The organism is Blastocatellia bacterium, assembly GCA_025054955.1.
In the GTDB taxonomy this organism is placed as follows: Bacteria; Acidobacteriota; Blastocatellia; order HR10; family J050; genus JANWZE01.
On record JANWZE010000102.1, the window covers coordinates 1 to 53,102 of the forward strand.

Consider the following 53,102-nt stretch of genomic DNA (forward strand, 5'->3'; position numbering starts at 1 on the left):
TTCACTGTGCCGACAGGGCAAGCTCACTGGGAAGTTCTGTTGCGAGCGCGGGCGATTGAAAACCAGGTATTCATTCTTGCTCCAGCTCAAACTGGGCAGCACTCCGAGCGCCGCAGCAGTTTTGGACATAGTTTAATTGCAGACCCATGGGGTGATGTCATCGCTGCGGCTGGGCAAGAAGAGACGATTGTTTGGGCGACGCTCGATCTGGAACAGATTCCAAAGGTGCGCCAGCGGATGCCCTGTTTGGAACATCGTCGGTTTGATGTAAGCGGCCCGCATGTTCACGTAAGCAGCCCGCAGGGTGTGTGAGCGTGAGTGAGAATGCTTAGAGTCTGATAACCTCCTGAAAAAACAACGAAAGCAGCTTGCGAACAACCCTGCCCGGGAGCACACACCTAGAACTCTGTCTCGGTTCGCGCCGGTGGTCGTCCCACAAAAATCCCAATGATCATCATCAACGAGATCCTCATCAGCGACGAGATAAAACAACAACCCTTCGCCTGCGACCTGGCCGCTTGCAAAGGTGCCTGCTGCATCGAAGGCGACATAGGCGCGCCACTGGAAGAAGCTGAAGCTGAGTTCCTCCAGTCACACATTAAGCTGCTCGAGCCTTATCTACGCCGCGCCGGCGTCGAAACCATCCAGCGTCATGGAGCATATACACAGGACGCGCAAGGAGTCTTACGAACGCCGTTGATCGAAAGCGGGGCATGTGCTTACGCGGTACTCGAAAATGGCGTCGCCTTCTGCGCGATCGAAAAAGCCTATGAGGCAGGAATTATCCAATTTCGCAAACCACTCTCGTGCCACCTTTATCCGATCAAACTCAAAAAACTGTCCACGACTGAGGCATTGAATTTCGACCGTTGGCATATCTGTGAGCCAGCCTGTCACCTCGGCCGGCAACGTGGCATACCGGTATACGAATTTGTTAAAGACGGTCTCATCAGAAAGTATGGCGAAGCATTCTATCGCGCATTGGCCGAGGCCTCCAATCCATCAATGTAACTCCTCAGAGAAAGTGGTACAAGCGTCCACGCCTGTGGCGTTTTTCATCGTTTCTGGGCGTCGTCCGGACGACATGAACAACTCTTCTGAAAATAGAATTTTCATCGTTCGTTGTGGGCTCATTGCCCATGAGCGATTCCTCTGAAGATAGCCTACGAAACACGCAAATCTCACGAAAGAATTGTCTTCTCATCCTTCGTGGCGAGCGCGAAGCTCATGGGCGATTCGCTTGAAAATAACATTTGAGCGTTTCCTCGGAAACACCATTGATGAACACAGATGGAGACAGAGTAACACCAATCGCGGGTTGAAGAATTCGGTCCTATCCACTCACACGCATTCTACGCGGGGGCCCACAGCGAGGCCCCCATACAGGCCTCCCTGCCTGCCCGCTTTCCTGGCAAAAACGCGAGCCCACAGCCACCCTGTACGGGCGGCTCGCCGTGGCCGCCTGACTCTTCTCCTCTGCATATAACCATTTTCATCCTTCGTGGTGAACGTACGTTCATGGGCGATTCCCTCGAAAAATAAGCCCACGAAACACGCAATCAGCGCGAAAGAATCTCTTTATCGAATTTCGGGAAATTTTTGGCACTTCTCCAGATTGATCGTATAGGCGATTCCCCTTGACACAAGCCAGCGCAGGCTTAATCATCCGCCTTCAACACACGTGACACATCCGTGAACCGTGGACCGTGGACCGGGGATCGTGGCTCGCAGACCGTGGCCTGTAGACCACAACTTGAATCACGGATCACGAACCACGGAGCACGAATCACGGATCACGAATGACGCCAATGAGGAGGAGCATACCATGCGTTCACCAGCATTATGGTTACTTTTGCTCATCACGTGGAGTTTCTCATCGGTTCAGGCAGAAGCGATCAGAAACACGCATCCGTTTTCGGTGCATGACATGCTTGCGATGGATCGAATCCAGGACCCGCAGGTTTCGCCCGATGGCCGTCAGATTGTTTTTGTGGTGAGTAAAACAGACCTCGACGCCAATCGTCGTCGAACAGACCTCTGGTTGGTTAACATTGATGGAACAGGGCTGCGGCAACTCACGGTGCATCCGGCCAGCGACTTTCATCCGCGCTGGGCTCCAAATGGGAAAGACATTTGGTTTCTCTCGACCCGCGCTGGCTCATCGCAAGTTTACAAGATGCCCGTTGATGGCGGCGAGCCGGAACGAATGACGAACTTGCCGTTGGATGTCGGCGTGTTTGTGCTTTCACCGGATGGTTCGCATCTGGCGTTGACCATGGAGGTCTTTCCTGATTGTCAAACGGTTGAATGCACGGTCAAGCGCCTGGATGAGCTCAGCAAGCGGAAGGCCAGCGGTCGGATTTACGAGAAACTATTCATTCGGCACTGGGACACCTGGAAAGATGGGCGACGATCGCACCTATTTGTCATGCCCGTAGGCGGCACAACCGCTGTTGACGTGATGAAAGGAATGGACGCCGATACGCCATCAAAGCCGTTTGGCGGCACTGAAGAAATCACGTTTACGCCGGATGGGCGCTCGCTCATCTTCACGGCTCGCGATGCTGGCCGCGAAGAAGCGTGGTCAACTGATTTCGACCTGTATCTTGTGCCAGCGGATGGTTCTCGGCCGCCGCGCTGTCTGACAGAGGCCAATAAGGCATGGGATACAATGCCGCGTTTTTCGCCTGATGGCAGGACGCTGGCCTACCTAGCAATGTCGCGGCCCGGTTACGAATCAGACCGCTACCGCATCATGCTGCGTCCATGGCCTGACGGGCCTGAGCGCGTCTTGACGCAAGCATGGGACCGGTCTGCGGCGACAATCGTTTGGTCGGCTGACAGCCAAACGATTTACACCGTGGCTGACAATATCGGTCAGACATCGTTGTTTGCCATCAACGTAGCATCTGGGCAAGTGAGCACGGTGGTCAAGGATGGAACGGTCAGCTCACCGGGCATTGCCGGTCAACGAATCGTCTACGGCTTGGATAATCTCTACTCGCCGGTTGAGCTCTTCTCGGTCAATCCCGACGGCAGCGATGTTCGCCAGATCACACGTATCAATGCTGAGAAAGTCGCTGCGGCTCGGATGGGAGCGTTTGAACAATTTTCGTTCAAGGGCTGGAACAACGAAACCGTCTACGCTTATGTGGTCAAGCCCGTTGACTTCGACCCAGCGAAGAAATATCCGGTCGCCTTTTTGATCCACGGTGGCCCACAGGGTTCATTTGGCAATCACTTCCATTACCGTTGGAATCCGCAAGCCTACGCGGGCGCCGGCTATGGAGTCATCATGGTGGACTTTCATGGCTCGACAGGCTATGGGCAAGCGTTCACCGATTCGATTCGCGGCGACTGGGGTGGAAAACCGCTTGAAGACCTCAAACGAGGGCTGGCGGCAGCGCTCAAGAAATATCCGTGGCTGGACGGCAATCGCGTGGCTGCGCTTGGCGCTTCGTATGGCGGTTACATGGTCAATTGGATCGCCGGCGTTTGGTCGGAACCATTCCGCTGTCTGGTGGCTCATGCTGGTAACCTGGACGAGCGGTTGGCCTACTTTAACACAGAAGAGTTATGGTTCCCCGAATGGGACCATGTCGGAACGCCGTGGGAGAATCCGCGCAGCTACGAAAAACATAATCCCATCAACCTGGTCAACAAGTGGAAGAAGCCGATGCTCGTGATTCACGGCGCGCTCGATTTTCGCGTGGTTGAGACGCAAGGCATGGCTACGTTCACCGCGTTGCAACGGCGCGGCATTCCGAGCAAATTCCTATACTTTCCTGACGAGAACCACTGGATTCTGAAACCACACAATAGCATTTTGTGGCATGAGACAGTTATTGGTTGGCTCGATCAGTGGCTCAAAGAGCCGGCGCCGACGGCCAGACTGGAGCAGGGGAGATAGCCGAGTTGACGTTCCCCATCGCATCAGGTCGGAGCAGGGAAGATGGCCGAGTTGACATTGCCCAGTGCATCAACTAGAGTTTCGTTCAATTGCTGACGGAGACGTCAATTCGCGCTGCATTATCCGCAACGATTATTGATGGGCAAGAGGCTGAAGACAGTCAAGACCTCTTATGGCGGCAGCCTCGCTAACCCCTGTGGGGAAACTCGAAGCTCCAAATCCGAAATTCAAAACAAATTCCAATGACCAAACTCTCAAATGTGAAACAAGGATTGGGGCAGTGTTTGGAACATTGGGATTTTGACGTTTGAACTTGTTTCGGATTTCGTGCTTGGGATTTCGGATTTCCCTCGAAGAGGGTTGCATGTCAAAGATCAAACGCACAAGAAAATCTGAACAGGCGCAGCACGACCAACCCGGATTGATCGCCCAGCCGGTCTATCCCTTCACCGCAATTGTCGGACAGGAGGAGATGAAGCTGGCGCTCATTCTGAACGTGATTGACCCGTTGATCGGCGGCGTGCTGATCATGGGACATCGGGGCACAGGCAAATCAACAGCCGTTCGCGCGCTGGCTGATTTGCTGCCGCCGATTCTCAAGGTCAAGAATTGTCCATACGGATGCGACCCGAACAATCCGGCGTGGCTCTGCTCCGATTGCGTAGCAAAACGTCGCCGCGGCCGTCTGCCGGTTGTTTCAAGCGCGGTCCCAGTTGTGGAGCTTCCCATCGGCGCAACAGAAGACCGCGTATGTGGAACGCTCAACATTGAGCGTGCTCTCACCACGGGCGTGCGAGCTTTTGAGCCGGGTTTGCTGGCTCAGGCGAATCGCGGTTTTCTGTATATTGACGAAGTAAATTTGCTAGAGGACCACCTCGTTGATCTGCTGCTGGATGTGGCAGCCAGCGGACGCAACATCGTTGAACGCGAAGGGATCAGCATAAGCCATCCGGCTCGATTTGTGCTGGTCGGCTCCGGTAATCCCGAAGAAGGCGAGCTGCGCCCCCAGCTTCTGGACCGATTCGGACTGCACACACACGTGGAAACAATCACCGATGTGGATGCCAGAGTGCAGATCATTCAACGACGGGAACAATTCGACCAAAATCCTACGAACTTTCGCGCCCAGATGGAGTCGCAGCAAGAACAACTCCGTCAGCAGATCATCCAAGCGCAGCAATTGGTTGGATCGGTCACGATTGATCCGGTGCGGCTCCGGCAGATTGCTCAGTTATGTCTCCAGTTAGGCATTGATGGGCATCGGGGCGAGCTGACGATTATGCGCGCTGCCAAGGCGTTGGCTGCGTTTGATGGTCGCACGAGCGTGTCTGACGAGGACATCAGGGCCGTTGCGCCGATGTCACTGCGTCACCGCTTCCGCAAGGACCCACTCGGAGAAATTGACCCTGGCATGCGGATCGAGCGAGCGCTCGACGATTGTTTTCAGGGAGCGCCTCGGGAAAAATCCCAAGCACCAAATCCGAAATTCCCGCCGGCCGAAAATCCGAAGCACGAAATCCCAAATCCGGAACGTTTCGGATTTCGAGATTCGGACTTGGAATTTCCCTCGAAGAGGGCTTCGGATTTCGAGATTCGGATGTCGGATTTCCCCCGGCGGGGGTTAGCGAAGCCATCTCGTCGGCGTCGCACAAGCGCATTGAGCCATCAGCATGGACGGGTCGTTGGAACCGAGCCGACCAAGCCACAAGCTGGTCAAATCGCTTTGACCGCAACGTTGCGCGTGGCCGCGCCGGCTCAGCCGCTAAGGCGACATTCGCGCCAGGAGCGCCGGCTACGGATCGCGCCGGCTGATCTGCGGTGGAAACGGTTTCGGCATCGCGCAGGCTTGCTCATTATCTTCGTATTGGATGCCAGTGGGAGCATGGCAGCAAACCGCATTCACCAAGCAAAAGCAGCGGTCATCAGGCTTCTGCAACAGGCTTACATTCACCGAGACCAGGTTGCGCTCATCAGCTTTCGCCACCAGTCGGCTGATATAATGCTGCCACCCACGCAGAGCGTTGAACGCGCAAAACGCCTCATTGACGCATTGCCGGTTGGCGGCAGCACGCCGCTCGGGGCAGGCTTGCTCGCAGCCCTGGCTTTGGCCAAACGCGCTGATAGGCGCGGCGCGCGGCCAGCAATGATGGTGATTCTGACCGACGGGCGAGCCAATGTGAGTTCAAGCGGCCAACCTGACGTATGGGGCGAACTGGAGCGAATCAGCGCTTCATTTGTTAGAGAACGAATTCCCGCGCTGGTCATCAACACGCAGAGCCGATTCTCGCTCACCGGTGAAGTGAGCAAACTCGCCGCATGGCTGAACGCGCGATATATCCACTTGCCGCAGCCAACGGCTCAAACCATTTCGGACTCGGTGACGCGCATGGTCGAATCCGCCCGGCAGGAACTATCGCAAGTCCGTGGCCCGTGGTCCGTAATCCGTGATCCGCAGCCCCTACAGGGAAAATCCGAAGGACCCGAAATCCGAAACGTTTCGGATTTCGAGATTCGGACTGGGAATTTCCCCTAGCCACAGATTACACAGGTTAACTCAGATGTTGAACCCTATGCTAATCTGTGCAATCTGTGGCTTCATTCTGGCGAATTTCCCCCGAAGAGGGCAGTATGAATCAGCGTGATCAATTCGTCGAAACGCTCTACGAGAAGCTGCTGGAGATTGAAGGGCGGCTCATCCCGACCGGATTGCACGTGGTGGGACGCGCGCCGGCAGGGAATAACCTGGTTGACATACTGTGCGCCGTGGCGTCGTTCGACCGCCCTGAGCTGCAGATTCGGTCGCTTCACGCGCTGGTCGCCGCCGGACTTGGCCTCGATGCTCCCTTCGAGGGAACTCCGAAATCCGAATCTCGAAATCCCAAGCCCTCTTCGAGGGAAATTCCAAGTCCGAATCTCGAAATCCCAAACGTTTCGGATTTGGGATTTCGTGCTTCGAATTTCCCCCCGCGGGGGCAACAGGTTGAAGCACTGGTGAAAGCTGGTATTAGCCAGTTTCTAGCCATGCCGGCTGATGATTCGGCTGTTCGGAGCGCGGTTGAGTTCTTTCGACGAGAAGCGTCAGTGCCGCCTGAGCAATCGGTTCGCGTCTTTCAGTTGCTCCAGCGGATTCGCGTTCACCTGGTTGCCAATCGGGAACTCGATGCGTTGGTTGCCGCGTTGCGTGGCGAATACATCGAACCGGGGCCAGGCGCCGACATTGTGCAAAACCCCGATATTCTGCCGACCGGGCGCAATACCTATGCGGTGAATCCGTACAGCGTCCCCTCACCGTGGGCGTTTCAGAAATCCGAAGCGGTTGTCACAACTTTGCTCGAACGCTTTCGCCGTGAGCAGGGACGGTTCCCGCAAACGATTGCGATGGTGCTGTGGGGTATGGACAACATCAAGTCGCAAGGAGAAGGCGTGGCGCAGGCCCTGTGGCTGCTGGGAGTTCGACCGCGACGCGACGCCATGAACCGAGTGGTGGATGTGGAGGTGATACCACTTGGCCAACTGGGTCGCCCGCGCATTGACGTCGTCATGACGGTGTCAGGCATTTTCCGTGACCTATTCGCTCCCACCATGAATCTGCTAGACAAAGCCGTGAGAACCGTGGTGGCGCTGGATGAACCGCTCCAGATGAATTTCCCCCGGCAGCATGTCCTAGCACAAGTGCAGCAAGGCGACTCGTATGAGGAGAGCATGATTCGCGTCTTCTCCAATGCTGCCGGCAACTATGGCACCAATGTTGACTTCATGGTGTTGGACAGTCAGTGGGAATCGGCGCGAGAGCTGGGCGACTTGTTCGTTACACGCAAAAGTTTCGCTTACGGGCATGGCCTGGAAGGCCGGCCAGCACGTGAGCTGATGGACCGCGCGCTGGCGCGTGTTGAACTGACGTACCAAAACATTGATAGCTACGAAGTCGGCTTGACCGACGTGGATCACTACTTTGAATATCTGGGCGGCGTCACCCAAGCTGTTGAACAACGATCTGGGAAGCGGCCGCGCGTCTTCCTGTGCGATGGACTCGCCATGCAACCGAAAATTCGCTCACTCGAAGAGACATTGAAACTGGAAACAAGGACGAAAACGCTCAACCCGAAATGGTACGAAGGCATGCTTGAACACGGTTACAGCGGCGTCGCGCAGATTGAGCGGCACGTCAGTAACACATTCGGGTGGAGCGCCACAACGCGCGCGGTGGAAGATTGGGTTTATGACGAAATTTCCAGCACGTTCCTGCAAGATCCTGGCATGCTCAGCCGTCTTCGCCAGTTGAATCCTCACTCGACGCGCGCCCTCGTTGGCCGGTTGCTGGAAGCGCATGGGCGCGGTTTGTGGCAAACTGATCCGCAGGTGATTGAAGACCTGCGCCATATCTATGGACAGATCGAAGACGAGCTTGAAGGAGTCAGCAGCCCTCTTCCAGCGAAATCCGAAATCCTAATATCGAAATCCGAAACCCTCTTCCAGCGAAATCCGAAGTCCTAGTATCGAAATCCCAAACGTTTCGGATTTGGAACTTGGTGCTTCGGATTTCCCCGCAGGGGCTATGAAGCTCACCGTTTTCTACGTCGGCTCAAGTTTGCTGGCGCCGCTGATGCGGGCCGAAGTTGACATCAATCAAGCCTTGAATTTAGGCCTGCGGCTGAAGGCTTACAATTGCACACTGCCGATCCGAGATGCTGATTGGCTGGCCGTAGAGCGTGACATCGCCGAGTCAGATATTATTTTTCTCATCCATGTGACCGATCCGGACAACGCGACTCGCTTGGCTGCTGCACTCGACCGGCATCAGGCTCGCCATCATGCAGTTGTTGTCATCAACTGCATGCCCGAGCTGATGCGACGCATGCGCATGGGCCGATTGCGCGGTTCATGGTTCGCGCCACGTGGCGCACAGGACCGCTCATCAGAGGCGCTCGCCCTGCTGCGGAAGTTGGGAGCCTGGATGTCGCACTTCTCGGTACGCAATGGGAGAAATGGAGCCCGTCGTGAAAATCAAAGCACAAACCAATACCTCAAATTGGTCGAGTACATTCCTCGCCTGCTTCGCTTTGTTCCTGCAACGGGTCGGCTGAAAGACGCCAGGCACTACCTTCAGCTCTTTTGCTATTTCATGCAGCCGACACCAACCAATATCCGGCAGATGCTGCTCTATGCGATCAAGCACTACGTTCCGGGTTATCACCGTCGAATCACGGTCAGTCCACCCGAGAGTCATCCGGTGGTGGGAATATACCACCCAGATGCTCCGGCACTCTTTCAATCATTCGATGAATACCTTGCATGGTACAACATGCGGGGGAATCCGAAGCACCAAATTCCAAATCCGAAACGTTTGGGATTTCGAGATTCGGATTTCGGATTTCCCTCGAAGGGGGCTTTTGATCCTGAGCAGGCCATCGGGTTCCTCTTGCTGCGACCACAACTGATCAGTGGCGCTCATCGGCATTACGATGCCTTGATTCGCGCCTGTGAAGCAGAGGGCCTTTCTGTTTTACCCATTATCTCGACGCTCATGGATAATCGTCAGGCTGCCCAATCGTTCTTCGTGGACGCCGCCACTGGGCAGCCGCGTGTGAGTCAGATTGTTTCGCTCACCGGGTTCAGTTTTGTCGGTGGTCCTGGTCGCAATGACAGCGCGGCGGCTGTGGCCTGGCTCGCTGCGCTCAAACGACCGCTGCGCACTGTCGTGAGCATGGACATGCAAACCATTGAGCAATGGTCAAGCAGTCGAATTGGATTGAACCCGGTGCAGACGACGATGCAAATCGCTATTCCAGAGATAGACGGAGCGACCGAGCCATTGGTTTTTGCCGGCGTGCCATCAGGCCACGATCAACCGGAACCGATCCCAGAACGAACAGAGCGGATTGCGCGGCGATTGTCGCGGTGGAATCGGCTGCAACGATTGCCACGCGCTGCGGTGCGGCTCGGATTCGTCATTTATTGTTTCCCTCCGAACAAAGGGAATGTGGGAACGGCTGCCGACCTTGACGTGTTCGCCAGCCTGTGGGAAATCTTGCGCCGGTTGCAGGCCGAAGGCTATACCGTGCAAGCGCCGGAATCTCCTGATCAATTGCGCCACCTGGTGCTGGGGGATGATCACGCGGCTCTCGGCCAGGTGGCTTACCGGCTGCCTGCGGACGAATACTGGCGATTGTGTCCCTACGTTGAAGAGATTGAAGCTGAGTGGGGCCCTGCCCCCGGCTCGATCAACACGCATGGGAGCGACATCCTTATATACGGCGCTCAATTGGGTCACGTGTTCATCGGGATTCAACCGACGTTCGGCTACGAAGGTGATCCAACACGGCTGCTGCTGGCTGAAAGCGGCGCGCCTCACCATGCGTTCATGGGTTTCTACTGTTATCTCAACCACATTTTTCGCGCCGATGCGTTGGTGCACGTCGGCACGCATGGGGCACTAGAATTTATGCCCGGCAAACAGGTTGGCCTGTCCGATAGATGTTGGCCTGACCGATTGATCGGTGACTTCCCCAACATCTATCTGTACAGTGTGAACAATCCGTCGGAAGGCACGATTGCTAAACGCCGGTCGTATGCCGAGCTGATTTCGTACTTGACGCCGCCGATGGAAAACGCCGGCCTCTACAAGGAATTGGCCTCACTGAAAGAATTGATCATGGCTTACCGACAATCGCCGGATCGCCATCAGCGCGAACAGCTCTACGGGCTAATTGAACAGCAAGCACGCGCGCTTCACCTGGAGAACGACTGATGGCGACATCGGACTGCGGTCTGGACAATTTTGAGCGCAACCACGCGATTCATGAACTTGGAGAATGACTGATGGCCACATCGGGCCGCGATAGGCCTTTTCACTTCTTGATCTATCTGATCGCCGGAGCCGCGATGGGCGGATTTTTGGACATGACGGCTTTCAGGATGGAAACGCCCATCTACGGGTTTATCAGCGGCGCTCTCATCGCCGTTTTGTTTCAACTGGTAATCTGGGCCAGAAGTAGGAAAAAAGGTAACGCCCCTTAGCGGGGAAATCCCAAGCACGAAATTTGAAACCCGAAACGTTTCAGATTTCGAGATTCGGATTTCCCTCGAAGCGGGCTCCTGATTCCGACATTCGGATTTGGAGCTTCCCTCGGAGAGGGCTATGGACACGATCATAAGTGTGGGGCTAGTGATCGGGATATTGGGCATTAGCGCCGTGCTCACACAGCTACTGACTCGGAGCATGTATAATCGCTGTCCCTCATGTGGCAATTTGAATGCCAAGCGTCGTTTGAGATGTCGAGTGTGTGATCACCCGATCGGCGGTTGAGTGCTGGTCTTATGAAGTAGCGCGCTAGCGGCCTTCTGACGGATGTCCCGTTGGCCAGGCCCACCAGAGGCATTTCTTGACAAAAACAATGACGCAGCCATATAATCCGGCCTCTCCATGAAACCGGGGTAGGGAGCTCATTTGTCAGATATGGAACAACTGCAGCCTTCGAGCATTGCCACAGAGCACACATCTGGGCAAACTCCTCAACCAAAGCCGTCTACCACTGTGCCGGCCAAGACAGCCAAGCCTGCGACGCGAGCCGCGACAGAGGCGACTGAGGAATCGAGCAAGAATGCGTCAGCGTCGCCCATTGCCAAAGCCCGCCGGCGCTTCACATGGACCTTTGTGGCCGGGTTTCTGGCGGCAAACTTTCTGATGTTTTTGCGCTTTTTCTTTCCTCGCGCCCTGTTTGAGCCAAGCCCAGTGTTCCGCATTGGATCGCCATCAGATTTCAACTTGGGTGTTGATGAGCGCTTCAAGGAAGCCTACCGCGTGTGGGTTGTGCGTCAGCCGGATAAGTTGTTCGTGATTTACGCGCGCTGTACCCATCTGGGTTGCACGCCCAACTGGAACGAAAGCGAGAAGAAATTCAAATGTCCCTGCCACGGGAGCGGCTTCGATATTGAAGGCATCAACTTTGAAGGTCCGGCGCCGCGCCCATTAGATCGGGCGCACATCGAGCTGGATGCAACAGGTCAGATCGTCGTCAACACGAGCCGCCTCTATAAGTGCCCACCCGGTGAACCGTGTGGGTTTGAGACGGAGGGCTCGTTTCTGGTTGTGTGAGTTTTCGCTCGGAGAGCTGCAACGCCCTCTTCGAGGGAAATCCGAATATCGAAATCTGAAACGTTTCGGGTTTCATGCTTCGGATTTCCCCCGGCGGGGGCTAGGGAGAAACGCCTATGGAACCGGACGGCAAGAATGTACCAAAGAGCGGCGTTGGCCTGATTGATCAGGTCCGTCAAGACGCGGAGTTGCTGAAACAGAAATACGAAGAGGAAATCGCTCTTCGGAAAGCTGATCTAGAGGACCCGCAAAACACACAGCTTTGGAAATCCATCTTTCGGGTCAAGCACGAGCGCTATGACCCGCGCACTCGTTCGCTGGCCGTCCTCTCGAATGTGTTTCTTCATTTGCATCCGGCGCGCATCAATCGCGATGCGGTCCGTTACGGGTTCACCTGGGGCATGGGCGGCATCACGTTTTATCTGTTCATTGTGCTCACGTGGACAGGTGTGTTGTTGATGTTCTATTACCATCCGTCGAAGGTGGTGGCCTTTCGTGACATTCTCTACCTGGCGCACGATGTTCCATTCGGTCGGTTGCTCAGGAATATGCACCGATGGGCGGCTCACTTGATGGTGATCACGACGTGGCTGCACATGTTCCGTGTGGTCATGACCGGCTCCTATAAGAAGCCGCGTGAGTTCAATTGGTGCGTTGGTGTGGTGCTACTTGTGCTGACCATGTTGCTGTCGTTCACCGGTTACTTGTTGCCCGATGATCAGCTCGGTTTCTGGGCTGTGACCGTGGGGACCAATATGGCTCGCGCCACACCGTTGCTGGGTCACGAAGGGCCGTTCGGACCTCAACTGGGGATGACGCCATACAATGATGTGCGATTCGCGCTTCTTGGCGGTTCGATTGTGGATTCCAACGCGCTGCTGCGGGCTTACATCTGGCATTGCATTGCGATTCCGCTGTTCGCCGCGATCCTGATGGCTGTGCATTTCTGGCGCGTGCGCAAAGATGGCGGCATTTCTGGTCCGGCGCCCGTCATGCTGGAATCGGAGATGAAACCGGAGAAAAAGTGATCCCAAACCCTCTTCGAGGGAAATTCCAAATCCGAATCTGGAAATCCGAAACGTTTCGAATTTCGGATTTAGGATTTCGGATTTCCCCCGAAGAGGGCTACGGAGGAGATAGATGATGGCTGAAGGGTTGTGGAATTTATCACCGACCGCCGTTCCAATAGCCCTGCTGTTGGGGATCAAGCAGCTTTGGGAGATTCTCACCCTACCGGACAATATTCCGATTGCTGCGCTGGCCATTCTCGTGCCGTTTTATACCTGGCTGGCCGTCCGTCAAGCCAGACAGACTGACCGCCTCATTGAGCAACTGGAAGCTGACAAGGAATTGGCCAAGACGCATCACCGCAAAATCTATCCGTTCAAGCAAGGCTGGGCGCGCGAGCTGCCGGTTTGGCCATACCTGCTGCGCGTGGAATTCCTCGCGTTCATCATTGTGACGCTGATTTTGATGGTCTGGTCTATCACGCTTGACGCTCCCTTGGAGGAACCGGCCAATGCCAGTTTGACCCCGTTGACCTCGAAGGCGCCTTGGTACTTTGTCGGGCTACAAGAGATGCTGGTCTATTTCGATCCCTGGTTTGCCGGCGTCGTTCTGCCCACGCTGTTGATCATCGGCCTGATGGTGTTTCCGTACGTGGACTCCAATCCGCTAGGCTCGGGCTACTACACCATCAAACAGCGGAAGGTCGCCATCCTGAGTTTTGGGGCCGGCTTCTTTATCTGGCTGATGTTGGTGTTTATCGGCACGTTCATGCGTGGCCCCGGTTGGTTGTGGTTTTGGCCCGGCCAGACCTGGGACCATAGCATGGTGGTCTATGAGGTGAATCGGAATTTACCCGATCTGTTCCCCGACTTCATCGGCCAGACGGTCATCGGACGAATTGTGATCGGCGTGGTGGCCATCGCGCTCTTCTACGCCGTGTCCGGCTGGGCTATTCATCGCTGGGTCACACGCACCGAGTTCGATCGAAAGATTTTCGCGCGCACAAGTCTGTTGCAGTACCTGACATTTCAGTTCTTCGCCATTACCGTTCTGATCGGCTTGCCCGCAAAGATGATTTTGCGGCTTGTTTTCCGGATCAAGTATGTGCTGGTGTCGCCGTGGTTGAACATTTAAATCCCAAACCCGCGCAGCGGGAAATCCCAAGCACGAAATTCGAAATCCCAAACGTTCCGAATCTCCCCCGGCGGGGGCTGATGAGAGAATCCGCTTCGCCGCGACCATGGGCACAGCGGCTGTCATCGCCATCTTCGTGCAGCTCCTGCTGGGCGCCGCTTTCCGTCACGGTTGGCTGGGGATCATTCCGCATCTGCTCGGTGCCGTGCTAGTAGCGATTTTGCTTGGCTGGACATTGCTGACGATTCTGAAGCATATACCATCAATCTATCTGCAACGGCCGGCGCGGTGGACTCTTGGGTTACTGGTTGTGCAATTGGCGCTGGGGATTGCAGCTTATTTTGCCCGCGTCGCTTCATACGATGATCCTCAGCCGCTCTTCTACATGGTCTCGCTGACTGTAGCCCATGTCGCCGGAGGCGCGTTGACCTTAGCGATGGCTGTCGTCATTGTGCTCCGGCTCTACAGAATCAAAATTCAGGCTTCGGAGGCGAGTTCCCAAACGTCTGATGTGAGGAACATCTCATGGTCTGATGTGTGAGCGTGGATGAGGGCCACAGATTGCACAGATTAGCACAGAGTGCAATATCTGAATTAATCTGTGCAATCTGTGGCTATTGAGCAGCCGATGCTGCAGCGCATCGGCTGTGAGCTGAGAACATATTACGATGATTGATCAAGACGCACTGATGAAAGCTGGCCTTGTTCGGTTGGACTGGGCTGCATCGAGTCGGCGGCCCATGCGGGCTGTCTGGCGTGATTATCTGGAATTGACCAAGCCGCGCCTGAGCATGCTGATTTTGCTCGTGGCAATGGCTGGGTTCTGCTTGGGGTCGCGAGCCTCGTTTGATGTGGGCCGATTCCTCTGGACCATCGCCGGGATTGGCCTGCTCAGTGGCGGCATCTTTGCATTGAACCAGTATCAGGAGCGGCGCGTGGACGGCCTGATGAAGCGCACTGAGCAGCGCCCGCTGCCGGCTGGCCGGCTGCATCCAACTGAAGCGTTTTGGTTCGGCGCATTGTTGTCTATAGCGGCCATCGGCGTGCTTGCTCTGTGTGTGAATGGGTTGAGCGGATGGATTGGGCTGTTCACATTGCTCAGTTATCTGTTGATGTATACCCCGCTGAAAACAAGAAGCCCGCTGTGCACGCTCGTTGGCGCGATGCCGGGCGCGGTGCCGCCCTTGTTGGGCTGGGTGGCTGCTCGCGGTCATTTCGATAGCGAAGCGTGGCTCTTATTTTTTGTGCTATTTCTCTGGCAATACCCGCACTTCTTAGCCATCGGCTGGTTGTACAGAGAAGATTACGCGCGCGCCGGGATTCGCATGTTGCCCGCGATCGAATCGGAAGGCAGGGCGACATCTCGGCAAATCGTCGCTTTCACCGCGCTGTTGCTGCCGGTCAGCTTGCTGCCCACGTGGATGGGGCTTTCCGGCCAGATGTACTTAGTCGGGGCGTTGATCCTGGGGTCGCTGTTTTTGGTTGCGGCAATCCGCATGGCGTTGTTCAAAACGAAATGGGAAGCGCGCCGACTCTTGCTGGCCTCGGTTCTTTATTTGCCGTTGCTGTTTGGACTAATGGTGCTTAATCCTGTTGGCATGAAATTCGGTTTGATGTAATGGTCCCCTTCGAGGGAAATCCGAAGCATGAAATCCGAAATTCGAAACGTTTGGGATTTCGAGATTCGGATTTCGGATTTCCCTGGAAGAGGGCTTCGAGGAGGCATCATGGGGGCGACTGTAGCTATACTAATTTGGGCTGTCACAGCGGCCACATTGTGGATGTTTCTCTCCGGCCGGTGGCCAATGCCGGAGCTGATCTCACTTCACGGACAGGGATGGGATTCGCAATACTTAATGACGATCATCATTGTCGGCATCGCGTTCACGCTGGCGCAAATCGGGCTTGGGTGGTGCGTCTTCAAGTTCACTGACAAGAAACCCGGCCCGGCCACCTACACCGAAGGGAGCGCCAAGGTGGAGACCACGTGGACGCTGATCACGGCTGCCGTTTTTGTCATGCTGGGCATTACCGGCCAACGCGTGTGGGCTCACTTCCACCTCACAGACCCGCCCCGGGATGCCCTCATGATCGAAGTCACCGGGCAGCAATTTGCCTGGAATGTTCGCTACCCTGGTCCCGATGGCGTGTTTGGACGAACCGATGTCAAGTTGGTTGACGATGCGGCCGGCAACCCGCTTGGCCTCGATGATAAAGACCCGGCGGCACGCGACGACGTGGTCACCCAAAATCAAGTGGCCGTTCCGGTCAATCGCCCGATCCGCCTTATCCTGAAATCCAAAGATGTGACCCATAACTTCTTCGTCCCTCACGCCCGCATGAAACAAGACGCCGTGCCGGGGTTGGCGACGTTCATGCATTTCACACTGACCAAGCCCGGCAAATATGAAGTCGCATGCGCTGAGTTATGCGGCCAACTTCACTGGCAGATGAAAGCCTTCATCAACGTGATGTCAGACGAGGAATTCCAAAACTGGCTCAAGGAACGAGCGCCGTAGCCCTCTTCGAGGGAAATCCCAAGCACGAAATCCGAAATTCGAAACGTTTCGGATTTCATGCTTCGGATTTCCCCCAGCGGGGATTGCAGAGGAGTTGTTCATGTCGTCCGGACGACGCGAGAGAAACGATGAAAAACGCCACAGGCAGGAATGCCTGTGCCACTTTTTCTGAGGAGAGACGATGGAACCGACAACCACCATTCATCATCACGCACCGCCGAGCAGTTTCATCCGGAAGTATATTTTCAGCACCGACCATAAGATCATTGGGCTGCAGTACTACTTTCTTGCGCTGGTCGCTGCATTTATAGGGATGGGCTTATCATTATTGATGCGCATCAAACTGGCCTGGCCGACCGAGACCTGGCCGACACTAGCGGCCCTCTTTCCCGAAGGCTTCGCCGGCGGTCAAATGAAGCCGGAGTTTTACCTGGCCATGCTGACGATGCACGGGACGATCATGGTCTTCTTTGTGCTGACGACTGCGCCACAAGGTGGATTTGGCAACTATTTTCTGCCCATGCAAATCGGCGCAGCCGACATGGCCTTCCCAGTCCTCAATATGCTTTCCTTCTGGTTCACCTTCGTCGGCTTTGTTGTCCTGATGGCCGCTTTCTTCGTAACGGGTGGCGCGCCAATATCGGGCTGGACCGGTTACCCACCATTGAGCGCACTGGGGCAGATTGCCGGTCCTGGCTTAGGTCTTGGACAAGACTTATGGGTTATCAGCATCGCCATTTTCTGTGTCGCCTCACTGCTGGGCGCGTTGAATTTCATCTCAACGATGCTGAATATGCGGACGAAGGGGCTAGATCTCTTCAAACTGCCACTGACCTGCTGGGCCTGGTTCACGACGGCTGTGTTGGCGCTGCTGGCCTTTCCTGTGTTACTGGCCGGCGGCGTGCTGCTGTTGCTAGACCGGAATGCCGGATCAAGCTTTTTCCTCCCTGAAGGCTTGATTGTGAGCGGCAAAGTGATCAATCGGAGCGGCGGCTCGCCGATTCTCTGGCAACATCTGTTCTGGTACTTCGGGCACCCGGAAGTCTATATCGCCATCCTGCCCGGCATGGGCGCAACATCGCAGATTCTGGCTACGTTTGCCCGCAAACCCGTTTATGGCTACCGCGCAATGGTGATCGCTATCTTCGCCATCGGCCTGCTAGGATTTTTCGTTTGGGGGCATCACATGTTCGTCAGCGGCATGAGTCCATTCAGCGGGTTGGCTTTTTCCGTCATCACGCTGACCATCGGCATTCCATCAGCCATCAAGACGTTCAACTGGCTCGGCACGCTGTGGGGTGGACGCATCCGGTTTACCAGCGCCATGCTGTTTTCTATTGGCTTCGTGTCGCTGTTCGTCTCCGGCGGCGTCACCGGCATGGTGCTTGGGCAGTCATCGCTCGACCTGTTTTACCACGACACCTATTTCGTCGTTGGTCACTTCCACATGATTATGGGCGTGGCGGCCATCTTCGCTATGTTCGCCGGAACATACTACTGGTTTCCGAAGATGTTCGGTCGCATGATGCACGAGGGGCTGGGACGATTACATTTCTGGTTATCGTTCATCGGCGTCTACGCCATCTTCGTGCCGATGCACATCCTGGGCGTGATGGGACATCCGCGACGATACGCTCAGTCAACAGCATACGAATTTCTGGGGAGTGCGTTGCCGCTGCATGAATTCATCACCGTCGCTGCGATCATTATGGCGCTCGGTCAATTCATCTTCTTGTTCAATCTGTTTTGGAGCATGAAGAAGGGCGCAAAGGCGCCGGACAATCCATGGGAAGCGACAACGCTTGAGTGGGCGACGAGCTCACCGCCGCCGTTCGATAATTTCGGCGGTCGCCAGCTCGTTGTCCATCACGGGCCATACGAATACTCAGTGCCAGGGGCGCCCAAGGATTACATCATGCAGACGGACCCGCCACTGGCCGTCGCCAAACACTGACCGAGCAGGGAGCAAAGTGAGATGGTTGCAACACTACCGCCCAAGCCAGAGACATACGGCCGCGCGCCCGGTTGGCCACCAGACGATGGGGGAAACAGGGATAACGGCGGCGGCTTCGATAAACCGAGTCCTCCGCCTTCGGCCTACCGCTTAGGCATGGGTCTGGCGCTGGTCTCCATTTTCATGCTCTTTGTGGCGTTCACCAGCGCCTATGTCATTCGTCAGGGCCAGGGCCAGGATTGGCAACCGATCAACCTGCCTGTTGTCCTCTGGTTGACAACTGCGCTTTTACTGCTGAGCAGCGTGACGCTGGAGCGCGCACGGCAGCGCTTGCGACATGGCGATGAGTTGATGTGCAATCGCTGGCTGACGGCGACCACGCTGCTGGGATTGGGCTTCCTCATCGGTCAGTTCGTGGCCTGGCGACAACTGGCCGCCGATGGGATTTACATCAACACAAACCCGCATAGCTCCTTTTTCTACATGCTCACTGCGGCGCATGGCCTGCATTTAGCCGGAGGTCTTGTGGGACTTGGCTATATCACGGTTAAAATGTGGCGCCAAAGCTACCAGCTCGCGCTGGCCGCTGGCCTGTGGACGCACCCGAAGAAGGAACTGGCAATTGATTTGATGAGCCTTTACTGGCACTTCATGGATGGGCTCTGGGTTTATCTGTTTGTGTTGTTGTTTGCTTGGACGTGAAAGCCCACGCAGGGCTCCCCTGCGGGGGAAATCCGAAGCACGAAATCCGAAATCCGAAACGTTTCGGATTTGGAGATTCGGATTTGGAATTTCCCTCGAAGAGGGTTTGGGAGTTCCGATTTCCCTCGAAGAGGGGAAGAGGGTTTGGGAGGATACGCCATGCTCACATGGGAGGGACAAACCATGCGAGAACGCCTGATCATGAATGGCCTTTGTCTTCTAATCGCCCTGGCGGCTCTGGCGTATGCCGGCTGGGGCATCTTCACCGGTCAAATCTGGATTCAAGGCGTTGATGGGTTGTTTCTGATTCTGATCAGTCTGTTCATTGCGTTTCTGTTCGGATTAAATCCATTGCTGGAGATCAAACGCGATGGGCTTCAAGGCCTGCTGGGCAGCACGGGCCTACCGCGCGCCCGGGCAGTCGCCTCAAACCCGGAGGAGATGACGATGGTTCACGCACCAGTACATGAATACACAGATGTAGGCTGGGGCGGCGCTGCGCTGCCTTACGCCATCGGGTCGAAGAAGCTCGGCATGTGGTTGTTCATTGTCTCCGACTCGCTCACGTTTGCTGCGTTGCTGTTCGGTTACAGCTATCTCCGTATCTCAACGCCGGACTGGCCAACCCCATTCCACTTCAACCCCAGTATTATCTACGCCACCGTGATGACCTTCTTCCTGCTGCTCAGCAGCGTGACCATGGCATTGGCCGTGCGAGAAGCCGGGCGGGGCAATATCAAGAAAACGGCTCTGTTCATCCTGGCGACAATTGGTGGCGGGGCGATGTTCATCATTCTCCACGCCAACGAGTGGAACCATCTGATCCATGAAGGTGTGCGCATGTTCAGAAATCCATGGGGCGTCCCTCTCTTTGGCGCCACATTCTTCACGCTGACCGGTCTGCATATGCTGCACGTTGCCTCCGGTTTGGTTTATCTGTTTGTGATTATGATCGGGTTCTCACGGCGTAAGTTTTCAGCAGAAGACGTCGAAATCAGTGGCCTCTACTGGCACTTCGTTGACCTCGTGTGGATGTTCATCTTCCCACTAGTTTACTTGCTATCCGTCAAAATGGAGTAACCAATACAAGGAGCTGTCATGGGAAATCACCAATCCGCGCACGTTGATCTACCAACAAGTAAATACTTCGGCGTCTGGGGATATTTGCTGGCGCTGACTGCTATCGAAGTGTATCTGGCTTACATTCACTTAAATGTCACGCTCATGCTCGTCTTGCTCATGGGGCTGTCCATTGTGAAGGCAGCCTTGATCATGGCTTACTTCATGCATCTGAAATTCGAACGCATGAGCCTGATCATCACGCTCATTCCCGCGATGGTCATTTGCATCTCGCTGCTCGCCATCGTATTTCCAGATAGCTTCCGCTTGCTGGAGTTTAGGAAATGAGCTTTCGTGATCCGTGATTCGTATGCTGTCATTCAATTCACGATCCTCAGTCCACAGACCACGGTCCACGGACCACAGTTCACGGACCACAGTCCACTTCTGGATTCTCGCGTTGGCCGCTGCTACGTGTTGGTTGCTGCCTCCCGAGGTCTTGGCCCAATGCGCAATGTGCAAAACGGCAGCCGCTTCACAACAAGCTGAAGCCATCCGCAGCCTTAATATCGGCATTCTCATCCTCCTGGTCCCATCGCTGCTGTGCTTTGCTGGCATATTTGCCGTGGCACTACGGCTGATGCATCGCCCCGCGGGGGAAATCCGAAGCACGAAATCCGAACCCCTGCGGGGAAACTCGAAGCTCCAAATCCGAATCCGAAACAAACTCCAATGGCCAAACCCTCAAATGTAAAACAAGGAGTGAGGCAGTGTTTGGAACATCGAGATTTTGACGTTTGAACTTGTCTCGGATTCCGTGCTTGGGGCTTCAGATTTCCCTCGAAGATGGTTATGGACACCGACCTGGCGTTAGATATTCTCCGGTTGTTCGACGAGTCTCACACGCAGGGCTGGGACTTACACGGCTTTTTTGAACTCCTCGCCGGCGACGACCAAGAGAAACGCCTCGCCGTTTTGGATACTGTTGATGAGCTAGCAGCCGCCGGCTTCTTGTGCAACCGCGGCAGCGATTTCTATACGCTCACTGATAAAGGCATGCGAGCCGCTGTACGAGGTTCATTCGATGTTGAGTAGTCGCGCATCAATCGGGCTGGTCAAGCAACTGACCGTCATACACGTCCTGCTCTGCCTGCTGTGCCTGCTTCCGATCGGTTGTCGAAGCAATAAGCAGCAGGGAACTCGCACGTTTCAGGTTCAAGGCCGCGTCGTCTCAATCGGCGAGGATAAGCGCTCAATCGGCATAGAACACGAGGACATTCCCGGATTCATGCCGGCAATGACCATGTCGTTTCCCATCAAAGACCCAAATCTCATAGAGGGTTTGTCACCCAACGATCTGGTTCGCTTTGAACTCGTCGTGACCCCCTATGAATCGTGGATCAGCCGGATCGAAAAAACAGGACGCGCGGAGAACACCCAAAACAGCCAAAAGAGCAGGGAAAACGAACCGGCGATTCTCAGACCGGGCGAAGCGATACCTCCTTTCAACCTGATAGATCAGAACGGGCGACGCGTGTCACACGCTGACTTTCGTAACAAAGCGCTGGCCATAACCTTCATCTTTACGCGATGCCCACTACCAGATTACTGCCCGCGATTCACGAGCCACTTCGTTGACGTGCAAAAGCAACTCCTGCCAAAATACAACGGCCGGTTTCATCTGATCTCGGTGACCATTGACCCGCAATACGACACGCCGAAGGTGCTCAAGCAATACGCCGCTTTGTACAACGCTGACCTGTCCAGTTGGAGCTGGCTGACTGGGCCGGACGAATCCATTCGAGAAATGGCAGCACGATACGGAGTCCGCTATTGGAACGAAGAAGGAACCATCTCACATACAGCAGCCTGCGCTGTCATCACCCCCTCAGGACGACTCTATAAACTGCGGACCGGTAACACCTGGACAGCAGAAGATGTTATCGGCGACCTAACCGCCGTGCTGGAGAAACCACAAGAAATCGCAACTGGCGAGAAATAGCAATGCGGGGAAATCCCAAGCACCAAATCCGAAACAAACTCCAATGACCAAACTCTCAAATGTGAAACAAGGATTGGAGCTTGGAACATTGAGATTTTGACATGTGAACTTGTTTTGGATTTCGTGTTTCGGGTTTCGAATTTCCCTCCAAGAGGGGTCGGATTTCCCCGCAGGGGCCGAGGAACCTCCCTGCTGCCAGCAACCACTAGAACAAGAGTATGCAAGGAATTCAATTGTCAGATTTACCTTCGCTCAACGCCGTCCTAAACACAGTCAGCGCCGTCCTGTTATGCGCTGGTTATTATTTCATCAAGCAGCGAAACATTGAACTGCACCGGGCTTGTATGCTGGGGGCTTTTTGCGTCTCGGTGGCGTTCCTGGTCTCCTACCTGACCTACCATTACTTTTATGGATCAACCAAGTTCACAGGGCAAGGGGGATGGCGGCTGCTCTATTTCACTATTCTGTTGTCCCACACGATTCTGGCTGCTGTCAACTTGCCTATGGTACTGATCACACTATCCCGCGCCTGGCGACAGCAATTCACCACCCATAGGCGTATTGCCAAATGGACCCTGCCAATATGGCTCTACGTCTCCGTCACGGGCGTTCTCGTTTACCTGATGCTCTATCACCTGGGCTGATCTCGCAGCGAGCGTTCTCAACCCAACGCTACTCGGGCAACGTTCAATGACTCATTCCAATCAGGCAATCGCAGGCACTCCTTATCACAAACAATTCGGCAAGGATCATCCATCGCCGTGCAATAGATCGTGTCCATGACCTTCAAGTCATGGAGCGTGTTCTCTGTTTGCAAAACGCCCACTTTGACTGCCGTCTTTTTAACAGGACAACGAAATGACCGCCAAATAACTTTGGCTTGCGCGGCACGACGAGAACGAGCAAAGAAAACAAAGCCAAGAATGAGCAAGGGAATGACCCAAAAAACCAGCGCAAGCCCAACAGCCGCCATGATCCACTGGCTTGGCATAAGCACCCCCTTTTGAGTGCAACGCACACCGCTCGGGCACGCTACACTCACTGCATAATCTTTCTCTTCGATCAATAAACAACCGAAGAGTCACCAATTTTTGAGCAAAACGCGTGCCACTCCAGCAGGATGGCAATGCTTTTTACGCTCCTCGGGCTGATCGCTTGGCTTCAAAACCAGTTAAGGAGCGTGGAGCCATTCTACGGTACTGCTATAACAGCCATGCAGGCTGCGCAATTAGACACAGGTTTGTGGGAAATGCCTCGCACGAGAAACCGGGGCCGGGGATCGTGGACCGCAAGTTGAATCACGGGTCATGAACCACGAATCACGAATTCTGTGCTAATCTGTGTAATCTATGGCTTCATGCCACGGATCACGGATCACGAAGACTGGGTCACTGGGTCTTGGGAAACTACATGATGCCTGATCATTACGATGATGCTCAAAACTCACCCCGGCATCGAGCCAATAAACCGGCGCTTTTGATGCTGGGTCTGGGCGTCCTGATCGTTGTTGTCTCGTTCTGGTTCTGGCACGAGGTCTGGTTTGGCCGACATTTAAGCGAAGATGAAGTCGGTCAATATCTGAGCGATTCAAAGTCTCCACGAAAAATACAACATGCTCTGTCGCAAATCGCCGACCGGATTATGCAGCGTGATCCATCGGTCCAGCGTTGGTACGCACAGGTCATTGAAGCGGCTAAGCACGAGGACCCAGCTATTCGTGTGATGGCTGCCTGGGTTATGGGTCACGATCATACTGCCGACCGCTTTCACCAAGCTTTGCTTGCGCTGCTCGACGATCCTGATCTGCGTGTCCGACGCAACGCTGCCTTGAGTCTGGTTCGATTCGGCGACAGCAGCGGTCATGAAGAAATCGTGAGTATGCTGCGGCCCATCACAATCACCGCCCCTACTCAGGGACGAGTTATGATTGACTTGAGTGTTGGTCAAATCATCGGAGCTGGAGACTTGGTGTGTAAGATTGTTGGCCCAGACGGGCAAACGATTGATGTGAGGACGCCGGCAAGTGGGAAGATTCAAGCAGTGAGCGTGAAGGATGGTTCGCTCACTGGGTTATCAGACGTGCTTGCAACCATCGCGCCAGATCAACAGGTTGCGTGGGAGGCACTGCGCGGGCTCTTTCTTATAGGAACTGAAGAGGACATTGACGAGATCGAACGCTACGTCCTCGATGCTCCCGACGTAGCTGAGCCTGTTCGCCAACAAGCAAAAAACACTGTTGAGGCTATACGAAAGCGATCGGCACGTAACCCCACTCACTAGCCGGGCGGTCCGGCGCGTCCGGTAAAATGACGCCGTGAGCCGCCTCCCATTCTGCTGTGTTGTGCATCTCAATGGCATCCCACGGGCAGCCGTCCAGGAACGTACCATCAGGCCCTTTACTCGTGCATTTGGCGCAACCAATGCAGAGAGCTTTATCCACTTCAATTCTGCCAAACGGCGGGTGATCCTCATCGGGAACCCAAAACATGCACGAATCAACCGGACAATACGCTATACACACAGGCGAACCAGCACAGCCAGTACAGTTTTCGTTGATTACAGCGAGTTGTTTAGGTTTTCGCTTCCGCAGGTCTGTTCGACCTGATGACATGGGATATAACTTGACGATGACCTCAGTAGCTTCCGTTGTTACCATGTTGTAGGTCCTCCGAGTATCGGGCGCGTAACTTTAGCATACCTGGCAAACATCTTTCAACGAGGAGACGATGGCCACGAACCAGAACCGGGCATGAGAATCCACATAAGGCCGATTATCGGACGACATACATCAATGAATCCCCTCCTCGCCAACCGCACCACTCACATTCTTCATAGAGCGACCTTTAATTGCATTTAGCCTGGGACTCCACATCTTGCGGGCTAATGCACGCTGCGTGCGCTGCCACGTAAACTCCTTCACAAACCGCTCTAGGAGGTAGAAATCGAACCTGCTCTTGAAAGTCTCATCAAGCAGGCCTTCTGCGGTGGAATCGTGACTGACGGCCTTGGGCAACCTTGAAAGTTGCTCCTATGGCTCGTTCCAAAGGCATCGGTATTCACAACTCATACCTTGATTACAGGGAGCCCCATTGATTATTCGACCCTACAAACCTCAAGATTTACTAGCCCTCCACAAGATTGAGACAATCTGCTTTCCTAAAGGCATCGCATACACACAGGCCGAACTTCGTCACTACATAACCACCCCACGTAGCTTAACACTCGTAGCAGAAGATGATAACGGCCAGATTGTCGGGTTCATTGTCGCTCAAGTGGAGTGCTGGAGAAAACAAGCACCTCAGCCTCCTCAGCTTTGGGGGCACATCATCACCATTGATATTCTGCCTTCCTTTCGCCGACATGGGCTGGGCCAAGCGTTGTTAAAAGAAGCCGAGCAATGGTTGATGAGCCAAGGTTGCGTTCTCATTGAGCTTGAGGTTTCAATAGAAAACGCTCCTGCCATTGCCTTCTATCAAAAGAACGGGTACCGCCCGTGCTGGCTACTTAGCCGCTACTATCCCGATGGTACCGATGCCTACCTAATGCAGAAAGAAGTGAGTAGCCCCGCTGATGCCATCTGAACCTGCCCTAATTTTTTCTGCCCATGCCTTCCGGCGGGCACCATTGGGTATGCACAAAACTTTAGACTGACGCTTGGGGCCACGCACGGACACATACTGCACAGATTAGCACAGAGTGAAATATCTGATTAATCTGTGTAATCTGTGGCTCTGGTGAATTCGCACTGAACCAGCTTGCGCTTAAAACGTCGGCAGCTCCTTTGGTAACGTAAAGAAAACCGTCGTTCCGGCTCCCGGTTGAGATCGAATCCAGATTCTTCCCCCGTGTGACTCAATAATACGCCGGCAAATAGCCAGGCCGGCGCCCGTCCCAGCCGTCTCTTCTGTTTTGCCCAAGCGATGAAAGAGCCTGAAAACGGACTCATGATAAGGCTCCTCAATCCCCACACCATTGTCTTTCACATAGAAGGTATATGCTTCCTCATCTTCCTTGACCATGCCGACTTCAATAATTGGATTGCTTTTATCGTTAAACTTGAGAGCATTAGTGATGAGCTCCACCAGTAACTCCATCATCCTTTCCCGGTCTGCCCGCACGACTGGTAGATTTGGCGCAACTTTCAGCGTGGCGCCCCTGGCTGCTATGTCGTTGGCGACAGCATCCTCAACTAAACCGAGAAGCTGTGCCATGGAGACATCTTCATAGGCATTACTCTGCGCGTTGATCCTGGCATAATGAACGAGGTCTTCAATCATCTCCTTCATTCTGCCACCAGCCTGCTCAATCGAACGGATGTAGCCTTGCGCTTGCTCGTCCAACCGACCCACTGATTCCTCGCGCAGGAATTGACACAACACCAAAATCGCATGCAACGGCTGCCTCAAATCATGAGAGATGATCGAAGCCATTGAACTGAGCTCTTCATTGGTATTGTGAATGACACGCTTCAACCGCTCGATCTCTTCCTCACGCTCTTGAACCAGCAAGGTGGCTGGGACGACCTGCAAGGCGCACCGAGTCATGGCAAACCGACCCTGAGAATCATACAGAGCGGTGAGCGTAGCGTCTGTGTGGACAGAGGCCCCGTCGGAAGATTTGAAATGCAACTTGATTTGCGCAATGCCCTTCTCAACCAACCGATCAAAGGCTCGGGTCAGGTGCTGGCGAGATTCATGAACCAGAAAACTGGTGAACGGCCGCGCCATGATGTCGGTCTTGGAGTAGCCCAGCATACGAGCGAAGTCCTCGTTGCAGTAGATGAGATTCCCACTCGGATCAAACGTGCACTCAGGAGCCAGTTGGGCCGAAACAGGCGCTTGCGCCGGTTCAGCAGCCGTGATCGGCGTTTCTGGCGCCGGCGCAGGCTCAGGCTCGCGCACCTGACTTCTCAGCTCCTGATATTTTTGGTTGAGTTCCTCAACCATATCAGAGAATGCATTTGTGATGGCACGAGCTTCTTTAGCTCCATTCAGTCTGGTTCTGGTGAGCTTGGTTACCAACTGATATAACTCACTGTTGAACGCTTGGAAGCCGTCCAGGATTTCCAGAGTGGGAATTCCCTGAACTGCCTCAGGATCAAAGACCAGATTGGTAATTTGGCTCTGTTCCAACTGCCGGAAAAATTGATAGCGAGCGCCAGCTTTCTCGATGGCCCGGTCCATTAGCACAGTTGTCACATGAGCTCCCATGAACACGCTCATGGTGTCCCGTACGTGCTTATTGAATGAACCGAATAACGTCTTGAGCAGCTCCAACGGCGTTTGAGTACGCGCCACAGGCTGCATAACCGACAGATCAAGCGAATCGGTAGGGCTGACCAGCCCAATGCGCCGTTCGCCTAAAATCTTTCGCACATTGTTGAGAAAATCCTCGGAGCTGAGTGTTTTGATAATGAAGTCATCAGCGCCGGCTTCAATTCCCCGCAAGCAATCAATGAACTGATCGCGAATGGTATAAAGAACGGTGGCAATGTCGCGCGTATCCGGGTCAGCTTTCAATTGCTGACACACCTGATAGCCATCCATCTTTGGCATCGTCACGTCCAGCAGAATCAGGTCCGGATGAAGCTGACGGGCTACGCCGAGCGCTTCCATCGAATCGTGGATGATTGTGGAGGTATAACCGGCCTCCGAAAGAATTTTTGAAGCGAACCGCGCATCAATGGGTGAATCGTCAATGATCAAAATTTTCTCTGTTGGCATAGTCGAAATCTCCTCTCGTGTGCAGCACAACCGAGATAGGCTGGCCAATCAAAGCCACCACCTTCGCTGAACACTCAGCAATCTTACACATGCCCAAGTTCAAAAGAATTTGGTTTTGCCATATTATGCAGGTTAAGCAGACGGTTTTCAAGAGAAATCAGGAATTTTGCTCTGGCACGCGAAGTCACAACTTAAAGAGCTTGTCAAACGCCTGACGCGGGTCCTTGATCTGCCCAAGCGAGGTGGATGTCTCCCGCTCGACTGTGATTTTCACCTTGAAGTACTCACACGCGTTGCGCTTATCCTTTGGGGCAACGCGCGCAGGAATAGGTTGAGTACATTCAAAGCGACTCCCCGTATCAAAAAACAGGCAATTCTTGCAGGTATGAAGATCAGCTCCACAGCGCTGACACTGGCTGTCAGTTGAAATACCAAATTGCACAGGCATCAGATGCCCACACAATCCACAACGAAAGACCTCACGAACACCAGGCAACTTCGGCGCGCGTTTCTCAGTGGATCGGCTCAGAGAATCGCGCGGCTTCTCCTGCTGGTATGCTTCCATGTAACCGCGTTGTTTATATTTCCTTTCCATTTTCTCCTCACGTATGAACGAAAATACTGCTCTGTTAAACAAGCCCCGGTTGAGCGCCCGTCTGAACGGTTCTCAACAGCGGGTGTAACACAATCAACACAATCACATCACGTCATGACGTACTTTCCTTTTGCATGATGTGATCCCAAATTCCTCGCCCGTATCACCCTCCATCTGCAATGAGCAGGAGCGTAGATGGCCATTGGCCGCCTCAAAATAATGCTCCAGACAACAACCGTTCAAGCTCTAATCCCGCTTCTCAGCGGCGCCCGGTGCAGCTCAGCGAATGCTGCCCCTTTTAAACACACTCAGGAGAACGCTGTTTATTGTACAGCCCAATCTACATTAAAGTAAATCCATATTTTCACTCGTCCCCCAACTTCATCTCTGCCTTGTACTGATGACCGGCAAGGCGCTGAACAACGGCGCGGGCACTGAAACAGGCCTGGGCGTTCAGACTATCGCGGAGGGGTCATGGGAAAAGTATCCGGACAGCTAAATCCTACCCATGTAGATGTTGGTTTTGCCTGCGACACACCGGCCATGTCAATTGAAGAGTCTTCCGGCTCATTTCCCTCGCTGACTAAAAACAGCACTCTCTTCGGCCAGCCCTGACCGTTTGTTAACAACCCGAGCCATCACAAAAAGCAGGTCTGAGAGCCTATTGATATAGGGCAACACGCAGGGATTGATCTGTTCCTCATGGCTGAGAGCAACAATCGCTCGCTCCGCTCGCCGCGCTACAGTTCGAGCCACATGAAGCAAGCTCGCAACCTTACACCCGCCCGGCAAAATGAATTCTTCGAGTGGAGGCACCTCTTCGTTCAATTGATCGAGGACCTCCTCCAAATGCGTGACCCATTCCATGGGCACACGGGGAACTTCAATCCGGCTGGGACTCGCTAAATCAGCGCCGACCGTGAACAACTCGTTCTGGATCATTTGAAGAATTTGATTAATCTGCTGATCCGAGCTTTCAGAACGGATCACTCCCAGCAAAGAATTTAACTCATCTATCTCTCCATAGGCCTGAACGCGAGACGAAGCCTTACTGACCCTTTGGCCATCCACCAACGACGTTTCGCCGCCATCTCCCCCACGTGTATAAACCCTCGTAATACGCATAGTCCTATTCTGTCTCCCCGCTTCGCCAAATCTGTTCCAAGCGTTCATAGCTGGCGGGAAACTGACCACTATATCTGAGGAATGACGGAATAGGATAGCGGATGCCACCCTTTTGTGTTCCGTGTAGACCCTCGATAAGCTCATCAGCTCGGCACGCCGGCAACGCAAATGCCATTTCGTGATCCTCGGTCTGACCGAATACGCGATCACCATAACATGGCAAGATCACTTGGTACTCTTGTGTCTGCATCGTCCGGATGATCTCATCAGAGCAATCTAGCCGTCCGGTGAAGCTCGAATGAATCGCTCCGCCACGACGGTAAAGCGCCCCTGTCACCAGTCTTAAAACCTGGGCAGGATTGGCATAAATCAAAAAAACATCCGGCTCAAACGCCGTCCGCGCAGCCGGCGCGATCAAAATAGCCTCATACTGCCCATAGGCGAACCGGTGTGTCTCGGCCTCCGTTTTCGCGCCGGCTTCTAGCGTCTCCGTGTACATCCCGCAACTACAGTGTCCCTCCAGGTAGTAGCGGGTTTCCTGCTCAAATCCAAACACCGTTTTGGTCAGCACGCAGTTTAAGTCTTCCCTGCCCACTGCCAACGTCCAGCCATACCGACGGGCCATTGAAACGGCCTGACAGGTGGCGATCTGAATGCCCCAATCACGATGAGGCCGCTTGGCTTTCTCTGGCACAGGCTCGCCTCGGCCGAGCATCTTTATAGCCAAAGGAAACGTCTGTGGGCGCACTAATAACTCTATCTCTCGAGCAAATGATCCAGCGTCCATAGGGGCAGGATTCTACCTCAGCCCGCCTCCATGAGCAAACGAGAACAACGTTTTCCTCAACCTTTCTATTCGCGGAAGCAGAGGGAGCTCTGCTGGTCAAGCGCCAAGCCGCAACCGATTCTCTGCTCTGGCAGCAGCTCAAGCGGTTTTTCGCTCCGGATTATCCCGGATGCGAGCACGGGCTTGATGAAACCTTGAATCAAACGAGGTCTTGAAAACGCGGTGGCTCTCAGCCTTCACGCGAGGAGCGAGCAGATTTCCCAATCCACGCCTGTGCAGTCCATTAAAAAGGGCTGGCAAATTCCTATACCCCAAGCGACGGCCTAGCTTCCAGGCGCTGATCGTTTGATCCCGATTATAGAGCTCAATCGCTTGGATGATTCGTTCGCTCCGAAAATATCCGAAATGCTTGGGAACCAACCCGTGCTCCCGCAACTTCCCAAGATGCCAATACACCTTCCATAAAGGAATGTTGAGCGCGTGGGCAATTCCGCGGCTGGTCATCAGCGGCTTCTGGCCGGCAAGAGCCTGCATTCTGGCGCAGATGTCACACCGCCCAATCCAGTGCCCAGCCTGCGGGAGGCGTTTTTCCACAAGCAGCCCTTCCCGCCTGGCTTTGGCCACGATCTGATGGACGCGCTGCCGCGTTACACCAAACTGCCGCCCAATTTGCTCCAACGTTGGATGACTCGGCGAACGGTACATCTCAAGAATGCGCGCATTGCGTTCTTCACTATCTTGGCTGGCAGCTAGTTGCCGCTCCACCCATTCCAGTTGCGGGAGCCTCTTTTTACGCCTCACTTCATCGTAGCTCACTCCCAACGCTTTCGAGGCGTTGACAACCGTCGCCGGCGATATGCCAAAGTGCTTGGCAATTGAGCCAATATCCCAATGCTTGTCTCGAGCGAATTTGACAATCTCCAAATATCTTTTTGCTGTTTGGGGCCGCCTCGGCAATTTGATCACTTTAGCGATGTCGTTATTCATTATGCTCTCCCTTCAGTCGGCGTCAAGCAAACATGACTCCCTTTTGATGCAGACAACCTGCAAAGAGTTCATGATTGCCCTGTTTTTGGTCTATTGAATTGGCATTGCCTAGACTGGCACCACGCCCAATGATGTGAGAGAGCTTGCGCTACTGGACGACCGCAGATTGTTAACTATGCCTGGATTGGCATCGCGCCTGGCACAACCTGGACTCGCATTATGCCCAATGATGTGAGAGAACGGGGCATCCACGCCCAATGTAGTAGCGACGTTTGATGGCTTCCGTCAGATAGGTTTTTGCATTCTCCACTGACTGATAGAGCGTTTGACCCCGCGCCAGCCCGGCCGCTATAGCCGACGCTAAGGCGCATCCTGTGCCATGAATCCCTTCGGCCACATCTATTCGCTCTGCTCGAAATTCATGGAAGGCATCTCCGTCAAACAGTATGTCAACAGCTTCGGCTGAAGCTAAGTGCCCACCTTTAACAAGCGCAGCGGCGGCGCCACGCCGGATCAATGCTTCAGCAGCGCGCTTCATATCACGCTCGGATTCAATCTTGATAGAAACCAGTTCCTCGGCTTCCGGGATATTCGGCGTCACTAGAGATGCCAAGGGGATTAAATGTTCGAGCAAGCTGTCCTTTGCAGAAGCAGCAAGTAACGGGTCGCCAGACTTCGCACGCATAACCGGGTCAAGCACGATATTCCCTACTCTTCCCTTCCTCAGCTCTGAGGCAACTGTCTTGATGATCGTCTCGTTCGATAACATCCCTATTTTCACCGCATCCACACGAATGTCAGACATCACAGACCTTAATTGCTTCCGCACAATGGAGGCTGGAAGATCAAAGACTGCTTCCACCCCCGTGGTGTTTTGAGCGGTCACCGACGTTAAGACGGTTAAGCTGTAAACATGAAATGCCTCGAAGGTTTTTATGTCGCCTTGAATGCCAGCTCCGCCACATGAATCTGAGCCGGCGATTGTCAGCACCGTCGGTTCTCTTGCCTTCAACGATGTGGAGCTTTTGAGCAAGTTGGTCATCTTACAATACCGTGCTGAACTCAACGGAAGGCGCTACATATTCTGCCAATCCGGACCACCACCACCCTCGGGAGGCACCCACGTAATGATGCCAAATGGGTCCATAATGTCGCAGGTTTTGCAATGCACGCAATTAGAGGCATTGATCTGAAGTCGCCGTTTTGCCCCTTCGCCGTCAACCATCTCGTAAACACTGGCAGGACAGAAATACTGGCAAGGATTCCCGTATTGCTCAGCGCACTGCGTACTACAGATTTCATAGTCAGCAACTAGTAAATGTACCGGTTGGTCTTCTATATGCGATGTTCTTGAGTAGTAGACATCGGTCAATTTATCGAACGTGACTTTTCCATCAAATTGTGACCTGGTAACGACGCCTCGATCCTGTTGGGTAGCTACCAGCGTCTTCATCCGCTTGTGACCCGGCTCAACGGCCATTCGCTCAATCAATCCACGCCCACCTGTCACCATTTGAAGAGCCCCATTGAGCAGGCCGAACCACAATCCATGATGGAAGCTTTGGTGGAAATTTCTCACCTTGTAGAGCTCCTTCTCAACCCAACTTTGCGCCACTAGGTGCTCGTACCGAGCGAGTTGGTTAGAGGAGAAATCATCCTGCTTGATGGCTTCATAAATCGCCTCTGCTGCAAGCATGCCTGACTTCATCGCCAGGTGGATGCCCTTGAGGCGCTGCGAGTTCAAAAATCCAGCAGAATCTCCCACGATCAGAAGCCCATCAGCATAGAGCTTGGGAATTGAGAAGTACCCACCTTCAGGCAGCGCCTTGGCGCCATATCGGATGAGCTGACCACCTTCAAGCAACGGACGGATGGCAGGATGAGCCTTGAGCCGTTGCAGTTGCAAGTGAGGATCCATGCGCGGGTCCTCATAGCTCAACCCTATAACCAGGCCTATGCTCAACACAGTTTCAGAAAGCGAATAAATGAACGAACCGCCAAACGTTTTTGAATCGAGCGGGTAACCCATCGTATGGATGACCGTGCCCGGCGCGAGGCGACCAGCAGGTACCTCCCAGAGCTCCTTGACTCCGACCGAATAAACCTGAGGATTTTTTCCTCTGTCCAGTCCTAACCTGCTCACAACTTCCTTGGTTAACGAGCCACGAACGCCCTCCCCTAAGACGACTACTTTCGTGCGAATTTCAACGCCTGGCTCATAATTCGGTTTGGGACGACCATGTTTGTCAACCCCTTTGTCGCCAGTTTGAACACCAACGACTCGATCACCTTCATACAAAAGCTTCACGCCGGGGAACTCAGGGAATATATCAACACCAGCCGCCTCAACCTGGCTAGCAAGCCATTTGACAAACTGTCCAAGAGAGATGACATAGTTGCCATGATTTTGTAGCGGCTTTGGAATAATCGGGGCTGATATTTTCCGGCTCTCCGTTAAGAACCAAAGATACTCGTTGGTGACCGGCGCGCTCAAAGGCGCCTGTCGCTGTTCATAATCGGGAATTAGCTCCTTCAAGGCAATTGGGTCAAGCACAGCGCCAGAAAGAGTGTGCGCGCCTACCTCTTTTCCCTTCTCTATGATAGCAATTGAAACTTCAATGGGCGGTTGATCTGCCCGCTTATTGTGATCGCTGATCAGGTTTGCAAGGTGCAACGCACCGCTGAGGCTGGCTGGCCCAGCTCCAACAAAAAGCACGTCTATGTCAAGCGTGTCTCGCTTTACGTCCATCAAAACCTCCGACGCGTTTGCTACGAGTCTGTGATTGTAACACAGCGACCCCTTTTCCAAAAGAAATACAAATTTTCCGGTTTGCGAAGCGCCCGCTTGCACTGCCACAGAGCCACCAATATAATCTCGACCTTACCCAAGAGGTCACCATGAAATTATTCTCCATTGAAGAAGCCAACGCGCTACTTCCCTTCCTTCGGGTGTCGCTGCAAAAAGCGCAGGCTGAACGCAATGCCATCCGTCAACTGGCTCCAAAAATCCGTCGTGCCCAAGAAAAAGCCCTCCTGGGAGGAGGAGCGCCCTACGGTCCGGCCTTTGTCCGCCACGTCATTCGCTACCAAGAGGTAGCACACGCGATTCACTCTACAGGCGTCATTGTAAAAGACTTTGACATCGGATTATGCGACTTTCCATTCTACCTGGACGACCACGTCGTCTATCTGTGTTGGAAACCTGACGAAGAACGCATTGAGTGGTGGCACGAACTCGATGCAGGTTTCGCAGGGCGGCAGGCATTATACAAATAAATAGCTTGACATCAGTCTACATTGCTGCTACAAAGCAGAAAATAAAAATCGGTCAAATGGAGGTTTTTTAAGTCAATGATGGGCAAAAATGACATCATGACCTCTCGCGAAGTAATGGCTTATCTCAAAATCAGTAAACCAACCCTCTACCGAATGATCCAAGACGGCAATTTGAAGGCAGTGAAAATTGGCAAGAACTATCGGTTTCTCAAACAAGACATCGAAAATCTTCTCCGGACAAACCAGTCGTATGGAGGGTAGTCACCTATGGCCAAGATCACGGCAATTGCTAACCAAAAAGGTGGTGTTGGTAAAACGACAGTGGCAGTGAATCTGTCCATTGCTGCAGCCCGAAATGGATTGCAAACACTGCTTGTTGACGCTGATTCCCAGGCCAATGCTACAAGCACCTTCTTTCCGAAGGAAGGAATCACACAGTCGCTCTACCACGTTCTGGAAGAAGGGTTGTCAGCTAGCCGTGTTATCTTGCAAACAAACATCATCAATCTCGATATTTTGCCATCTACTATACAACTGGCCAGGGAGGAGACCAACTTTCATCCGGACACCTTTTTCCGCCTCGAAGATGCCTTACAAGGGTTGAATTACGATCTGATCTTCATTGATGCCCCGCCCAGTCTTGGGGTCTGCTTCACACAGGCGCTTGTCGCTGCCGATTATCTCCTCATTGTGAGCGTAGCCGGCAAGTTCGCTGCCGAAGGGATCGAAGACTTGAACGATTCATACGAACGAATCAAGCGACGCTTCAATCACGACCTTCAGCTTCTTGGGTGCCTGCTGAACAAATTCGATGCCCGTATCACCGGCCATAAAGAGTCCAAGCTCTGGCTCAGGGGCGTTTTTGGCAAGAAAGCGTTCAACACCGTCATCCCAACTCATGCTGCACTGGAAACCAATCCAATCGCTGCGCCAACTTCTAAAAGCGACCTGGCATTCCAGGAGCTTTTTGAAGAGATCTGTGTTCGCTTGCAACTGCCGATAGTACCAAAGGAGGTCGCTCTTGGCACGAAAGAAAGTTAAATTGCCAACCCGCGAAGGAACCAAGTTGCCACCGTTGTCAGAGGAAGAGCGGTTACAACGTAGGAGAGTCGGCCATCCATTGGATGACTTTCCCGTCAGCCCACGCATGTCACAGTGGCGAGAAGTTGATATTCAAACTGAACAAAACGCGCCGGCTGATTCAGAAACGATGAAACGTTCAATTGAACGTTCAATGAAACGTTCAATTGAACATATACAAAATCAAAAGACAGATTCTGTTGCAAATCGAGAAAATAAAGAACTATTTGATGAGATTGAATTTATAAATCAAACATCAATAGCTAATCAAAGACGAAGTAAAAACAAATCTGAACGTTTAATTGAACGTTCAGATGAACGTTTAATTGAACATTTAGAATCCAAACAAATCAAAGAAGCTTACATCGCTCTGGATGCCACTCACACGGCCTCAGAAGCGAAAGTGTATGGCTACCTCTATCGGCTCTCCATTGTGCGTGGCCAAAACACCTGTCGCGCGTCCCTCTCAGAGATGCAACAATCGCTGGGACTGGCTAAAAACACGCTTATTCGGGCAATTCGCGGCCTTATCGAGAAGCTTTCCATTGAAGCACTCGACCGACGCGCCGGCTCAAAAATCGGATCGCTCTTTAGAATTTATCCAGTCAAAGACATCCTGACGCGCCGAAAAGAGGCCGGCATTGAGATTGACGAGATGAAGCGAATCGTGCCTAATAGTTCAATTGAACGTTCAATTGAACGTATAAATGAACGTTCAAAAATTGAACCATTGAACGTTCAAAAATTGAACGTTCAATTGAACGTTCAACCACCAACTAAACAATTGACAAAAAATAACTTAAGCGACGCCCTCCGGAAAACTAAACATTTTTATTTAAGAAATGACGATGATTTACAATCATCGTCAATAGGGGACGATGACTTTTCGCGGCTTCTGCTGATCAAAGACGTCTATTGCGGCATCACGGGAAACGACTGGCGAGAGACAGACGAAACAGAAGCAAAAAACATCTGCCATATAGGAATTGGCCACGTCATTCTGGGCATCTGCTATTCGATAGACCGAGCTAGCAACCATCATGTAGGGAGTTTGAAATACTGCATCCCGGCTATCCTCGATCACTACGACGCAATGAAATCATTTCCTGAAGAAGCTCTCATGAGCATAGCCTACTCACACATGATGAGAATCAAGCTGGCCCAGAAAAGAAATGCTTGGGATCCACACTCGGAACGGGAGGAACACAGGATGGGTTGAAATCAGTTGAGCTTGCTTATGAAAACTTGCCACATACTCAAGTGGATCAAACAGCGGCGGCAAAACCGGAGCGCAAATGAGCGAACTCACCAAGGAGCACTGATATTGAACAAATGGCATTGAATCAACGGTTAGCGAAGTATCCGTCGAAAACAAGCCTCACACAGAAATTGCTTGGATGGATTCAGGCTGTCACGCTAGCAACGTGGTTTGGAAGCATGGTTTTTGTCAGCTTCATTGGAGCTCCAACGGCCTTTCAGGTGGTTAACGACACAAGAACAGCCGGCGCAATTGTAGGGGGAATGCTCAATAAAGTTTACCTGATGAGTTACGGCGTGGGTGTGATTGTCTTTTGCCTGTGGATCATCCAATTCGCTTTGGGGCATCTATCGGGCTTGCGGCTTGCTGGGTTGGTGCTAGTTTTATTTATTGGCCTTGGAATGAACGTTTATGCTCGCGAGGTTGTGGCCCGCAGGATGGCAGAAATCCGCAGAAACATAGACCAGGTGAACAATACCGCTGATCAGCAGCAACTGCGTGCCACATTCGATCGGCTGCATCGGTATTCTGTCTGGTTGATGGGTGGTAGTATGATTGCCGGCTTGATACTGATTTCTGCGATTGGTGTAGGGACTGAGCCACGAAAAGAGACGAATCGCTGGCGAATGTAGAGAGGCATACTGGTGCTCGAGGGAAGGGCGTTTTGTTATTGCATTTCTAAGGTAACAACAACAGGAGACAACAAACGATGAGCTATATTGTCGAAAGTCAGGTTGAGCGCTACATGGAACAACTCATTCCCGAGCGGGACCCTGTTTTGCAGGAGATGGAGCAGTTGGCGGCAGAGAAGGGAATTCCGATTGTTGGGCCTGTGGTTGGGCGGTTTTTGTTTCAGCAAGCGCTCTTGCTACAGGCGCGGCGCATTTTTGAGTTGGGGTCGGCCATTGGTTATTCAACGATCTGGCTTGCGTGGGCGGTGAGTGATGCAGGCGTTGTTTATTACACCGATAGCAGCCCTGAGTATGCTGAGATGGCTCGTGAATTTTGCCGGCGAGCAGGGGTTGAGCAGCGTGTTCGGTTCCTCGTTGGAGAGGCGTTGGAGTCGCTCGACAGCGTGGATGGTCAGTTTGACATTGTCTTCAACGACGTCAACAAGTATCAATACCCGCAAGTCTTCCTCAAAGCTGCTTCGCGCGTGCGGCAAGGCGGTCTGCTAATAGCCGACAACGTGCTTTGGGGCGGGCGGGTCGCCAGAGGTGATCAAGATAGTTGGACGGAAGGCATTCGCCAGTATAACCGGCTGATTTACGAAGCGCCCGACTTTCTAACAACAATTGTGCCGCTCCGTGATGGAGTTTCGTTAAGTTTGAAATTGTACTCGTAGGCTTTCTCATGAGGGCTGCCGGAGGAGTCAGTAGCGATGACGAACACAGCAAATAGTGTCAAGCCGCTTGGGCCGGCGGAGCAGGTGAAAGCAATCGAAGAGATCCAGCAGCTCAAGCGAGAAAGAAACGCCATCATTCTAGCTCACAACTATCAAATCCCAGAGATTCAGGACCTCGCTGACTATGTGGGAGACTCGTTGGGCTTATCCATGCAGGCTGCTCAGACGCAGGCCGATGTCATCGTGTTCTGCGGCGTCCATTTCATGGCAGAGACGGCAGCCGTTTTGTGTCCGCAAAAAACGGTGCTCATTCCCAGTCTGGAGGCCGGTTGCTCGTTGGCAGCAACGATCAATGCTGAGCAGTTGCGTCAGTGGAAGGCTGAGCATCCGAATGCCGTCGTGGTCTCTTACATCAACACGACGGCTGAGGTGAAAGCAGAAACAGATTACTGTTGTACGTCCAGCAATGCCGAAAAAGTGATTCGGGCAATTCCCGAAGAGAAGGAGATATTGTTTCTTCCTGACATGTTTCTCGGAGCCTACTTACAGAGGGTGACAGGACGCAAGATGCACCTTTGGTTGGGAGAGTGCCACGTGCATGCTGGCATACGCCCAGATCACGTCAAGACGATGCGTCAGGAGCATCCCCACGCTGAATTCTTGATTCATCCTGAGTGTGGGTGCGCGTCGCCCTTCATGTACCACGTCGCTGAACAGGAGATCGCTCCAACTGGAACTCACATTCTTTCGACAGGCCACATGATTAGGCATGCCAAGCAATCGCCCACACGAGAATTCATTGTGGCGACAGAGATAGGAATTTTGCACCAACTTCGTAAACAGAACCCCGATAAAACATTCATCCCAGCCCATCGCGAAGCCGTCTGTCAGTACATGAAGATGATCACGTTAGAAAATCTACGTCGCTCGCTGCGCGAGATGATTTATCGGGTGATCGTTCCTGAGGAAATTGCTCGCCGCGCTCGGCGCTCCATTGAGCGAATGCTTGAGCTAGCGTGACGCTCCGCGTGGAGACGAGTATTGGCGCAAGTGCAACGCGGCAGCGCCAAGGATGCCGACATCCTCCTTGAAGTGAGCGCCAACGATGGGCGTGTTAGCGACGAAGGGATTGAGCGTGTAGCTGGGCAGATGCGCCCTGATCGTGTCGAACAGCAAGTCACCGATGGCAGAGACGCCACCGCCGATGATGACGACATCCGGGTCAAGCAAGTTAAGCATCCCGCCCAGCCAAATGGACAGGTATAGACCGGTTTCCTCAATGAGCTGCCCAGCCAGCGCGTCGCCTTGTTGAGCGGCTTGCGCGATCACGATCGGGTTGATGCGGGATACATCGCCGTCGACAAGGTCTAGGATTTTGCTTGGCGTCGCTGACGTTGTAATGCGCTCCACCGCACGCTTAGTCAACGCTGTGCCTGAAGCGTAGGCCTCAATGCAGCCGCGCCTTCCACAACCGCACAATCGGCCTTGATGGTCAATGGTGACATGACCACCCTCGCCGGCTGAGCCATTCTTTCCATGATAAATGCGTTGGCGGTGGATTAGGCCGGTGCCGATACCTGTGCTGACGGTCACGTACAGCACATGATCGTAGCCCACGCCCGCGCCAAACAGCGCTTCAGCCAAACCCGCGGCGTTTGCATCGTTGTCAACCAGAGTTGGTTTCCCAAAGCGGGCCTGTACCAGCTCCAACAAAGGAACATTTTTGAACGCAGGAATGTTCGGCGCATGGAAGATGACGCCGTGTTGTGGGTCCAGCGGCCCTGGAGCGACCACACCGATGCCGGCGATTTGATCGAGTGTGATCGAGCCTTGGCTGAGCGTTCGTTCGATGGATTCATAAATCTGCTGCATGACGACGTTCAGATCGTCGTCCGGTGGTGTGGGTGAGAGCGTTTTAGTCACGATGGTGTTGGTCGCAGCGACCACGCCTGTGGCTATTTTCGTTCCTCCCACATCAACACCGAGAATCAAAGGTTCTTTATCTTTCATTCTCACATCCGCCCGAAGCGTGAAATGGCGCGACGCAGACTATATGTGAGCGATTCGTTTGGTGTCAAGCAATAAGAATTTTCTTAATGTGGCGCTTGACAGATCGAGCGGCTTGTTATAAGGTCATGACAACTCGGCTAATAGGAAGGGTAGTTTGAAGCCTCTGTCGAGGAACGAAACGACAGCGGTGAGCCGTTTTTCACGAGCACGCCGGAGGCGGCAGCCTGCCTATACCAGCACTCCTTCAGCAGCGATGCGGTCTTGCAGTAAATTTGCAGTTGCTCGCTGCCAGCTTGCTAGAGGTCAGTCTCAAGGTTTATAAGTTGGGGGTCATGATGAAGCGAGAAAATGGCCAACGGCGTAGAGTAACTGATTTCTTGATAACTCTTGCCATCGTGCTTGCTTTGTTCGAGTCGGTGAGTGGCCAACCAAGCGGTGAAATTCGTGGGCAGATCACCGACCCGACCGGCGCTGCATTATCAGGGGCATTGGTCTCCGTCAAGAACCTCGCTACTGAGTTAGAACAAGAGGCGATCACCGATAGTGCTGGCCGATTTGTTTTTGGCGGGATTTCGATTGGCATCTATCGCGTCAAGGTTCAGCTGACAGGCTTTTCTGACGCGGCGCGGACCGTGACGTTGGCTGAGCCTGGCGAGGTGCTCGAAGTGAATTTTGAGATCGCGCCGGGCAGTATTGCTGAGACAGTGACGGTGACGGCCAGTCGTGGTGAGCGCGATGTGCTGGAGGTGCCGGTTCGCGCTTCTGTGCAATTGGAGGAGATCATTCATCGTGAGAATCCGGCGACCACCGGAGATGTTTTATTGAGCTTGCCCAGTTTGACGCCGGTCAACAGTGGTCCGTACTTGGTGCGGCCGCGCCTACGCGGTTTGGATTCGACGCGCCTTGTGTTGATGGTTGATGGCGAGCGGCTGAACACCGCGCGGGTGGCCACCGACCGCGCAGGCCCAGAATTAGGGCTGGTTGATCCAAGTCAGGTCCAGTCCATCGAGGTCGTGCATGGGGCTGGCTCGGCGCTGTATGGCACGGATGCGCTCTCAGGAACAATCAACGTGATTACGGATATGCCTGAGCCGACCGACCGACGGTTCAGAGTTGGTGGGAGCTTTAACGGCTTTTTCAGTTCCAATGAGATTGCGCGGCGGGGCACGGGCAAACTGGACATCGCCGGTCGCAAGTTCGCTGTCAGAACCTCTCTGATGTTGGAGCGGTTTCCCAACTACAACGCGGGGCGACCGTACGGTGAGTCTTCTGTGCCTGTCATTCAGCCGGTCACGGTCTTTAGCGACACGGCAACCACGAATCCGGCGGTGCTTGTTCCTCCGCCGGGGCGGGTCATTCAGCAGATCCTGCTCGGAATTGCTCCAGACCCGTTCAATGCGCCGTTTACGCGCACGAGCTCAGAAATTCCTAACTCGCAGTCGCACGGCAGCAATCTCAGCCTGACGGGGCGCATCTTTCCTGCGACAGGTCACTCGATTCGACTGCGGTTAACCCAGCGTCGCACGTCATTCATCGGGTTCCCAGACTTCAAGCAGCCGACCTTTTTCCAGGTCATCAATCTTCCGTTTAGCGATTTGGACAAGGCGAGCCTGCGGTATGACGGGTCTGGTTTTTCGTCGTGGTTGACGCGAATTTCTGGTGGCGGTTACTGGCAGGATCAAGACCGTCTGCTGCGAAATGATTTTACGGTTCTCGGCGTAAGCCCCGTTGCCGACATCCCGAATCGTGATAATCTGACGCGCGTTTCTGTTTTGAGCAATACTCGTCAGAACGTGAAATCATTCGGGTTTAATGCGAACGCTGGGTTGTTAGTGGCGGGCAAGAATGTGCTCACGGTGGGCATGGATTTCTTCCGCGATCACAGTCGAGACACGCGCACAACCATGACGCGGGTTGAAATCATTGGGCAGGGCGACCGCGTGACAAGGCGAGCGCGGCTTTTCTCAACGCCGAGCGTCATTGTTCCCAGCGCGATCAGTCAACCGCAGCGCGTGCCGATTGCCAGGTTTCGTAACGCTGCCTTTTTTGTCGAGGATGAGCTGGAGGTCAACCGTTGGTTGCGACTGCTGGGCAGTTTCCGTGTGGATCGCATCAAGGTGGAAACCCTCCCGACTGTCGGATACGTTCCGCGCATCCCCAACGCAGACCCGCCGTTTGATCCGGAGACGTTTCCTGCTGCCGGGGGGGATACGATCAGCAGAACGGCATACACCGGCAATTTTGGTTTTGTCCTTCGGCCGCGCGATGTGCTCAGCGTGACAGCCCGCATTGGCCGAAGTTTCCGTCATCCGAACCTCGAAGAACTATTGTTTTATGGGCCTGCCACCATTGGGGCAATCGTGCCGAATCTGAAGGTCAAGCCGGAGCAGGGCGTCAATCTGGACATTGGGGCGAAGCTGCGCACGGCGCGGCTGGCCGGCGAGTTCACCTACTTCAACAACACGTTCACCAACTTCATCTCGACTGAAATTGTCACGGTCGCCAAGGATGACGCCGAGTTTGCCAATGGAAGCCCGATTTCGCAAGCTGGCAACTTCCTATCCAGGCTCCGCATTCAAGGCATCGAGGCGAATCTGGAGCTGCCTATATCCTATCGCACCACGGTCTTCACCTGGTTTGGGAATTTGCATTACTTGCATGGTGAAATCCTGCGCGGCAAGACGGCTCTGAGGACAACATCGGGCATTCGCGAAGTGGACATTGACGGCGCGCCAGCGGACAACATTTCTCCGTTCAAGTCGGTGCTCGGCGTGCGCTGGAATGACGGCCCGTTCCGCTACTGGTGGGAGTATAACGTTCGTATTCAGACGCGCGTGAATCGGGTTTCGCCGTTCATCCTGGAGTCTCCGTTTTTGATCCCGCAAGACCTATTCGGTTTGTATGGATTCAGCGTTCACACGGCGCGGGCCGGATATAACTTCAATCGCGAGCGGTACACATTAAGCCTCTCGGTCGCGCTCGAAAATCTTGGGAATAAATTTTATCGCGAGCACTTTCAGTTTGCGCCGGCGCGCGGCCGTAGTTTGACGATCGGAGTAAATTACCGGTTTTTCTAAGAATTTTCTAAGACGTGGACCGTTGTCCACTATCGAGGGTGTAAAGATGTTACGAGCAAAGTCCTCAATGTCGCGAGCAAACCCATTCCAGAGAAATCCCAAGCACGAAATCCGAAATCCCAAATGTTTCGGATTTCGGATTTGGGATTTCGGATTTCCCCTGGCAGGGGCTGTAGTGGGTTTTGCGCTCTCCGTGTGTGTTGCGTTGATGGTCACGCTCATCGCCGCTGTAAGAGCTACTCAGCCGACGGAGTCGCCGATCAAGGTTGATATTGCTTCGTACTTCCCGATCGAGCTGGGTCGCACGTGGACCTATACGTGGCACGTGCAGTTTGCTGATGGGCGTAAAGAGATGGTGATTCGAACCAGGAGCTTTGAAGGGCCTGAGCTTCTGCCCAGCGGTTATGCTTACAAGTTCATCAGCGACTTAGGCGATTACACCTACTGGTCGGTGCAGAACAAGCAGTTGCTGCTGCACGGCGTGATTGAGCCTCATCGCAATATTCGGCTGATGCTCTCGCCGCCGGTTGCAGTCTATTCGCCTGAGCAGGCGGTTGGTCGGCCTTTGTCCACGACCCGCACAACCGATGATGGCGCGGGGACACAGACGTGGACGACCACGATCGAGGGATTTGAAGACGTCGCTACCCCGATGGGCGTTTTTAAGAACTGCTTGAAAATCCGCCTTGAGATGAGCGGTCCGACAGGGCGCACCAAAGCGGTTTACGCTTATGCAAAACAGATGGGGCTCGTCGCCTCCAGTTATCAAGCGTGGATTGGCAACCGGCAGCAGCCGGAGCTTACGGTTCAATCGGCGCTGAAACTGGCCGAGGTGGCAGGTCGCAGCGTTTCCTCGGTGGAGCAATGGGAGAAAGTCCTGGCTGCGCCGATAGTCGCCGCGGCGCCGGCCGATGATCCAGAAGCGCGCAAAGTGTTTCAACAGGCTTATGAGCGGTTATACCGCTGGCCCGCGTCGTTTGCTGGATTTCAGGCAGACTTCCTACTGAAGCGTCGAGAAGGCGATCAGCCAATGGTCGGCTCAGTGGTGGTGACGCCCGACTACAAGGTCAAGGTTCAATGCGCTGACAAGCAGGCCGCCCAGATGGTTGAACATGAAATGGTGCAGGTCGTCACGCATTTGAAGCCCAGGCCTTTCGCCTCTGAGTTTCAGGGCGCTACATTCACCTTTGGCGACCGCGATCCAAACTTGGGCGCCCGAGTGGACGTCACAGGCGGCGCCTCGCGAGCGCGGAGTTTTCGCACCAAGGATGGCGAGATTACGCAAATTGCCCACTCGTTCGGTCGGATTCGCTTTCTGGCCAATCATACCAGCTACATGAAGACGCACGAGCGGAGTTTAATTCCGACCGCTTTTAGCATTACCTACTATTCCAACGAGACGGATCAGGTGATTAGTTACACCGAGTTTCGGGACGAGTACGCGCAGGTCGGGAACTTCTGGCTTCCGCGTCGCCGGATAAAGACTGAAACGCTGAAAGACAAGACAACGCAACTGGAGATTGAACTCACGAATCATCACGTGCACAACAAATAGGGAAACAGCCCTCTTCGAGGGAAATCCGAAATTCCAAATCCGAAATCCCAAACCCTCTTCGAGGGAAATCCGAAATCCGAATCTCGAGATCCGAAACGTTTCGAATTTCGGATTTCGTGCTTCGGATTTCCCCGCAGGGGTCACGAATCACGAGTCACGAATTCTGTGCTAATCTGCGCAATCTGTGGCTCCATTGCATGGATCACGAGTTGAGTTATGCAACTGAAAAACAGAAAAGTTCCGCTCTATTATCAACTGGAAAGCATCTTGCGCGATAAGATTACCTCCGGTGAGTTGAGGCCAGGTGATCGTCTACCGACAGAAGCTCAATTGAGCCGTGAGTACGGGGTCAGTCGCATCACGGTGCGCCAGGCCTTAGCCGCGCTGGTGGACGACGGGTTGATTGAGCGCCGTCAAGGCTCTGGCACCTTTGTGTTGCAGCAAACACCATTGCGGGGCGCGACGCCATTGACGGGATTCATCGAAGACCTGATTGCGATGGGGGTTGAAACAAGCGTCCGCGTTTTGGATGTCGAGGTGGTGGACTCAACAGCCCAGGAGGCCAGTAAGCTAGGATTGGCGCCAGGCACGCCCATCTTTCAGATCAAGCGGCTCCGGTATTATCACAACACCCCGTTTAGTTACGTCTTGATTTACCTGCCAGAGCCAATAGGACGGAAGTTGTCCATCGAAGACCTGACCAAAGGTTCATTGCTCAAAATCCTCGAAGACAAGCAGCACGTTCAATTGGGCGAGGCGTTTCAGGTCATTAGCGCAGCGTTGGCTGATGGGCACGTTGCCAGCTTACTGGAAACGAACATCGGCGCTCCGCTGCTGTCAATTGAGCGGACTGTCTACACGCAGAAGGGCGACCCGATTCAATACGTCAAGACTTACTATCGCAGCGATATGTACTATTACACCGTCCGATTGGCCCGTGCGCGCAAGGGCCGCGCGAGGCGCTGGGTTCATCAGTAGGGACTCCTCCGTGAGTCCAGGAACGTCGCCCGAAGGGCCGCGCGAGGCGCTGCGCTCTGTGCCAGGGCAAAGCGGCGTCGCGCCCTGCGGGCTTGCCGCCGCACTCCAAATGTTTGGTTTTTCACTCTAATCCATTCACTCTTTATGGAGGGCTTGTCATGAAGCAGTCTCGCATTTCCGTGGTCTGTGGTCTGTGGTCCGTGGTCCGACAGCTCATGTTCGTCCCGTCTGTGTTAATCTGTGCAATCTGTGGCTTCGTTTGGTGGGTCAGCCTCGCTGACCTGCGAGTTGCTCATATATCTGGGCAGCAGTCTTCTGATCCGCGCGAGCTGCCGGTGCGCAAGGTCGGTAATTTCGCTTCTGCTGCTGAGGCCTACTTCTCACCGGATGGAAAGCAGTTGATTGTCACCGCGCGGATGCCTGATCATCCCAACCACAACGTCTACATCCTGAACATTGATGGAACCAACGTGCGCCGCATTACTGACAAGGGCCACGATGCCTGCACCTATTTCTTCCCGGATGGCAAGCACATCTTATTCTCGTCTGACCGCGACGCAGACACGTTGCCGCCGGGCAACTACGCCGATAGCGCCAATTATCCTGCCGGCTCGGAAGTCTATGTTGCGAAGATTGATGGAAGCGGCATTCGCCGGCTCACTTTCAACACGGCCTATGAAGCCGAAACGTCGGTTTCGCCCAACGGCAAGTGGATTCTCTACACGTCGAACCAGGACGGCAATCTGGAACTGTACCGCATGACCCCGGATGGCAAGAAAAAGGTCCGCATCACACGAACGCCGGAGCTGCAAGAAGGCGGGGCTTTCTACATGCCTGATGGAAAGCGCATCGTTTTTCGCGCCTGGAAAAAGGGGGAAGAAGCCAACAAAAGTCGGGTCTCGCAGCTCTACCTGATCAACGACGATGGCACAGGACTGCAACAGTTGACCGACACGCAGGAGTTTAATTGGTCGCCCTATCCCTCACCCGACGGCACGCGCATTGTGTTTGCGCATCGCGGCACGGGCGATTTTGAAGTTTACATGTTGAATCTGAAAACAAAGAAAACCACCCGCCTCACCTATCACCCGGCGTTTGACTCTTATCCGGTCTTCTCTCCGGATGGGAAGACGCTGGCCTTTACCTCAAGTCGTGAAGGCGCGCCTGCTATCTATCTGATGGACCTCACACCGGTGCTGGAACAGGACAAATGAGACGGCAGCCCTCTTCCAGGGAAATCCCCAATCCGAATCTCTAAATCCGAAACGTTTCGGATTTCGTGCTTCGGATTTCCCCGGCGGGGGCTTGGGATTTCGTGCTTCGGATTTCCCCGCAGGGGTTTTTGGAGTTTGTCTATGAAACAGCTACGCCTCGCTGTTTGGTACTCTCTGCTAGTGGTATTGCTCTGTCCGTTATGCGCGGTTGCGCAGCCGAGTGGGCAGATATACGGGCGACTGGTAGACCCCAATGGAGCGGCCGTCGTAGGTGCCACGGTCACTCTGCAAAACATCGCCACTGGAGCAGTCATAGAGGCATTCTCTGATGCTGCGGGCCGCTACGAATTCACTGGCGTTGTCATTGGTATTTATCGCGTTCGCGTCAAAGCTGTGGGATTTTCAGAAGTCAGTCGGCAGGTGGAAATAAGCGAACCAGGTGAATCGTCGGAGGTCAATTTTGATCTGTATGCTGGCCGACTAACCGAAGAAGTCACCGTGACGGCCACACGCGGCGAACGAGACGCATTGAGCGTGCCCGTGCGCACCGAGACGCTCGATGAAACCGTCTTAGCACGGCAAAACGTCGCCGGCACGGGCGATGCGTTGTTGAACATACCGAATCTGACGCCGGTCAATAGCGGCCCATATCTAGTGCGACCGCGCCTGCGAGGATTTGATTCGACGCGCCTGCTTATATTGGTGGATGGTGAGCGATTGAACAACTCGCGCACATCCACCGGCGCAGCCGGCGTGGAAGTCGGCCTTATTGATCCAAGCTTGATTGAGACGGTCGAGATCGTGCATGGCGCCGGCTCAGCCTTGTACGGCACGGATGCGTTGTCTGGCACTATCAACATCCTGACGCAGTCACCCCAGCCGATCAAGGATGGCTTCCGTGTGGGAGGCAGTTTCACCGGCTATTACAGCAGCAACGAGCCGGGCCGACGTGGCACAGCCCGATTGGATGTTGCAGGACGGCGGTTCGCCACGCGACTGTCTGGCATGCTCGAACGGTTTGCCAATTATCATGCGGGACGCCCATTCAACGAGTCAAACATCCCGCTGATTCAGGCTGGCACTATTCGCCACGTGACCTATGGCCCAATTCCCGATAACTTCAACGAGCCATTTGTCAGAACCAGCTCGGAGATTCCTAACTCGCAGGTTCATGGCAACAGCCTGAATGCAGTCAGCCGGTTCTTCTTTTCCGAGCGGCAGTCACTGAAGGCGACGTGGCTGCGGCGTCGCGCTCTTGATATTGGCTTTCCCGATTTTACGCCGCCGTATTTCTTCCAGAATATTCGGCTGCCCATCAGCAAGCTCGATAAAGCCAGCATGCGTTACGAAGTGACCGGACTGGCGCCATGGTTCAGTCGGTTAGCTGCCGGCGGCTACTGGCAGCATCAAGATCGGCAGTTGGCCACCGACTTTTTCGTGCTGTCGCGCAGCGAGCCGCGGCCGGGCGACCCACCGTTTGACACGCTCACGCGCGTGGACATTGCCAGCGATACAGGGCAAAACGTCAAAAGCTGGGGCTATGATATACAGGCTAATTTTCTGCTCGGCACAAAGAACCTGCTGACAGCCGGCTCCAGCCTCTTTTACGATCACAGCAAGGACTTTCGTCAGGTTATTGTAGACGTCACGCAACTGGGCTTGCTGACCCGGCCGCCGCGTCCTGTTCGGTTTATCTCGTTGCCGGCGGCGATTGTCCGCGGCGCGGCCAGTTTCGAGCAGCGCGTGCCGATCTCAAATTTCCAGAACCTCGCCTTCTTCGTTCAAGACGAACATGAGCTGAGCGCCGCGCTTCGTGTGATTGGCAGCCTGCGGGTAGATCGCTTCGACATTGATTCGCGCCAGACCCCCAACTACAATCCTCGCCCGCGCCGATTGGGATGCGCGCGCCCGCCTGTTGATCCTGGGACCGTTCCACCCATTGAAGGCATCCGGTTCACTCGAACGACTGTCACAGGCGATGGTGGCGTCGTCTACCGCGTGAAGCCATCTGTCAGTTTGACGGCGCGAGTAGGTCGCAGCTATCGCCACCCGAATCTGTCGGAGCTCTTCTTCTCCGGGCCGGCTGAAGCTGGCACGCTCGTGCCCAACATTGATCTCCGGCCGGAGACGGGCATCAACGTTGACGTGGGAGCCAAAGTGCGGCTGCCTCGGTTCAGCGGCTCGCTGACCTACTTCCATAATCGCTATCGTGACTTTCTCTCCCGTCAACCTGTGGCGGCCTGCCGACCCGAAGATATTCAAGACCCGGCCGACGCTGATCTGGTGGGCACGATTTATCAAGCGCTGAACTTTTCTCGCGTGCGCATCCAGGGCGTAGAGGCCAGCAGCGAGCTGCCCTTTGAGGCGGTTTCGTCGTTTTTCTCGCTGTTTGTTGACTTCAGCTATTTGCATGGCGTGGTGATTGAAGGGCAGAACCCGCTGGCCCAAACCCGGCTTGAAAATGCGCCAGCCAACAATATCACCCCTGCCAAGTTCGTTGGCGGCTTGCGATGGAATGATCGCTCTGGCCGGCTGTGGGGTGAGTATTCGTTTCGCTCCCAATTGCATGTTCATCGTGTCTCACCGATCCTGTTTACCTCTCCGCTGTTGCAAGCGCCCGATCTATGGAACCTCAACGGTTTCACCATTCACACGGTGCGAGCTGGTGTAGAGCTGATTGAGCGCGAACGATCTCGCGTCAGTGTGACGCTTGCGATGGAGAACCTTGGCAACAAGTTTTACCGTGAACAGTTTCAGTATGCCCCGGCCCGTGGTCGCAGTTTCACGCTTGGTCTCACACTCAAGTATTTTTAAGCGCGCGGCGTCCCTATGGGGAAATCCGAAATCCGAATATCTAACTCCGAAACGTTTCGGATTTCGGATTTGGGATTTCCGATTTCCCTCGAAGAGGGCTTCGGATTTCAATTAACAACACTGTGAAGGAGGAAAAATATGGTTCGAATCTCTACGATCGTTTCAGTTGTGGTGCTCATAGCAACATTCGGGTTCTCCCCGATGCCGGTTGTGCAAGCCCAAAACACGTTTGTTGGCGTCTGGCGATTAACGTTGGATTTTTCACCAGGCCCGATTCAAACCTTTGGCGTGATCGTCAAGGCCAGTGAAGGGTACAAGGCTGATGAAGATGGGCCGCAACCACTGACGACATTGGGACATGGACTGGTGATTGGGCCATGTGGGTCAGGACCGGCCGGGCGCGCGATGGGACTGGCCTGGCGCCACGTGCCGCTCAGTGGCAATCCGGCTACCGGCTTTGACATGACATTTGAATTCACCAGCGCGCGGACGCCATTCACGGCCATCATCCGCGCTAGCTTTCCCGCTCAGGGCAACCGAATCACCGGTCAAGCCGCCATTATCGGCGATACCACGGATCCGTCGCGAATAACACCGCCGACCGTGTTCGACCCAGTCCTTGGGCGCGAGGTCAACATGATTCCATTCATCCTGGAGCGCGTTGATTCGTTCCAGTGTGGGTTGATCACCGTTCCGTGATCCCGTGCAATGAAGCCACAGATTACGCAGATTAGCACAGAATTCGTGATTCGTGATTCGTGGTTCGTGATCCGGGTTTGTGATTCGTGATTCGTGATCCGTAACCCTCTTCGAGGGAAATCCGAAATCCCAAGTCCGAAATCCCAAACGTTTCGAGTTTCGGATTTCGTGCTTGGGATTTCCCTCATAGAGGGCTGAAGAGGGCTTCTGTGGCTCGACTGCACGAGTATCAGGGTAAGTCTATCCTCCGGGAGCACGGCATTGCTGTGCCTGAAGGGCAACCGGCCAGCAGCGCCGACGAAGCGCGACGGATTGCCGCCCGGATGCGCCGACCGGTTGTCATCAAAGCGCAGGTGTGGACAACAGGGCGCGCCGGCATCGGCGGGATTCGGTTTGCCGATACGCCGGAGCAAGCTGAGCAGGCAGCTCGCGAGATGCTGGCCATGACCGTGCAAAGTTTTCCGGTCCAGCGCGTGTTGGTCGAAGAGAAGATCGCCATTGAACGAGAATTCTATGCCGGGTTGATTATTGATGACGGCCAGCGAGCGCCGGTGATGATCTTCAGCTCGGTTGGCGGCACAGGGATTGAGCAAATCGCGCGTGCTCATCCCGGTCATGTCAGTCAACAGGTGATTGATGTCACGACAGGGCTGACGTCCTATCAAGCTCGGAATCTGGTTCGTCGAGTCGGCATTCGTGGAACACTGCAAACGCAACTGGCCGACGTTCTGTTGAAACTGTACCGCGTTGCCCGAAGCGTCGAAGCGCGCGCTGCCGAAATCAATCCGCTGGCGCTGACGCCGGCAGGCCAACTGGTAGCTGCTGATTGCCGCATCACGGTTGATGATTATGCTGTGTTTCGTCATCCTGAGTTGGGGATTGAGATTGCTCGCGAGTTGAATCATCCGCCAACCGTGTTGGATCGGATTGCTTATGAGATTGAGAAGAACGACTATCGCGGCACGTTCTACTTCATCCAGATGGAGCAAGAGTTCAGCCCCCAACAGCAGTACGTTGGATTTCACGGCGCTGGCGGCGGCGGCTCGATGATGGCCATGGACGCAATCACGCGCCGAGGCTTCAGGGTCGCCAATTTTTGTGACACCAGCGGCAATCCGCCGGCCTCGAAAGTCTATCGCGCGGCCAAGCTGATCCTGTCGCAGCCGGGCATCGTCGCGTATTTTGGCTCCGGTTCAGGCGTGGCCAGCCAGGAGCAATTTCATCTGGCACGCGCGTTGGTCAAGGCGTTTCGTGAGGAGAACCTCTCTATTCCGGCGGTGATGCGGTTGGGCGGCAACGGCGAGGACGAAGCGGTCGAGATTCTGGAAAACTACACGCGGGATTTGCCAGCGCCTGTCAAAGGCTTCAAGAAGGACGACTCGGTTGAGCAGTGCGCTGACTATTTGCGTCGGTTAGTTGACGAGCGCAGCCGGCAAGCGGCCGACCGTCAGCCCGATCAGCAGCCCAGCGAACCGCTCTTTCGGCTGCCTCTTGGTCCGGTCGAGCGTCCCTATCAGTTCGACATTCGCACAGGTCAAATCACCTACGATCACGCCGTCTGCGCCCGTTGCGAATCGAAAATCTGCGTTCAGGTCTGTGGTCCGCAGATTTTGACGTTGCAGGATGGTTTGCCTGTTTTGGCGATCACTCGTGATGAAGCCAAGAACGGCGGGTGCATTGAATGTCTGGCGTGCGAAGTCGAATGTTGGTTCCATGGTGAGGGCGGCGCGCGCATCAACTTACCGATGCCTGAGCTGCGCGCCGAACAGGAGCGGGTCATGAGCGATCAGGTGCCACGGATGAACACGGATTAACACGGATTCCTGTTTGTGTTTCGCCTTGAAAATCCGCGGAGCGCTTGGGGAGAAAGCGCCGTCGCCGCTTCGCTTTGCCGGCGCACTCCAGAGGTATTTGAATGCACTTTGGAGCGCGGCGGCAAGCCGGCAGGGCGCGACGCCGCTTTGCAAACCCATCCTGTTGCGCCGAGACAGCAATGCCGTACACGACCAGCCCGTCGCTGCTCCCAGCGTGCATCCGTGGTTTCATTTGCGCGCCGTCGGCTGATGATCGTGAGTGATGGCGATTTTGATAGACCAAACCAAGCGCGTGCTGGTGCAGGGCATCACGGGCCGTGAAGGGCTGCTGCGCACACGGCTCATGCTTGAGTATGGAACGCAGGTTGTGGCGGGCTGCACC

At 54.2% G+C, this 53,102-nt stretch carries 45 protein-coding genes and 1 pseudogene; 36 read left to right on the plus strand and 10 right to left on the minus strand.

Annotated features, from left to right (window positions below):
* From NZ823_12755 to NZ823_12850, 20 genes are all read left to right on the plus strand, one after another.
* Window positions 1–312, plus strand: a 312-nt coding sequence (locus NZ823_12755; protein ID MCS6805993.1) for a carbon-nitrogen hydrolase family protein, incomplete at its 5' end; no start/stop codon positions are given.
* Between the two features lie 135 nt (window positions 313–447).
* Window positions 448–1,011, plus strand: a complete 564-nt coding sequence (locus NZ823_12760) for a DUF3109 family protein (GenBank protein MCS6805994.1) — start codon at window positions 448–450, stop codon at window positions 1,009–1,011.
* Window positions 1,012–1,825: 814 nt separating this feature from the next.
* Window positions 1,826–3,910 (plus strand): S9 family peptidase, encoded by a 2,085-nt coding sequence (locus tag NZ823_12765; protein MCS6805995.1) that lies wholly within the window; start codon window positions 1,826–1,828, stop codon window positions 3,908–3,910.
* A gap of 364 nt (window positions 3,911–4,274) precedes the next feature.
* Window positions 4,275–6,443: a magnesium chelatase ATPase subunit I gene (gene bchI / locus NZ823_12770; GenBank protein MCS6805996.1), complete on the plus strand. Its 2,169-nt coding sequence runs from the start codon at window positions 4,275–4,277 to the stop codon at window positions 6,441–6,443.
* Between the two features lie 95 nt (window positions 6,444–6,538).
* On the plus strand, window positions 6,539–8,404 hold the full coding sequence (locus tag NZ823_12775) for a cobaltochelatase subunit CobN (GenBank protein MCS6805997.1): 1,866 nt from the start codon (window positions 6,539–6,541) through the stop codon (window positions 8,402–8,404).
* Window positions 8,405–8,465: 61 nt separating this feature from the next.
* On the plus strand, window positions 8,466–10,658 hold the full coding sequence (locus NZ823_12780; protein ID MCS6805998.1) for a cobaltochelatase subunit CobN: 2,193 nt from the start codon (window positions 8,466–8,468) through the stop codon (window positions 10,656–10,658).
* A 71-nt stretch (window positions 10,659–10,729) separates the two neighbouring features.
* Window positions 10,730–10,927: a hypothetical protein gene (locus tag NZ823_12785; protein ID MCS6805999.1), complete on the plus strand. Its 198-nt coding sequence runs from the start codon at window positions 10,730–10,732 to the stop codon at window positions 10,925–10,927.
* A gap of 439 nt (window positions 10,928–11,366) precedes the next feature.
* Window positions 11,367–12,005 (plus strand): Rieske 2Fe-2S domain-containing protein, encoded by a 639-nt coding sequence (locus NZ823_12790; GenBank protein MCS6806000.1) that lies wholly within the window; start codon window positions 11,367–11,369, stop codon window positions 12,003–12,005.
* 116 nt (window positions 12,006–12,121) lie between these two features.
* On the plus strand, window positions 12,122–13,033 hold the full coding sequence (locus NZ823_12795) for a cytochrome b N-terminal domain-containing protein (protein MCS6806001.1): 912 nt from the start codon (window positions 12,122–12,124) through the stop codon (window positions 13,031–13,033).
* 112 nt (window positions 13,034–13,145) lie between these two features.
* Window positions 13,146–14,147 (plus strand): cytochrome C, encoded by a 1,002-nt coding sequence (locus tag NZ823_12800; protein ID MCS6806002.1) that lies wholly within the window; start codon window positions 13,146–13,148, stop codon window positions 14,145–14,147.
* Window positions 14,148–14,253: 106 nt separating this feature from the next.
* Window positions 14,254–14,688 carry a COX15/CtaA family protein gene (locus tag NZ823_12805; GenBank protein MCS6806003.1) on the plus strand — a complete coding sequence of 145 codons (435 nt, stop codon included), beginning with the start codon at window positions 14,254–14,256 and terminating at the stop codon, window positions 14,686–14,688.
* Between the two features lie 127 nt (window positions 14,689–14,815).
* Window positions 14,816–15,766 carry a heme o synthase gene (cyoE, locus tag NZ823_12810; GenBank protein MCS6806004.1) on the plus strand — a complete coding sequence of 317 codons (951 nt, stop codon included), beginning with the start codon at window positions 14,816–14,818 and terminating at the stop codon, window positions 15,764–15,766.
* 108 nt (window positions 15,767–15,874) lie between these two features.
* On the plus strand, window positions 15,875–16,666 hold the full coding sequence (gene coxB / locus NZ823_12815) for a cytochrome c oxidase subunit II (protein MCS6806005.1): 792 nt from the start codon (window positions 15,875–15,877) through the stop codon (window positions 16,664–16,666).
* Between the two features lie 181 nt (window positions 16,667–16,847).
* Window positions 16,848–18,620, plus strand: coding sequence for a cbb3-type cytochrome c oxidase subunit I (locus tag NZ823_12820; GenBank protein ID MCS6806006.1), 1,773 nt, complete (start codon window positions 16,848–16,850; stop codon window positions 18,618–18,620).
* 21 nt (window positions 18,621–18,641) lie between these two features.
* Window positions 18,642–19,322 (plus strand): cytochrome c oxidase subunit 3, encoded by a 681-nt coding sequence (locus NZ823_12825; GenBank protein MCS6806007.1) that lies wholly within the window; start codon window positions 18,642–18,644, stop codon window positions 19,320–19,322.
* Window positions 19,323–19,481: 159 nt separating this feature from the next.
* A complete protein-coding gene (locus tag NZ823_12830; protein MCS6806008.1) occupies window positions 19,482–20,402 on the plus strand; it encodes a cytochrome c oxidase subunit 3 in 921 nt (306 codons plus the stop codon).
* 18 nt (window positions 20,403–20,420) lie between these two features.
* The gene (locus NZ823_12835) at window positions 20,421–20,729 is read left to right on the plus strand and encodes a cytochrome C oxidase subunit IV family protein (protein MCS6806009.1); all 309 of its coding nucleotides are present in this window, start codon (window positions 20,421–20,423) and stop codon (window positions 20,727–20,729) included.
* Between the two features lie 504 nt (window positions 20,730–21,233).
* The gene (locus NZ823_12840) at window positions 21,234–21,476 is read left to right on the plus strand and encodes a hypothetical protein (protein ID MCS6806010.1); all 243 of its coding nucleotides are present in this window, start codon (window positions 21,234–21,236) and stop codon (window positions 21,474–21,476) included.
* On the plus strand, window positions 21,466–22,383 hold the full coding sequence (locus NZ823_12845; protein ID MCS6806011.1) for an SCO family protein: 918 nt from the start codon (window positions 21,466–21,468) through the stop codon (window positions 22,381–22,383). Before NZ823_12840 ends, NZ823_12845 begins: the two co-directional genes overlap by 11 nt.
* Before the next feature lie 218 nt (window positions 22,384–22,601).
* A complete protein-coding gene (locus NZ823_12850) occupies window positions 22,602–23,027 on the plus strand; it encodes a DUF420 domain-containing protein (protein MCS6806012.1) in 426 nt (141 codons plus the stop codon).
* 17 nt (window positions 23,028–23,044) lie between these two features.
* On the opposite strand, the gene NZ823_12855 is transcribed toward NZ823_12850, so the two are convergent.
* Window positions 23,045–23,374, minus strand: coding sequence for a hypothetical protein (locus NZ823_12855; GenBank protein MCS6806013.1), 330 nt, complete (start codon window positions 23,372–23,374; stop codon window positions 23,045–23,047).
* A gap of 419 nt (window positions 23,375–23,793) precedes the next feature.
* On the opposite strand from NZ823_12855, the gene NZ823_12860 reads away from it, so the two are divergent.
* Window positions 23,794–24,663, plus strand: coding sequence for a HEAT repeat domain-containing protein (locus NZ823_12860; GenBank protein MCS6806014.1), 870 nt, complete (start codon window positions 23,794–23,796; stop codon window positions 24,661–24,663).
* On the opposite strand, the gene NZ823_12865 is transcribed toward NZ823_12860, so the two are convergent.
* A complete protein-coding gene (locus NZ823_12865; protein ID MCS6806015.1) occupies window positions 24,626–25,039 on the minus strand; it encodes a 4Fe-4S ferredoxin in 414 nt (137 codons plus the stop codon). The two genes, NZ823_12860 and NZ823_12865, sit on opposite strands and share 38 nt — an antisense overlap.
* Window positions 25,040–25,472: 433 nt before the next feature.
* Here NZ823_12865 and NZ823_12870 point away from each other — a divergent pair, with 433 nt between their 5' ends.
* Window positions 25,473–25,964 (plus strand): GNAT family N-acetyltransferase, encoded by a 492-nt coding sequence (locus tag NZ823_12870; GenBank protein MCS6806016.1) that lies wholly within the window; start codon window positions 25,473–25,475, stop codon window positions 25,962–25,964.
* Between the two features lie 180 nt (window positions 25,965–26,144).
* Here the strand turns inward: NZ823_12870 and NZ823_12875 are convergent, their stop codons facing one another.
* The 7 genes from NZ823_12875 to NZ823_12905 all read right to left on the minus strand — a co-directional run bounded on the left by NZ823_12875 (window position 26,145) and on the right by NZ823_12905 (window position 34,349).
* On the minus strand, window positions 26,145–28,106 hold the full coding sequence (locus NZ823_12875) for an ATP-binding protein (GenBank protein ID MCS6806017.1): 1,962 nt from the start codon (window positions 28,104–28,106) through the stop codon (window positions 26,145–26,147).
* A 184-nt stretch (window positions 28,107–28,290) separates the two neighbouring features.
* The gene (locus NZ823_12880) at window positions 28,291–28,701 is read right to left on the minus strand and encodes a hypothetical protein (GenBank protein MCS6806018.1); all 411 of its coding nucleotides are present in this window, start codon (window positions 28,699–28,701) and stop codon (window positions 28,291–28,293) included.
* Between the two features lie 567 nt (window positions 28,702–29,268).
* Window positions 29,269–29,826, minus strand: a complete 558-nt coding sequence (locus NZ823_12885; GenBank protein ID MCS6806019.1) for a cob(I)yrinic acid a,c-diamide adenosyltransferase — start codon at window positions 29,824–29,826, stop codon at window positions 29,269–29,271.
* A gap of 4 nt (window positions 29,827–29,830) precedes the next feature.
* The gene (locus NZ823_12890; GenBank protein ID MCS6806020.1) at window positions 29,831–30,613 is read right to left on the minus strand and encodes a DUF169 domain-containing protein; all 783 of its coding nucleotides are present in this window, start codon (window positions 30,611–30,613) and stop codon (window positions 29,831–29,833) included.
* 138 nt (window positions 30,614–30,751) lie between these two features.
* Window positions 30,752–31,600 carry a hypothetical protein gene (locus tag NZ823_12895; protein MCS6806021.1) on the minus strand — a complete coding sequence of 283 codons (849 nt, stop codon included), beginning with the start codon at window positions 31,598–31,600 and terminating at the stop codon, window positions 30,752–30,754.
* Between the two features lie 217 nt (window positions 31,601–31,817).
* Window positions 31,818–32,591, minus strand: coding sequence for a bifunctional hydroxymethylpyrimidine kinase/phosphomethylpyrimidine kinase (gene thiD, locus NZ823_12900; protein MCS6806022.1), 774 nt, complete (start codon window positions 32,589–32,591; stop codon window positions 31,818–31,820).
* A gap of 84 nt (window positions 32,592–32,675) precedes the next feature.
* Entirely contained in the window at window positions 32,676–34,349 is a 1,674-nt protein-coding gene (locus NZ823_12905; GenBank protein MCS6806023.1) for an electron transfer flavoprotein-ubiquinone oxidoreductase, read from the minus strand.
* Window positions 34,350–34,498: 149 nt separating this feature from the next.
* Here NZ823_12905 and NZ823_12910 point away from each other — a divergent pair, with 149 nt between their 5' ends.
* The 6 genes and pseudogenes from NZ823_12910 (at window position 34,499) to nadA (ending at window position 39,579) form a co-directional block, all read left to right on the plus strand.
* On the plus strand, window positions 34,499–34,876 hold the full coding sequence (locus NZ823_12910) for a DUF2203 domain-containing protein (GenBank protein MCS6806024.1): 378 nt from the start codon (window positions 34,499–34,501) through the stop codon (window positions 34,874–34,876).
* A gap of 282 nt (window positions 34,877–35,158) precedes the next feature.
* Window positions 35,159–35,917: pseudogene (locus NZ823_12915) on the plus strand (AAA family ATPase).
* Complete coding sequence (locus tag NZ823_12920; GenBank protein MCS6806025.1) at window positions 35,898–37,175, plus strand: hypothetical protein; 1,278 nt, start codon at window positions 35,898–35,900, stop codon at window positions 37,173–37,175. The pseudogene NZ823_12915 and the gene NZ823_12920 overlap by 20 nt, the downstream one beginning before the upstream one ends.
* Before the next feature lie 113 nt (window positions 37,176–37,288).
* Window positions 37,289–37,846 (plus strand): DUF4149 domain-containing protein, encoded by a 558-nt coding sequence (locus tag NZ823_12925; protein ID MCS6806026.1) that lies wholly within the window; start codon window positions 37,289–37,291, stop codon window positions 37,844–37,846.
* 77 nt (window positions 37,847–37,923) lie between these two features.
* A complete protein-coding gene (locus NZ823_12930; GenBank protein MCS6806027.1) occupies window positions 37,924–38,559 on the plus strand; it encodes an O-methyltransferase in 636 nt (211 codons plus the stop codon).
* Between the two features lie 36 nt (window positions 38,560–38,595).
* A complete protein-coding gene (nadA, locus tag NZ823_12935; GenBank protein ID MCS6806028.1) occupies window positions 38,596–39,579 on the plus strand; it encodes a quinolinate synthase NadA in 984 nt (327 codons plus the stop codon).
* On the opposite strand, the gene NZ823_12940 is transcribed toward nadA, so the two are convergent.
* Window positions 39,571–40,569, minus strand: coding sequence for an ROK family protein (locus tag NZ823_12940; protein MCS6806029.1), 999 nt, complete (start codon window positions 40,567–40,569; stop codon window positions 39,571–39,573). The two genes, nadA and NZ823_12940, sit on opposite strands and share 9 nt — an antisense overlap.
* A gap of 332 nt (window positions 40,570–40,901) precedes the next feature.
* On the opposite strand from NZ823_12940, the gene NZ823_12945 reads away from it, so the two are divergent.
* From NZ823_12945 to NZ823_12980, 8 genes are all read left to right on the plus strand, one after another.
* Window positions 40,902–43,646: a TonB-dependent receptor gene (locus NZ823_12945; GenBank protein MCS6806030.1), complete on the plus strand. Its 2,745-nt coding sequence runs from the start codon at window positions 40,902–40,904 to the stop codon at window positions 43,644–43,646.
* Between the two features lie 67 nt (window positions 43,647–43,713).
* Window positions 43,714–45,201 (plus strand): DUF3386 domain-containing protein, encoded by a 1,488-nt coding sequence (locus NZ823_12950; protein MCS6806031.1) that lies wholly within the window; start codon window positions 43,714–43,716, stop codon window positions 45,199–45,201.
* Window positions 45,202–45,417: 216 nt separating this feature from the next.
* Window positions 45,418–46,179: a GntR family transcriptional regulator gene (locus NZ823_12955; GenBank protein MCS6806032.1), complete on the plus strand. Its 762-nt coding sequence runs from the start codon at window positions 45,418–45,420 to the stop codon at window positions 46,177–46,179.
* 158 nt (window positions 46,180–46,337) lie between these two features.
* Entirely contained in the window at window positions 46,338–47,393 is a 1,056-nt protein-coding gene (locus NZ823_12960) for a hypothetical protein (protein MCS6806033.1), read from the plus strand.
* A 141-nt stretch (window positions 47,394–47,534) separates the two neighbouring features.
* Window positions 47,535–50,207, plus strand: coding sequence for a TonB-dependent receptor (locus NZ823_12965; protein ID MCS6806034.1), 2,673 nt, complete (start codon window positions 47,535–47,537; stop codon window positions 50,205–50,207).
* Between the two features lie 138 nt (window positions 50,208–50,345).
* Window positions 50,346–50,906: a hypothetical protein gene (locus NZ823_12970; GenBank protein ID MCS6806035.1), complete on the plus strand. Its 561-nt coding sequence runs from the start codon at window positions 50,346–50,348 to the stop codon at window positions 50,904–50,906.
* 209 nt (window positions 50,907–51,115) lie between these two features.
* Window positions 51,116–52,720, plus strand: a complete 1,605-nt coding sequence (locus tag NZ823_12975; protein MCS6806036.1) for an acetate--CoA ligase family protein — start codon at window positions 51,116–51,118, stop codon at window positions 52,718–52,720.
* 262 nt (window positions 52,721–52,982) lie between these two features.
* On the plus strand, window positions 52,983–53,102 hold a 120-nt coding region (locus tag NZ823_12980; GenBank protein MCS6806037.1), incomplete at its 3' end, for a succinate--CoA ligase subunit alpha.

What these genes read in the sequence shown, in the direction of transcription:
- NZ823_12905 (MCS6806023.1), bottom strand. Translation starts at nt 34,349, where the DNA reads ATGGACGTAAAGCGAGACACGCTTGACATAGACGTGCTTTTTGTTGGA.
- NZ823_12855 (MCS6806013.1), bottom strand. Translation starts at nt 23,374, where the DNA reads ATGCCAAGCCAGTGGATCATGGCGGCTGTTGGGCTTGCGCTGGTTTTT.
- NZ823_12830 (MCS6806008.1), top strand. Translation starts at nt 19,482, where the DNA reads ATGCTCACATGGGAGGGACAAACCATGCGAGAACGCCTGATCATGAAT.
- NZ823_12950 (MCS6806031.1), top strand. Translation starts at nt 43,714, where the DNA reads ATGTCGCGAGCAAACCCATTCCAGAGAAATCCCAAGCACGAAATCCGA.
- NZ823_12845 (MCS6806011.1), top strand. Translation starts at nt 21,466, where the DNA reads ATGTTGAGTAGTCGCGCATCAATCGGGCTGGTCAAGCAACTGACCGTC.
- NZ823_12775 (MCS6805997.1), top strand. Translation starts at nt 6,539, where the DNA reads ATGAATCAGCGTGATCAATTCGTCGAAACGCTCTACGAGAAGCTGCTG.
- NZ823_12955 (MCS6806032.1), top strand. Translation starts at nt 45,418, where the DNA reads ATGCAACTGAAAAACAGAAAAGTTCCGCTCTATTATCAACTGGAAAGC.
- NZ823_12765 (MCS6805995.1), top strand. Translation starts at nt 1,826, where the DNA reads ATGCGTTCACCAGCATTATGGTTACTTTTGCTCATCACGTGGAGTTTC.
- NZ823_12795 (MCS6806001.1), top strand. Translation starts at nt 12,122, where the DNA reads ATGGAACCGGACGGCAAGAATGTACCAAAGAGCGGCGTTGGCCTGATT.
- NZ823_12800 (MCS6806002.1), top strand. Translation starts at nt 13,146, where the DNA reads ATGATGGCTGAAGGGTTGTGGAATTTATCACCGACCGCCGTTCCAATA.
- coxB (MCS6806005.1), top strand. Translation starts at nt 15,875, where the DNA reads ATGGGGGCGACTGTAGCTATACTAATTTGGGCTGTCACAGCGGCCACA.
- NZ823_12865 (MCS6806015.1), bottom strand. Translation starts at nt 25,039, where the DNA reads ATGGTAACAACGGAAGCTACTGAGGTCATCGTCAAGTTATATCCCATG.
- NZ823_12780 (MCS6805998.1), top strand. Translation starts at nt 8,466, where the DNA reads ATGAAGCTCACCGTTTTCTACGTCGGCTCAAGTTTGCTGGCGCCGCTG.
- NZ823_12760 (MCS6805994.1), top strand. Translation starts at nt 448, where the DNA reads ATGATCATCATCAACGAGATCCTCATCAGCGACGAGATAAAACAACAA.
- NZ823_12825 (MCS6806007.1), top strand. Translation starts at nt 18,642, where the DNA reads ATGGTTGCAACACTACCGCCCAAGCCAGAGACATACGGCCGCGCGCCC.
- NZ823_12880 (MCS6806018.1), bottom strand. Translation starts at nt 28,701, where the DNA reads ATGGAAAGGAAATATAAACAACGCGGTTACATGGAAGCATACCAGCAG.
- NZ823_12945 (MCS6806030.1), top strand. Translation starts at nt 40,902, where the DNA reads ATGATGAAGCGAGAAAATGGCCAACGGCGTAGAGTAACTGATTTCTTG.
- NZ823_12960 (MCS6806033.1), top strand. Translation starts at nt 46,338, where the DNA reads ATGAAGCAGTCTCGCATTTCCGTGGTCTGTGGTCTGTGGTCCGTGGTC.
- NZ823_12970 (MCS6806035.1), top strand. Translation starts at nt 50,346, where the DNA reads ATGGTTCGAATCTCTACGATCGTTTCAGTTGTGGTGCTCATAGCAACA.
- NZ823_12930 (MCS6806027.1), top strand. Translation starts at nt 37,924, where the DNA reads ATGAGCTATATTGTCGAAAGTCAGGTTGAGCGCTACATGGAACAACTC.
- nadA (MCS6806028.1), top strand. Translation starts at nt 38,596, where the DNA reads ATGACGAACACAGCAAATAGTGTCAAGCCGCTTGGGCCGGCGGAGCAG.
- NZ823_12925 (MCS6806026.1), top strand. Translation starts at nt 37,289, where the DNA reads ATGGCATTGAATCAACGGTTAGCGAAGTATCCGTCGAAAACAAGCCTC.
- NZ823_12840 (MCS6806010.1), top strand. Translation starts at nt 21,234, where the DNA reads ATGGACACCGACCTGGCGTTAGATATTCTCCGGTTGTTCGACGAGTCT.
- NZ823_12790 (MCS6806000.1), top strand. Translation starts at nt 11,367, where the DNA reads ATGGAACAACTGCAGCCTTCGAGCATTGCCACAGAGCACACATCTGGG.
- NZ823_12820 (MCS6806006.1), top strand. Translation starts at nt 16,848, where the DNA reads ATGGAACCGACAACCACCATTCATCATCACGCACCGCCGAGCAGTTTC.
- NZ823_12835 (MCS6806009.1), top strand. Translation starts at nt 20,421, where the DNA reads ATGGGAAATCACCAATCCGCGCACGTTGATCTACCAACAAGTAAATAC.
- NZ823_12910 (MCS6806024.1), top strand. Translation starts at nt 34,499, where the DNA reads ATGAAATTATTCTCCATTGAAGAAGCCAACGCGCTACTTCCCTTCCTT.
- NZ823_12875 (MCS6806017.1), bottom strand. Translation starts at nt 28,106, where the DNA reads ATGCCAACAGAGAAAATTTTGATCATTGACGATTCACCCATTGATGCG.
- NZ823_12895 (MCS6806021.1), bottom strand. Translation starts at nt 31,600, where the DNA reads ATGAATAACGACATCGCTAAAGTGATCAAATTGCCGAGGCGGCCCCAA.
- NZ823_12850 (MCS6806012.1), top strand. Translation starts at nt 22,602, where the DNA reads ATGCAAGGAATTCAATTGTCAGATTTACCTTCGCTCAACGCCGTCCTA.
- NZ823_12965 (MCS6806034.1), top strand. Translation starts at nt 47,535, where the DNA reads ATGAAACAGCTACGCCTCGCTGTTTGGTACTCTCTGCTAGTGGTATTG.
- bchI (MCS6805996.1), top strand. Translation starts at nt 4,275, where the DNA reads ATGTCAAAGATCAAACGCACAAGAAAATCTGAACAGGCGCAGCACGAC.
- NZ823_12890 (MCS6806020.1), bottom strand. Translation starts at nt 30,613, where the DNA reads ATGGACGCTGGATCATTTGCTCGAGAGATAGAGTTATTAGTGCGCCCA.
- NZ823_12805 (MCS6806003.1), top strand. Translation starts at nt 14,254, where the DNA reads ATGGGCACAGCGGCTGTCATCGCCATCTTCGTGCAGCTCCTGCTGGGC.
- cyoE (MCS6806004.1), top strand. Translation starts at nt 14,816, where the DNA reads ATGATTGATCAAGACGCACTGATGAAAGCTGGCCTTGTTCGGTTGGAC.
- NZ823_12940 (MCS6806029.1), bottom strand. Translation starts at nt 40,569, where the DNA reads ATGAAAGATAAAGAACCTTTGATTCTCGGTGTTGATGTGGGAGGAACG.
- NZ823_12885 (MCS6806019.1), bottom strand. Translation starts at nt 29,826, where the DNA reads ATGCGTATTACGAGGGTTTATACACGTGGGGGAGATGGCGGCGAAACG.
- NZ823_12860 (MCS6806014.1), top strand. Translation starts at nt 23,794, where the DNA reads ATGATGCCTGATCATTACGATGATGCTCAAAACTCACCCCGGCATCGA.
- NZ823_12785 (MCS6805999.1), top strand. Translation starts at nt 10,730, where the DNA reads ATGGCCACATCGGGCCGCGATAGGCCTTTTCACTTCTTGATCTATCTG.